This is a genomic window from Desulforhopalus singaporensis, assembly GCF_900104445.1.
GTDB classification, from domain to species: domain Bacteria; phylum Desulfobacterota; class Desulfobulbia; order Desulfobulbales; family Desulfocapsaceae; genus Desulforhopalus_A; species Desulforhopalus_A singaporensis.
Genome location: NZ_FNJI01000035.1, coordinates 1 through 45,191, shown reverse-complemented (window position 1 = coordinate 45,191; position 45,191 = coordinate 1). Strand labels below are relative to the sequence as shown.

General features: G+C 48.8%; 35 protein-coding genes and 1 tRNA gene. 15 read left to right on the top strand and 21 right to left on the bottom strand.

Features of this window, described 5'->3' with window-relative positions:
* The 6 genes from BLQ17_RS18440 to BLQ17_RS18415 form a co-directional block, all read left to right on the top strand.
* Positions 1-880, top strand: an 880-nt coding sequence (locus tag BLQ17_RS18440; RefSeq protein WP_143005548.1) for a UbiD family decarboxylase, incomplete at its 5' end; no start/stop codon positions are given.
* Between the two features lie 218 nt (positions 881-1,098).
* Complete coding sequence (locus BLQ17_RS18435) at positions 1,099-2,457, top strand: dihydroorotase (RefSeq protein ID WP_092225554.1); 1,359 nt, start codon at positions 1,099-1,101, stop codon at positions 2,455-2,457.
* Entirely contained in the window at positions 2,426-3,700 is a 1,275-nt protein-coding gene (locus BLQ17_RS18430; RefSeq protein ID WP_176761309.1) for a M20 family metallo-hydrolase, read from the top strand. Before BLQ17_RS18435 ends, BLQ17_RS18430 begins: the two co-directional genes overlap by 32 nt.
* A gap of 170 nt (positions 3,701-3,870) precedes the next feature.
* Positions 3,871-4,908: a molybdopterin-binding protein gene (locus BLQ17_RS18425; protein ID WP_092225550.1), complete on the top strand. Its 1,038-nt coding sequence runs from the start codon at positions 3,871-3,873 to the stop codon at positions 4,906-4,908.
* A gap of 6 nt (positions 4,909-4,914) precedes the next feature.
* On the top strand, positions 4,915-5,712 hold the full coding sequence (yqeB, locus tag BLQ17_RS18420) for a selenium-dependent molybdenum cofactor biosynthesis protein YqeB (protein ID WP_092225548.1): 798 nt from the start codon (positions 4,915-4,917) through the stop codon (positions 5,710-5,712).
* A 14-nt stretch (positions 5,713-5,726) separates the two neighbouring features.
* Positions 5,727-6,776: an XdhC family aldehyde oxidoreductase maturation factor gene (locus BLQ17_RS18415; protein ID WP_092225546.1), complete on the top strand. Its 1,050-nt coding sequence runs from the start codon at positions 5,727-5,729 to the stop codon at positions 6,774-6,776.
* A gap of 328 nt (positions 6,777-7,104) precedes the next feature.
* Here BLQ17_RS18415 and BLQ17_RS18410 read toward each other — a convergent pair whose 3' ends face one another.
* The gene (locus BLQ17_RS18410) at positions 7,105-8,223 is read right to left on the bottom strand and encodes a mandelate racemase/muconate lactonizing enzyme family protein (protein WP_092225544.1); all 1,119 of its coding nucleotides are present in this window, start codon (positions 8,221-8,223) and stop codon (positions 7,105-7,107) included.
* 707 nt (positions 8,224-8,930) lie between these two features.
* On the opposite strand from BLQ17_RS18410, the gene BLQ17_RS18405 reads away from it, so the two are divergent.
* Positions 8,931-9,004: transfer RNA gene (locus BLQ17_RS18405), tRNA-Gln, on the top strand.
* 743 nt (positions 9,005-9,747) lie between these two features.
* Positions 9,748-10,650, top strand: coding sequence for an IS630 family transposase (locus BLQ17_RS18395; RefSeq protein WP_092225540.1), 903 nt, complete (start codon positions 9,748-9,750; stop codon positions 10,648-10,650).
* Between the two features lie 386 nt (positions 10,651-11,036).
* On the opposite strand, the gene BLQ17_RS18390 is transcribed toward BLQ17_RS18395, so the two are convergent.
* Positions 11,037-11,432 carry a VOC family protein gene (locus BLQ17_RS18390; RefSeq protein ID WP_092225538.1) on the bottom strand — a complete coding sequence of 132 codons (396 nt, stop codon included), beginning with the start codon at positions 11,430-11,432 and terminating at the stop codon, positions 11,037-11,039.
* Between the two features lie 70 nt (positions 11,433-11,502).
* Positions 11,503-11,991: a GNAT family N-acetyltransferase gene (locus tag BLQ17_RS18385; RefSeq protein ID WP_092225536.1), complete on the bottom strand. Its 489-nt coding sequence runs from the start codon at positions 11,989-11,991 to the stop codon at positions 11,503-11,505.
* 562 nt (positions 11,992-12,553) lie between these two features.
* Here BLQ17_RS18385 and BLQ17_RS18380 point away from each other — a divergent pair.
* Positions 12,554-13,810 carry a (Fe-S)-binding protein gene (locus tag BLQ17_RS18380; RefSeq protein WP_092225534.1) on the top strand — a complete coding sequence of 419 codons (1,257 nt, stop codon included), beginning with the start codon at positions 12,554-12,556 and terminating at the stop codon, positions 13,808-13,810.
* 224 nt (positions 13,811-14,034) lie between these two features.
* On the opposite strand, the gene BLQ17_RS18375 is transcribed toward BLQ17_RS18380, so the two are convergent.
* Positions 14,035-14,559: a thiamine pyrophosphate-dependent enzyme gene (locus BLQ17_RS18375; protein ID WP_092225532.1), complete on the bottom strand. Its 525-nt coding sequence runs from the start codon at positions 14,557-14,559 to the stop codon at positions 14,035-14,037.
* Between the two features lie 622 nt (positions 14,560-15,181).
* On the opposite strand from BLQ17_RS18375, the gene BLQ17_RS18370 reads away from it, so the two are divergent.
* The 5 genes from BLQ17_RS18370 to BLQ17_RS18345 all read left to right on the top strand — a co-directional run bounded on the left by BLQ17_RS18370 (position 15,182) and on the right by BLQ17_RS18345 (position 19,001).
* A complete protein-coding gene (locus BLQ17_RS18370; protein WP_092225530.1) occupies positions 15,182-16,945 on the top strand; it encodes a YeiH family protein in 1,764 nt (587 codons plus the stop codon).
* An 82-nt stretch (positions 16,946-17,027) separates the two neighbouring features.
* Complete coding sequence (locus tag BLQ17_RS18365) at positions 17,028-17,372, top strand: DUF4179 domain-containing protein (protein WP_092225528.1); 345 nt, start codon at positions 17,028-17,030, stop codon at positions 17,370-17,372.
* A gap of 6 nt (positions 17,373-17,378) precedes the next feature.
* Positions 17,379-17,963, top strand: a complete 585-nt coding sequence (locus BLQ17_RS18360) for an NF038143 family protein (RefSeq protein WP_092225526.1) — start codon at positions 17,379-17,381, stop codon at positions 17,961-17,963.
* Positions 17,964-18,276: 313 nt separating this feature from the next.
* Positions 18,277-18,798 carry an O-acetyl-ADP-ribose deacetylase gene (locus tag BLQ17_RS18350; protein ID WP_092225522.1) on the top strand — a complete coding sequence of 174 codons (522 nt, stop codon included), beginning with the start codon at positions 18,277-18,279 and terminating at the stop codon, positions 18,796-18,798.
* Entirely contained in the window at positions 18,795-19,001 is a 207-nt protein-coding gene (locus BLQ17_RS18345) for a hypothetical protein (RefSeq protein WP_092225520.1), read from the top strand. Before BLQ17_RS18350 ends, BLQ17_RS18345 begins: the two co-directional genes overlap by 4 nt.
* Before the next feature lie 83 nt (positions 19,002-19,084).
* On the opposite strand, the gene BLQ17_RS18340 is transcribed toward BLQ17_RS18345, so the two are convergent.
* From BLQ17_RS18340 to BLQ17_RS18300, 9 genes are all read right to left on the bottom strand, one after another.
* Positions 19,085-19,789 carry a phosphate ABC transporter ATP-binding protein gene (locus BLQ17_RS18340; protein ID WP_092225518.1) on the bottom strand — a complete coding sequence of 235 codons (705 nt, stop codon included), beginning with the start codon at positions 19,787-19,789 and terminating at the stop codon, positions 19,085-19,087.
* A gap of 3 nt (positions 19,790-19,792) precedes the next feature.
* Positions 19,793-20,668: a PstA family ABC transporter permease gene (locus tag BLQ17_RS18335; protein WP_092225516.1), complete on the bottom strand. Its 876-nt coding sequence runs from the start codon at positions 20,666-20,668 to the stop codon at positions 19,793-19,795.
* On the bottom strand, positions 20,665-21,504 hold the full coding sequence (locus tag BLQ17_RS18330; RefSeq protein ID WP_092225514.1) for a PstC family ABC transporter permease: 840 nt from the start codon (positions 21,502-21,504) through the stop codon (positions 20,665-20,667). Before BLQ17_RS18330 ends, BLQ17_RS18335 begins: the two co-directional genes overlap by 4 nt.
* 14 nt (positions 21,505-21,518) lie before the next feature.
* The gene (locus BLQ17_RS18325; protein ID WP_092225557.1) at positions 21,519-22,349 is read right to left on the bottom strand and encodes a phosphate ABC transporter substrate-binding protein; all 831 of its coding nucleotides are present in this window, start codon (positions 22,347-22,349) and stop codon (positions 21,519-21,521) included.
* 264 nt (positions 22,350-22,613) lie between these two features.
* Positions 22,614-22,955 (bottom strand): hypothetical protein, encoded by a 342-nt coding sequence (locus BLQ17_RS18320; protein ID WP_092225512.1) that lies wholly within the window; start codon positions 22,953-22,955, stop codon positions 22,614-22,616.
* Positions 22,956-23,009: 54 nt separating this feature from the next.
* The gene (locus BLQ17_RS18315; RefSeq protein WP_092225510.1) at positions 23,010-23,828 is read right to left on the bottom strand and encodes a hypothetical protein; all 819 of its coding nucleotides are present in this window, start codon (positions 23,826-23,828) and stop codon (positions 23,010-23,012) included.
* 110 nt (positions 23,829-23,938) lie between these two features.
* A complete protein-coding gene (locus BLQ17_RS18310; RefSeq protein ID WP_143005546.1) occupies positions 23,939-24,757 on the bottom strand; it encodes a hypothetical protein in 819 nt (272 codons plus the stop codon).
* A gap of 89 nt (positions 24,758-24,846) precedes the next feature.
* On the bottom strand, positions 24,847-29,415 hold the full coding sequence (locus BLQ17_RS18305) for a hypothetical protein (protein WP_092225506.1): 4,569 nt from the start codon (positions 29,413-29,415) through the stop codon (positions 24,847-24,849).
* A 10-nt stretch (positions 29,416-29,425) separates the two neighbouring features.
* Positions 29,426-34,198 (bottom strand): hypothetical protein, encoded by a 4,773-nt coding sequence (locus BLQ17_RS18300; RefSeq protein WP_143005545.1) that lies wholly within the window; start codon positions 34,196-34,198, stop codon positions 29,426-29,428.
* Positions 34,199-34,636: 438 nt separating this feature from the next.
* Here BLQ17_RS18300 and BLQ17_RS18295 point away from each other — a divergent pair, with 438 nt between their 5' ends.
* Positions 34,637-35,368: a glutathione S-transferase family protein gene (locus BLQ17_RS18295; protein ID WP_092225502.1), complete on the top strand. Its 732-nt coding sequence runs from the start codon at positions 34,637-34,639 to the stop codon at positions 35,366-35,368.
* Between the two features lie 178 nt (positions 35,369-35,546).
* Here the strand turns inward: BLQ17_RS18295 and BLQ17_RS18290 are convergent, their stop codons facing one another.
* The 8 genes from BLQ17_RS18290 to BLQ17_RS18255 all read right to left on the bottom strand — a co-directional run.
* Entirely contained in the window at positions 35,547-37,070 is a 1,524-nt protein-coding gene (locus tag BLQ17_RS18290; RefSeq protein WP_092225500.1) for a BCCT family transporter, read from the bottom strand.
* A 364-nt stretch (positions 37,071-37,434) separates the two neighbouring features.
* Positions 37,435-38,196 carry an SDR family NAD(P)-dependent oxidoreductase gene (locus BLQ17_RS18285; protein ID WP_092225498.1) on the bottom strand — a complete coding sequence of 254 codons (762 nt, stop codon included), beginning with the start codon at positions 38,194-38,196 and terminating at the stop codon, positions 37,435-37,437.
* An 8-nt stretch (positions 38,197-38,204) separates the two neighbouring features.
* Positions 38,205-38,972 (bottom strand): SDR family NAD(P)-dependent oxidoreductase, encoded by a 768-nt coding sequence (locus BLQ17_RS18280; RefSeq protein ID WP_092225556.1) that lies wholly within the window; start codon positions 38,970-38,972, stop codon positions 38,205-38,207.
* A gap of 161 nt (positions 38,973-39,133) precedes the next feature.
* Complete coding sequence (locus BLQ17_RS18275; RefSeq protein ID WP_218121839.1) at positions 39,134-40,246, bottom strand: quaternary amine ABC transporter ATP-binding protein; 1,113 nt, start codon at positions 40,244-40,246, stop codon at positions 39,134-39,136.
* Positions 40,247-40,268: 22 nt separating this feature from the next.
* A complete protein-coding gene (proX, locus tag BLQ17_RS18270; RefSeq protein WP_092225495.1) occupies positions 40,269-41,300 on the bottom strand; it encodes a glycine betaine/L-proline ABC transporter substrate-binding protein ProX in 1,032 nt (343 codons plus the stop codon).
* A gap of 150 nt (positions 41,301-41,450) precedes the next feature.
* Positions 41,451-42,422, bottom strand: a complete 972-nt coding sequence (locus BLQ17_RS18265) for an ABC transporter permease subunit (RefSeq protein WP_092225493.1) — start codon at positions 42,420-42,422, stop codon at positions 41,451-41,453.
* Between the two features lie 574 nt (positions 42,423-42,996).
* Positions 42,997-44,406 carry a trimethylamine methyltransferase family protein gene (locus BLQ17_RS18260; RefSeq protein ID WP_092225491.1) on the bottom strand — a complete coding sequence of 470 codons (1,410 nt, stop codon included), beginning with the start codon at positions 44,404-44,406 and terminating at the stop codon, positions 42,997-42,999.
* 154 nt (positions 44,407-44,560) lie between these two features.
* The coding region (locus tag BLQ17_RS18255; protein ID WP_176761308.1) for a trimethylamine methyltransferase family protein at positions 44,561-45,191 on the bottom strand (631 nt) is incomplete at its 5' end.

The following is a 45,191-nucleotide window of genomic DNA, read 5'->3' as shown; positions in this document are numbered from 1 at the left end:
CGCCGGGATTGCCCCGACCCACCATCTGCATGTTCTGCTGAAAAAAGCGGAGGCACAGAACAAGCCCCTGGAAACAGCGGTCGTTATCGGGAATCACACGGCGGTTCTTCTGGCCTCGCAATTCTATGTCGATCTTGGACACGATGAATACGAAATTGCCGGCAGACTGCTTGGAGAACCATTGAAACTCGTCAAATGCAAGTCGATAGACTTGGAGGTTCCGGCCGACGCGGAAATAGTTCTGGAAGGAGTTCTCCATGGCGACAACCTGGTGGACGAAGGACCTGTTTCGGAATTTCACGGCTTTTACGAGCTCTACGGTCCCGGCAACAAGATGTTCATAAAAACCGTTACCCATCGTCGTAACCCTGTCTACCAGGCAATTCTTCCGGGTTATGCCCCCGAGCACCTTCTCGTCGGCGGTGCAGCCATCGGAGCAACTACCTGTTTCGCCCTGAAGAAAAAAATTCCAAACGTCACCAACGTGTTGATAACAGAGGGCGGCATGGGACGGCTGCACGCCATTATAAGCATGCACCAGCCCAAGGCGGGAGAGGGCAAGCGCGCCATCATGCTGGCCATGGGCCACACCAACCTGCTTAAGCTGATCATTGTGGTTGACGATGACATTGACCCAAACGACTGGACCCAGGTTGAATGGGCCTTGGCCGCCAGAATGAGGGGTGAGGAGGATATCATGATAATACCCGGGGTGAAGGCCGATCGCTGCGACCCCCTAGAAAAAGACTTGACGATTACCAAGGTCGGAATAGTCGCAACCAGAAAACCCAGTGATTCCCTGTCACCGGAGAAATTCATCCCTGCCAGGGCACCGGAACGAATTCTTGCCCAGGTAAAAGAAACATTGGATAGATATTGATCTTTTGCTTTTTTTAAACGCAAACCGCAAAAGAAAAACAGAGTTATTCGGGAGAACAACAATGCATTTACACTTTATTGGTGAATTTTGTTTCTCCGACATTGGTCATTAGCTTTCCCAAATTCAGTCATTGGTTGCCAAATTTACTTTGCATTAATTCAGTATGTAACAGTTTGCTACTGAAAATCGATAATAATAATTATGTATGGAAAAATATTATGAAAATATATGACTCCGTAATAAAAGGCAATATCGTTACCAGGGATGAGATTATCCAGGGCGGTTATATTGCAATCAAGGATGAAACTATTGCCCAAATTGGGAGTGGTGATCTGCCTGAAGCTGAAAAGATATTTGACGAGAACGGATCATTTGTTTTGCCTGGAGGTATAGATTCACAGGTTCACAGTTTGAGCCAGAAAGGGCGTGAAGGGTTTGCATGGTCGACACGTTCAGCAGCAAGCGGTGGAATAACAACCATTGTTGATATGCCGTATGATGATGGCAGTTTGATCTGCAACCGTGAACGCTTTCAGGCTAAAATAGAAGATGTGCACCAAAATGCCCGAGTGGATGTCGCTCTTTATGCCACAATCGATCCAGAAGAAGGCACGCGACGCATAGCTGAACTGGTTGAAGCAGGGGCCGCTGGATTTAAATTTTCCACATTTGGAACTGACCCTAAACGATTTCCCCGTATTCCAAGCTTTTTACTATTTGAATGCTTTAAAGAAATAGCCAAGTATAAGCTGGTTGCCGGCGTCCATAACGAAAATGAAGAAGCTGTCAATCATTACCTGGACCAAGTAAAACAATCCAGGTTAACTGATTGGAGTGCACATGCTCTGAGCCGGCCGAAAATAACAGAAACACTTGCCATGGCAGAAATTTACGAATTGGCGGCAGAAGCCGGCTGTCGCGGGCATGTGGTTCATTGTTCGGTTGGCAGGGGCTATGAAATGTGCGCTGGCTACCGGAGCCGGAATGTTGACACAACCATTGAAGCATGTATTCATTATTTAACCTTGAATCATGAAGAGCATGCCCCAGTATTAAAAGGCCTTTGCAAAATCAATCCACCTATCCGACCCAAAGCGGAAGTCGAAGCAATTTGGCAACATTTAAAAAACGGCAATGTGACAGTTGTTTCTACTGATCATGTCAGCTGGTCCCTGGATCGCAAATCCGATCCTGATATGTTGAAAAATGCCTCAGGAGCACCTGGCTTGGAAGCAATTTACCCTTTGTTGCTCACCGGTTGTAAACATCACGAGGTACCACTACAAATAGCAGCGGCAGTCATGGCAGAAAATCCCGCGAAACTGTTCAACTTATACCACAAAAAAGGGGTGCTGGAAGTTGGAAAGGATGCCGACATCTCAGTTTTTAAGGAATCTCCCTATCAGTACAATCCGAGAGAAAGCGGTAACAACATTTCAGAATGGAGCCCTTACGAAGGAATGACCCTTGATTTTAAACTCACTAAAGCATTTCTCAGGGGTAAGCTGGTATGTGACAATGGTGTTATTCTTGCCAAACGGGGCAATGGAAGGTTTGTTAAACCAGTTGCAGGATAATGACATGAAAGTGAATTGTGAACGATTGTGGGCCACACATATGGATGCAGCCGAGTTTACTGAACTCGGATCTCCTTATACAAGGAGATCATTTACCCCACAATATAGAGAAATGAGGAATTGGTTGACCGATGCTTTTCTTGAGGCCGGCCTGAAAGTAAAAACTGATGGTGCTGGAAATTTACATGGTATCTATTCGGGCACCTCAGATAGAAATTTTGTTGTTGGTTCCCACACCGATACTGTACCTTGCGGCGGGCGATTTGACGGAATCAGCGGGGTCCTGACATTTCTGGAAATCGCCCGATGCATGAAAGAAGCTGGATTTATACCGTGCAAGAACATTGTTGGTATTGACTTCTTGGCTGAAGAGCCATCGGAGTTTCGGCTATCATGTATTGGCAGCCGTCTGGCGACCGGCAACTTCACAAATGAGATGCTAAATTTGCAGCACAGGGAATCTGGGATGCTACTGTCGGAAGCCATCCAAGAATGGGGAGGGAATCTCTCTCTCTTGTCACCTGGTTGTCCTCTATTTGATACAGCCACGTTTGACGGTTTCCTGGAACTGCACATAGAGCAGGGGCCAGTTCTGGAAAATGAGAATCTCGATGTGGGGTTGGTAACCGGTATTTGTTCCGTTACTCGCTATGATTTCTCAGTGCAGGGAAGAGCCGATCATGCGGGCAACACTCCTATGGACACGCGTTCAGATGCCGTTGTAGCTGCTTCAAAAGTAATTGATGCCATTTCAGAAATAGCGCAAGGTACACTCTCCCAAAAAACTTACTTTACAGCTACCGTTGGTAAGGTTGATATATTTCCAAACGGATCTAATATCATAGCAGAACGAGTTGATTTCACACTTGATATTCGTTCTGAGGACAATCTCCTCGTCCAGGAATGTCTGGAATCCATATTCGCCTCGGCGTCCGCAATTGCAAAGCTGACTAACACGACCATCGAGCACATAAAAATTAGTCAAGGACGGCCATCGATAAGTGATGGGACCCTGCTATCAGTTCTTGAAAAAAAAGCAAAAGAATTGGGACTTGGTTATACAAAAATGTTAAGCGGTGCAGGTCATGATGCTGCATATATGTCAACTATTATGCCCATGGCAATGATCTTTATTCCATGCAAGGGCGGTCGCAGTCACTCTAATTCCGAGTATAGCTCTAAACATCAAATTGAAAAGGGGGCCAATTTACTCTTAAAATCCTTAGTAGAATTGACATCATGAATATAACAATATTTAGAAGTCTGGTGTGGATTTGGCCTGGCTCAACGATCGCATACCCGTCACAAAACATCCGTGGAGATATTACATTCACCACTACATCAACGAGCCAGGCTAGAACGTCTTCCAAATGTTTGTCGACATTTTTTTCTTTCATGAAGGTGAGGTAATACATGTGTAATGAAAAAAAACATAAGACCATTTCAGTATACTCTTCCGTAGGTACCGTTTTGTCACATGATATTACGCAGGTACTTCCAGGGAAATCAAAAAGTGCTATTTTTAAACGTGGCCATGTAATCTCTGAGCAGGACATACCGGTCCTAGAAAGTTGCGGAAAATTAAACCTCCTTGTCCTAGATCTCGACGAGGAAACGATCCATGAGGACGAAGCGGCGCTACGTATAGCCCGGACAGTTTGCGGTAAAGGGCTCAGATACTCTCCTCCTTCTGAGGGAAAGTCGGATATTTCAGCAGAAGTGTCGGGGGTTCTTAAAGTAGATATTTCTGCTCTTATGAAAATCAACAGCCTGGGGGACGTTTGTCTTGCCACAAGGAAATCAACAATTCCTGTTAAAAAAAATCAACAGGTGGCTGGAACGAGGATTATTCCGTTGACGATCGATTCTTCAAGGCTTGATTATGTGGATAATCTCGTAGCTAAAACCGGACCAGTCATCAATATTCTACCCTATAAGAATATGAAAGTTGCCGCAATAGTGACCGGAAGTGAAATTGCTACCGGACTCATTGAAGATCAGTTTGAAAACTACGTTGGAAAAAAGATTCAGGAATACAATGCAGAACTTATTTTTAAAGAGCTAGCAACTGACAGTGTTGACGTTATTGCAAAGAAAATCAGGGAAGCCAAAGAGGCTGGCGCAGAAATAATACTGTTAACAGGTGGCCTTTCCATTGACGCTGATGACGTAACTCGACAAGGTGTTCGGGCAGCGGGTACAACCATACAACTTTACGGAACCCCCGTTTTACCAGGCGCTATGTTTCTCATTGGATACCTTGATGGTGTTACCGTTCTTGGGCTGCCTGCTTGCGTTTTTCACAGTCACATAACCCTGTTCGATCTTGTTTTTCCACGCGTTCTGGCGGGCGAAAAAATTTCACCCGAAGAAATATATTCCTTAGGCCATGGCGGGCTGTGCTTAAATTGTCCCACATGTGTTTTTCCCAACTGCAGTTTTGGGAGATAAAATTATATGTTAACAAAACTTCCGATTATTATAAAAGGAGGTGGTGAAATGGCCTCCGGGATTGCATGGCGTCTGTTTCGTAGTGGCTTTAAAAACATTATCCTGCTTGATATAGAAAATCCTATGGCCGTAAGAAGAACTGTCTGCTTTTGTGAGGCTATTTATGATGGTAGAAAAACTGTTGATGGCGTGCATGCAGTACTTGCTCAAAGAGATATCGAAATCGATAAAACGTTAAACGACAACTGTATACCTGTTGTGATAGATCCAGATTGGGAGACAATTTTAAAACGCAAACCCAAAGTGATAATTGATGCTATTTTAGCAAAAAAAAATCTCGGTACCCGTATTGATGATGCTGAACTGGTTATTGGACTAGGTCCAGGTTTTTATGCCGGCTCTGATGTAGATATGGTGATAGAAACCCATCGAGGTCCCAATTTTGGACGGGTGATTTTTAACGGCGAAGCTTCTAGGGATACTGGTATTCCAGCAAATGTGATGGGATATGATGTTGAGAGAGTTATCAGGGCTCCAGCATCGGGCAGGATACAATGTGCAGTTCAAATTAATGATGCTGTTAAAGCGGGAGATGTCATTGGTACTGTTCAAAAAAAAGCGGTTAAAGCTCTTATAAATGGCACTGTCAGAGGATTGATAAGAAACAATATCTTTGTAGAAAAAAACGTTAAAATTGGAGATATTGAACCAAGGGAAAATGTCAATAATATGCTGGTATCCGATAAAAGTCTCGGACTTGGTGGGGCTGTGCTGGAAGCAGTATTGTCGAGGTTCAATATTTGATTTCAAGGTGAAGTATGCGCGAAATATTAGATAGTTTGGTTAGTGAGTTGAAACAACAGCAGACTGTTGTGATTGCGGTTATTATTCGCAGTGCAGGCTCCGCACCAAGGACCTTAGGTGCTAGAATGCTGGTTCGTAAAGATGGTTCAGTGGATGGAACAATTGGCGGAGGGGCGTTAGAGGGAAAATGCATTCAAAAAGCTCGTGATATATTTTTAAGTTCTGCTCATTATCTGGAAGTCGATTATTCTCTCAGTTCACCCGATGCAGCTGAGCTTGGGATGGTATGCGGAGGCTCTGTATCTTTGCTGATGCAAAAAATTGAACCTGATATGTTGGAAACTTTTGTCTCGCTGCAAGCAGATTGTCGTCAAGGAAAACATCCAGCCTTGTTAACCATTTTGCCCCAAAATGGAAATTCTCCTCATTTAATTCCATTCTGCGAATCTCGTAAAATTACATCATTAGATGAAAAAATCGTCACCACGTTAAATAGGGATATTGGTCGCGCACCGTATCTGTTACACACTGAAAAGTCAGAAATATTTGTTGAACCTCTAGCTTCGCCCAGTGTTGTATTTGTAATCGGAGCAGGACATGTCGGATATGCTACGGCAAAACTCGCTGCATTTGCCGACTTTGAGGTTGTGGTGATTGATGATAGAGATGAATTTGCTAATGCTGACAGGTTTGAAAATGTCAAAGAGATAAAAATTGTTGAATGTTTTTCTCATTGTTTCAGTGAGTTGTCGGATGATGATTATGTCGTGATTGTCACTCGAGGTCATCTTCATGATAAAGATGTACTTGCGCAGGCTCTGAAGACGAAGGCTGGTTATATTGGTATGATAGGTAGCACAAAAAAGCGTAACTTTGTGTACCAGTCACTCGTTGAAGAAGGGTTTAGCCAAAATGATTTCAACCGAGTAAGCAGTCCAATTGGACTTGATATCGGCGCCGATACTCCTCATGAAATAGCATTGAGCATTGTCTCCGAGTTGGTGAAAACTCGTTCGAAAAAGAGAGTTGAGGCTGCCACAAAAAGGCATTCATATCTGCGTTAGTCACTACATTTTAATCCCACCGTCACACCATCCGAATACCATAGGTAGCTATATTGGGGAAATCACAGGCATCACCCATATCCATTTATAAACATTATAACTTGTTCCTTTTTCTTGGCGAAGTTAATTGATTGTATTAATCCGCACGTCGGATAGCGTACATTGGGCACCGTTTATATCTTGCTTAAATTGCGTCAAAAGTGAGTGCTAGCTCTGCTTTGTCAATGTTCGCCAACCAGGTTTCGTCTTAATAAGCAGTTACACAATTTTATTTACAGACTCTATCTAATTAAGCTGTCAATTCTTTTACTTCCCCTTGTTTCCTTCATTAGTCCATTGTGTATTGTGCTATCAAATGCTCATCCAATTCAACACCTAAGCCGATGCAATCTGGAACATTCACGTAACCATCCTTAAAAGGGAGGAGGTTTTTTACCAGCCTTGTGAAAAGGGGGCTGGAGCTACGTGAGTATTCCATTAAATCACCGTCAGGAGTACTAGCGAGGAACTGGACAGTCGCTGCGATCAGGATTCCAGTGCTGAATCCGTGAGGGACCAGTTTAGCGCCATGCATCGTTGCCAGGTCGCTGATCTTGCGCATCTCGGAAATTCCACCACAACGCGTGATATCTGGCTGAACGATATCCGGTTGGGCATATTGGAGGAAATCGTTAAATTCGTAACGGGTGGTCAACGATTCTCCACCTGCGGTTTTAGCTCCCGATACACCTGACAGTTTGGCATAGGCTTTCATGTCATCGGCCAGCACAGGTTCTTCTATCCAGTTTAATTTGAATTCTTCGAGACGCTTGAACATACCGAGAGCCCTACCATAGGTTTTCCACTTTGAACCAAGATCAATCTGGAGTTCAAAATCATCCCCCAGCTCTTCCCGCACAGCCTTGATGATTTCATAATCGGTATCGTCGTTGTCTCCAAAGATACCGCCTCCAAATTTCAAACTGGTGAAACCCTCGTTTTTAAACTTACGGGCAACAGCCCTGTTTTCATCCGGAGTGTTGGCAGGTATAAAGGTTCCATACGCGCGAATTCTATCCCTATACTTCCCTCCCAGTAGGATATGAATAGGAACCTGATAATACTGAGAAGCAATATCCCACAGAGCAATATCAACCGCACTTATAGCGTGGATTCCAACACCTCTCCTGCCCAAATAGTTGGAGCTCCAATACATCTTGTCCCAGATCCTTTGGATTTCCAAAGGATTTTCTCCCAGGAGAAGTTCTTTTAGACCATAGCAGTAAAGGTTTGACCCCGGAGCCTCTATTACTGCTTTCACAACGAGTGGTGAGCTATCACTCTCCCCCCAACCAACAAGTCCTGTATCAGTGATAACTTTTATTAGGACAGCGTCTTCTCCCCACTCACAGAATTCTTGATAAGCTGGCACTCGCAGACAAATTACTTGCACATCCTGAATTTTCACTTTCCGGGCTCCTGCTTTTGAATAATGTTAAAAATGAGTTCACTTGTTTGGATCACTAAGTGGCAAAGCTAAACTGCACTCATTTTATTATACTATTCATTAAAGTCCTAACCTCTGTCCGATGCAATGTTTTTGTAAAATTATAGTTGGTAAATTGTAAATTTGGACCAGTGTTGAAGATATTGGGAGTGCCAGGCTAAGACGATCATTGATCCGCGATCATTGTGTGTGAAAAAATCTTGGCTTTTAGATAATTCCTAAAACCCCAACACTCCCTAACAAGCTTTCGCCTTAGTAGATGAAAGATACCATTATTTTTGACTACTTCAAGACTCAGTTTCTGAGGCACGCAGATCGATTATGAGATATTTTGACTGATACAACCGATGTCGACCGCATTCAGCTCTTAACAGACAGACACCGGGCGAGACCTATTGTGAAAAATTGCCAGCCAGGACTTGCCGGTGTAAATCCTGGCTGGTTTTCCACTTAAAAAAATGAAAAACTGTTCAAATGATCTGAGCCACCTCTGTTTGGACAAATCAAGAGTTCCTTGCAATATATTCTTTGAGCAAGGTGTTGCTGATATACCATACTTGACACAAAGGGGTGAAAAATAATAGTCAAGAATATCGGCATCCAGCGTCCTTTTTTCTTGACACACCACAGGAAAACTACTATAAACTCGGCGACCAACCACTAAGAGCTGGGGGATGGTCTAATGGTAAGGCGGCGGACTCTGACTCCGCTTATCGGGGTTCGAATCCCTGTCCCCCAGCCAGCGAATAAGCAGTAAGCCACATTTTCTCCCATCCATTTTGTCCCAGGGATTTGACTTTTTCATTTGTCAGGACAAAACACTTGTGTGCCGTACGACAAAGAACTCAATAGACCGAGCCGGCAATGAAGAAGACTGTATTGGCAACTATGCTATTGATGGTTTCCGTTCAATGGTCGCCAGCTGCAACCACGAAGGGAGAACATCCTGCGTGTGTCTCAGAAGAGGCGCTGGATGAATTTACCCAACCAATTGTGAGCAACAACGAAGAGAGCTCAAATTACATACTCAGTCGCACCTGCATAATAACGAGAAGCGGCTTAAAAATCTCTGTTCTGAAAAGGTCGTGGACGATATCAAAAATAATGGTATATCTCAGGGATTGGGCGCCGGTGATGTGGACGAGTAACGAAAACATCCAGGAATGAATCATTGTGCGGCGGCCATACCTGCCTGGTTGCCGCTTGTCATTTCCAACTCCCTCTTTGAGTTCCACACAAATTGGTATAATTCGCTGTTCCTGATCGTTGTTTTCTCTGATTGCGAAGCTTCTTCTGGCAATTGCCACTAATCAATTCTGCAACGACAACCGATCCCGCCAGGGCTACGAACCACCAGAAGGGCTTGGCCTTAATGCAGAATAGTTCGAACATCCGGCAATCAAACGCGTTACACAGATTCTATTTATTGTCCGCCTGACCATTACCCAGGAGGGGAAATAATAGATTTTATGGTATAGTGCCGACATGAAAAAACAAGATGCCAGAAAACTATCGCAGGAGATTCAGCAATACAATCGCGACCAGGCTATCCGTTTGTTCAAGGCAGGAAGAAAGCGGAAAGATATTGCTAAAATCATAGGTGTCAGCTACTCCGCCGTCTGCAAGTGGATTTCAATTTGGGAGGCCGGCGGCAGAAAAGCAATCGTTCTCAAGAAACGGGGCAGGAGCTCAGAGTCCCAGCGGCTTTTAACGGCAGCTCAGGAGAAAGCGCTGAAGAAGTTGCTGGTCGATAAAAACCCAAAGCAACTCAAGCTTCCTTTTGCCCTCTGGAATCGAAAAGCCATCCAGTCCGCGGTGTATCAGATATGGAGGGTGAAGATTGCCCTGCGAACTATCGGTGATTACATGAAGCGGTGGGGACTTACACCTCAGAAACAGATCAAAAGAGCATATGAACGCAGCCCAAAAGCCATACAGAAATGGCTGGATGAAACCTACCCCGAGATAAAGGCACGGGCAGCAATTGAGAATGGTGAGATTTACTGGGGTGATGAGACCGGGGCTCGCAATGACTGCAATCACAGTCAACCCTCTGCCCCCAAAGGTAAAACTCCCATAGTAGAGATCAATCCGAAGCGTTTTTCAATAAACATGATCTCCGCTACCAACAACCAGGGTCTGGTTCGATTCATGATGAACAACACAACCAAAAACGCCAGAGTGCTGCTGCGTTTTATGAAAAGGCTGATAAAGGACTCTGGCCGCAAGGTCTTCTTGGTATTGGATATTTTGCCGGTTCACCATGCAAAACTGGTGAGAAAGTGGCTGAAACGGCATGAAAATCAGATTGAAGTGTTCTATCTTCCGTCATACTCGCCGGAACTCAACCCGGATGAGCACTTGAATTATAACCTCAAGACAGGTTAAGAATCATCTTCGCCACCAAGGACAAAGGAAGAGCTGAAAAACAAAAATTCTTGGACACATACGAATACTGCAACGCAAGCCACAGCAGGTGGTCAATTATTTCGACCATCCGCCAATCAAAGACGCCGCATAGATTTCTACTATTTACCCGCCGGATAAATAACAGTGGTGGCCAACGCTGTGTACGAGATGCACCAAACTCTGTTTAACTCTGTTGTGTCCGGTGCCCCGTCACTCCCCTTTTCTCTTCGGAAGCGACGATGCGGGGGGGGGCGCCCCTCCGATTCATGGCGACGCGGCCGCCATGAACGCTGGTAACGCTGCACAATAAAGAGAGGCTTTGCGGGGATTCAGCGGCACACTGTGGGCAAACCTGCTTACTCCTGCTAACCTTTAATGTACTGCTTAAATTCGTCCGATGGTTCTCGGTCTGAATAAATGTAAATTGAATTTCCAATCGGATCCGTGACAGAGAACCCCCTGTCGCCCCAAGGGTGATCTTCCAGCGGCATGACTACTGATAGCCCAGCGGCCATTAAGCGTTGATATTCTGCATCAACATCATCGACCGCGAAATTCAAAGTTACTCCGACACCGGCATAAACAGGCATATCACCTTGCGGTTCCATAAACTGAATGGTGGCACCTTGGCTGCCAATGACCATATTGAGATACCATCCGCAGTCAAAAGTTATCTTGGCGCCGAGATATTTCTGGTAAAAGTCCCTGCACTGACCAACATTCTTTGTACAAAAACATGACGATAACTGTGTTATGTCCATGATCCCTCCCTGAGGTTAAACCACACCATCGACCAACGCCACGCGACGGCGGCCCATCTTAATCCGTTTGTCATGTCTGGTTTCGCTTATAAACATGGTTTGCTATGGTATGGCCTTTAAAATCAAACGTTAAGCCACCGATCCGGCGGAAACCCAGGTGTTTATAAAACTCATTTGACTCGTTCTCTACCCAGGTATAGAGCCAAAAAACGTTACCAAACCTTTCGGCCACCTCGGTGAGAAGCGTGCGGCCCAGCCCCTGGCCTTTAAACTTCTCGTCTACGTACAATTTCTCAATTTCAAAACCATTTTCCCGAGTTTCAAAATAAGAGTCCAGATTCACCATTACAAACCCCTGCAGCACTCCATCACACGCACTTACAAGTAATCGGTAGTCGACATTGCTGAGGAGCCCAATGAAATACTCTTCGGTGAAATTTGAAAGCACATATTTTGCGTACTCGTTTCGCATACCATCGACAGCATATGTGTCGAGCCAGATTTTAATAGACAATGCCGCCAGGGCAACACAGTCCTCTGGTTTTGCTTCCCTGATCATATTTTCACATATAGTGCATAATCACGGTGCCGACCAACGCCATGTACCCGCTAAGCAAGCTTTGCCTGACTGCGCTGTGCATGATACCTTGGTCAAATTCCATGTTCACTCTCGTAGAACGACACAAAGGGTTTGATAAAGTAGTTACCGCGATTCATGGCGCCCCAGCGGTCGACATTAACAAGTAATTCCATGGAATCTTCAATCTCCGCAATGTAACGGATTCTCCAGAATGCCAATTTCCTTTATTAATTGGCATGTGTTTAGAAATATTGCTCCATCAACACCACATAACATACTATAAACTATCTCATTATGTCATGACTATCTTTGCAAGTTGTTAGAATAAGCAAACGAATGACAGCGCCGACCTCGACATAGCGTTGCCAACTATTTATTCCAGCCCTCCTGTTTTCCTGGCAGTTTTTCCCGCTTGACAGTTATTGTAATACGAACAAACTGGATTAGTATACAGAAGTCCGACGCCACCGTTTTTTGTTTCAATATCTGGACAATATCAGCAAAGTGACATTTAACCATTTTGAAATGGGGGAAGAATAAAATGGCTATCCTGGAATACTACAAAAAAGAGAGGGTAAAATTTCTTGATCAATGTATTCAATGTGGTGTTTGCGCAGATAACTGTCCGATATTACCCTATACAGATTTAAAAGAACCAGCGCCAAAAATCCAGGAAGCCGTTTTTGACAGCGTTGAAAATGGGACCTTTAACCATTTAGCCTACACAAAAGCATTTGCCTGTATGGAATGTTTCAGATGCACAACGGATGTCTGTCCCCAAGACCTCAATCCCATGTTGATAAATGAACTGATAAAAGGAGTGTTTATCTCCCAAGGCATGGCACCATCTCATTTTAGTGACAGTCAGGGGGCTGAAAGTCCCCAGCGGATAATTGCCCGTGTACAGGTTTCGGAAAACGAATACCAGCGCATCACGACCACCTCCCCGAAACAGGAGGTGGAATATGTCTTTTTCCCAGGCTGCAATGTATACTTCCAGCCGGAAAAAATACTGAATGCGCTGGATATCATGGATTACATAGGCGACTCATATGCATTCCTTCCGGGACTTGATAATTGTTGCGGTGACAACCAATTGTTCTTCGGGCTGCAGCAACAGGGAAGCCTTACTGCAGATAAACTCATAGCCAAGCTGTGCGGTTACAATCCGAAAGCCATAATCCTATGGTGCCCCACCTGTCATTGCCGGTTCCACAAATACATAGCTTCCTCAACAGATGTGCAGTTCAAGGTCATTTCTTTTCCTCAATATTTGGCGGGAAATATTAAGAAGCTACCGCTGGCTGAAGACTCAGCCGATAAAATCCTGACACTTCACGAACCGTGTAAATCAGCCTATACAGGAACAGACCCGGACGGACCACGACAGGTACTTTCACAACTGCCCAATGTCGAGCTAAAAGAAATGGAGCATCATGGTGCCAATACGCTATGTTGTGGCAGCGGAGCCGCTTGCTGGTTCCCTGACAGTTGTTCACAAATCCAATCGTACAGGCTACGGGAAGCAAAACAAACCGGGGCTAAGCAAATGGTTACGATCTGTCATTATTGCAACCAAACCTTTGCATCCAAAGCAACTGGACTTGATATTGAAGTTGTCAATTATGTAAATCTTATTGCTGAGTTAATGGGCATTCATCGTCAAGACAAATACAAAAAATATGCTCACTGGAATGATCTGGAATTAATTCTCAACGATATCGGATCAAATATAGAGGACACTCCTTTTGAAAGAGAAAAAATCATCGCGACCCTGAGATCTCTGTTTGTAAAATAATCATTCTTGGAAGCAAAAAACATATATGGAATTTACAGGGGACGAAGTATAAAAAACGTCCAGTTATCTCATATGGCAATCCGGCGGATATCCAAACCTGAATCAACAACCAAAGAGCTTATAAATATAACAAGTTACCATTGACTATGTAATGTTATCTATCCGCCACCTGAAGATATGAGATTTTTCTCGCACCCAGCAAAATCGAGCACCGATCCGTCCTGCTATACGCTGTGCTTTCTCACTTCTTGCACAAGACGATGCTTGATGACCGGGGCATCAAGCTCGATAACAGGAACCGAGATATTGCCACTCTCGCATTTGCAAACGATGACAGTCATTTTACAAAGGGAGTGGTCTGAAAAGGCCGGGTCAAAATTCATCCCCTGGGAAACGGAAAAATCTTTCATTTCCTTGTAGATAATGCCGTCAAGTTGAGACCGGACTTCATCGACGGTAGCAAAAGAACGAGTACTCAGCACCAGGTGGTGAACCACTGGAGTTTGTGAATTTCCTTTAAAAATCTGTGATGGTATCACCGAAAAACAGGATTCGTCCCCCGCCCGGAGAAGATCAGTATCCAGAGACGTCTCGATTACCTTGGTCAAGAGGTTTTGCCCCCGGTCCACCGAGCAGACATACCCCCTTTTCTGGTTCAGGACTATGCCTGCTCCATCCATCGTACCATTATCAGGCCGAATGCTTACCGGATTCCATTGGTCTAAGCGGGACAGGATACTTTTTTTCATGTCATGGGTATATCCTCACCACCATGAAACTCCTGACCGGTGACGTCTCCAAGGCGTCAAGCCGCCCCTGGGATACAAAACCCTGGCAGGGTTGGAATTTAAAGCTATACGTCTGATGCCAACTCCGCAGAGTTGACGAATTACTATAACTCTGTTTGTCATTTACCGTCAGTTATTTTATAAAATAAATTACAAAATAACTGACGGTAAATGCGATTCATGACACAACACACTTAACGTTTGGAAATATATACGATTAACAACACCATACCCGGCCAAACACAGGGGTGGCCAGAAAAGCGATCTCTTGCAGATTTGTATCAGGGAGCTTTCATGGCGCCAAGGTTGAAGTGCAGGTTATGGTTCCTGTTATTTTTCGGGCATTCCTTACATCTTTTCCCCAGGACACCTCTGAACCGGTACTACTATAAAAATCAAACGTCACTAGTCAGTCAAGATAAATAATTTATCAATTTAATTGAGCGGGAAATAACATTTAAATGGACTCGAACCTGCCGATATGATATCGAATATACAGTGGATGTTTTTTTGTGGCTGGGAGTGCGTGTGCTTTCTTTTAGTTGAAATCCGATCAATATCACTTCTTTACTGAGGAGGCGCTATGGCAGAGCAACAAGGTGATCAAGTAGTTGTTGACGTTGGCAAATGGGAATGGTCCGAACTGTGGAAAAAGGAAGACTGGTGGGCGGTATGGCTGGGCTTCTTTCTCCTGCTGATGGGTATTATAGTCTATTTCCCGCATACATCGCAGATGCATGGAAAGCTTACGGAAATAGAAGGAAAATATTTAGCCGATGCCCAGAAAACCGACAAGTTCAGGACCATTGGCTGGTATCAACTCAATGATGCCAAAAATGATGTTAAAGTCAAAAGTACATCAATAGGCAAATGGTTATCCACCTTTTCCAAGAAGCCCCACGGCTGGAAATCTAACCCCGTGGACGCATTTATCATGAGCGAGACGGCGGCCGATGCCAAAAACGCGGCTGCAATGCCCAAGTATGAAAAGGCTCATGCGGCCGAGCAAGAGGCCCTGGCTGTCGCACAGGCTGCCGAAGCAGCCGCCGAGGCTGCAGGATTTAGCGATGCAGCGCTCAATGAAGAAGCCAAGCAATCGATTGCGAACTGGCGAAACGCTTGGCTTGCGGCAAGTAAAGCAAAAGGCAAAACCAAGGCCAAGCCGTATAATCAGATTGGTTGGCTAATCATGCTCGGCATCTGTTTTGCTCTCTTTTTCGGCATCGGTACAGCAGCAATGGGGCAGCCGTTCAAGGAGTTTGTCGTCGGCTTCATCTTTGTCTTTCTCATTACCATACTGGCTTACGTCGCCAGTTCGCAGGCGACCATGAAAGCCTACGGTATCGGCTACGCATTCTGGGCAATATTTTTCGGTATGTTGATCTCCAACACGGTCGGCACACCCGAATGGGCTAAGCCTGCGGTACAGACAGAGTATTATATCAAGACCGGTCTGGTGCTGCTAGGTGCCGGAATTCTGTTTGAAAAGATAATTACCATCGGGACAGCAGGTATCTTCGTAGCGTGGGTCGTCACCCCGACGGTGTGGCTGGTTACCTACTGGGTCGGCCAGAAGATTGTCCGGATACCTTCCAAGCGGCTCAACGCCACGATCTGCTCCGACATGAGCGTGTGCGGAGTGAGCGCGGCGATCGCCACTGCGGCGGCCTGCAAGGCCAAGAAGGAGGAGTTGACCCTGGCGGTCGGCCTGTCCCTGGTTTTCACCTCGATTATGATGATAGTTATGCCCGCCATAATCAAATCCACCTTTCCGGTCGACAAGCAGCTCATCCTGGGCGGCGCCTGGATGGGCGGAACCATCGATGCAACCGGTGCGGTAGCGGCGGCAGGCGCATTTCTCGGGGAAAAGGCTCTTTATGTTGCCGCAACCATCAAAATGATCCAGAACGTCCTTATTGGCGTTATTGCATTCTGCGTAGCGATCTATTTCACTACCAGGGTTGAGATCCAGGAGACCGGCCGTACGGTTGGCGCCATTGAAATCTGGTATCGTTTTCCCAAGTTCGTGCTCGGGTTCATCGCCGCGTCGATCATCTTTTCTCTGCTCTATAGTTCGCTCAACAACCAGGTCAGTGGTCTCGGCCCGGCGATGATAGACCAGGGTGTGGTCAAGGGAATGGGAGACCTGTTCAGGGGCTGGTTCTTCTGTTTGTCGTTCGTAAGCATTGGGCTGGCAACCAACTTCCGTGAACTCAGAGAACATTTTGTCGGCGGAAAACCTTTGATTCTTTATGTTTTCGGCCAGTCATTCAACCTCTGTCTGACGCTGATCGTTGCCTACATCATGTTCTATGTGGTATTTCCTGAATTAACAGCAACGATTTAACACTCATGGGTCCTCTTGCCGGTGATGGATTTGGGGTAAAGAGGACCCATTATCAAAAAAAGTATTCACCGGTCTCAACGCAATGAAGACACATCGCAAAAAGCCGCGAAAGAGCCGCTTTAAATCCTGGACTGTACTGTTCTCGGTCTGCCTGTTCATATATTGTTTCGGGGTCTTCATCGGGCCCTGGCTCATGAAGTATATTTACGGCATGAATAAAATCGTCCAGGTGATCGAGGAGAACGGTATCGATGCCGGCGCGTATTACTATACCGAAATTGAAGGGTCTTATACAGGGCAGCAATACCTGACACAGACCCTGCAGCTGCTGGCACCTGAGCACTACGGACTGACCTTACCGCTTATTTCGGGAATCGTCATCTGCCTGCTCATCCTCTATTTCGGCCTGCGTGCCCTGCCCCAATGATCAACCATGGGTACTGAACTAGACCGCAAAAAGGAGCTCATCCTCGGTCACGAACAGGATTTTGCCAAGCAGGTGGCCGGGGAGATCATCGACAAACCGCAACTGGCGCTGTGGATGATCCTGATCCCTATCTTTTTCGTCTTTTATTATTTTCAGCTCAAGCGGTACCGAAACGGGTTGCAGGACTTCAGCAGCAATTTTCTCGTCACGAGACAGAGGACTCTTGATGCGGTGGTGGAATCGGTTGCCGCCAACAAGCCCGTAAACCTGGAAAGCGTCATCGAGTTGAGCAGCACCCCGACCGCAGTGCAGCAACAATATCGTGCATGGCTCGATCAACTGGCTGCACACTTTTTGTTGTTGCTCAAGGCTGAAGGCGACAGCTATGAGGAGCTGGTGCGATCGGCTCACGGGAAAAAATCAACGTACCTGGTCGAGTTGAAAAAACTCAATCGGGTCGAAGCCGATTTCAACCGATCCCTGATTTCCCATATCCCCGGCGAGCAGGACACATTCAAGACTGTGATAAGGTCAATGCAGGACTGCGTCAAGAAGATCAGGCACAGACAGGCTGCAGACATCTTTCCCTGATCCCCTTCACTTCCCCGCGCTCGCGTTACCCAAGCCCGACGTAAAAATGACTCGCAACCGGTAATGGTCCTTGGGAGCCAGATCAGCTGCCCCGATTAAAGAAAAGTTTTTCGCGCTGTTGAGTTGACTGGGCTGGCCCCTCACAGAACCGGTCGCCAACACCGGATGGCGGACAAGCCGCTTGATCTCGGATATAAGATACTTAAAAGTATTGATATAAAAGAATTCTTTACTAGTGGCAAATACCAGCCGACTATCAAACTGTAAAAACTTAGCATAGTCATTTATAAATTTACGGCAAGAGGTGGTGTCCATGGAACGTATTCAGATAGTGAGCACAGACATAACCAGGCTAAAGGTGGATGCGATTGTCAACGCGGCAAACAGCACCCTGTTGGGCGGCGGTGGTGTCGATGGCGCCATACACAGTGCAGCTGGACCGGAACTGCTCGAAGAATGCAGACAGTTGCACGGCTGCCCTACCGGTGAAGCCAAGATCACGGGCGGTTACAATCTACCGGCAAAATTTGTGATCCATACCGTCGGTCCGATATGGCAGGGTGGCGGCAAAAATGAAAGATCACTGCTTGCGTCATGCTACCGCAAGAGCCTGGAGTGCGGTGCCAAAAACGGCGTGAAGACCATCGCTTTTCCCGCCATCAGTTGCGGTGCTTACGGCTTTCCCGTTGCCACGGCCTGTGACATAGCAATGGATGAGGTTATCAGGTTTCTTGAAAATAATGATGCTATCACCACGGTCTTTTTTTCCTGTTTCTCACCGGTGGTAGAAAAAGAACTTATCAGGGCCAAAAATGAAAGAGAGGCTGCTTCATGAAAAACTCAATAACGGATATTTACAAAGGATGGACGATCTCGGTAGCGGCCAAAGACGAGCAGTGCTCCCAATTCACCTTTACCATCAGCAGCCCGTCAGGTCAGTCGCAATATGTCCCGATGGGCGGCATCACCAAGCAGCGTGCAATTGAAAGAGCAAGAGAAATGATCGATATGGAAATTTCTTTTGCAGGCGAAGATTGATGCAGGTAAAAAAGAGTTCTTCAACCGTCCACCCCGCATCTTTCCAGACAGGACAGACGCTGATACGGCACCGCCGTACGCGTTCAGCCGACCCGCCTCAGCCTTTTGTCTGCAAGTTCATAGACAAGATCCGCGGTTCTCTGTACCTGGTCCTGGTAGTGAGAGACGAGGAGGATGGTGCACTGGTCCTTCAGTTCGACGATAAGCTCTTCAAGCTTGCGGCACGCCTCTTGATCAAGAGAGGAGGTGGGCTCGTCAAGCAACAGTATTTTTGGCTCCAGCACCAGCGCCCTCGCCAGACAAAGGCGTTGCTGCTGGCCGCCGGAGAGATTGCGGGCATCACTTTTGAGGCGATCCTTCACCTCGGCAAAGAGATGGACCTGGGTCAACACCCGCTCGACCAACTCCGTCATCTCCTCTCCGTTTTTCCTGCCGGCCAGCATCAGCGGGAAGGTGATGTTTTTGTAGATGCTCATCGGCAGGGGGTTGGGTGCCTGGAAGACCATTCCCACGGAGCGCCGCAACGTCGCCAGAGGCATCTGCCGTTGGTAAATATCCACCAGGCCACCGCCAAGGTTCAACTGTATGGATCCGGTCAGCCTGCCGTCGCCCGTCTCCTCCCAGAGCCGGTTGAACAGGGATAAAAAGGTAGATTTCCCGGTACCGGACGGACCGGTAACCGCAATGATCTGCTTTTCCCGCCAACAGAGGCTGATATCTTCGAGGATGGGCCGGTTCCGGTAACGGAAACTGAGCTTGTCGATAATTATTTTGTCTTGCCTGTTCACAATCTACCTTCTGAAATGCCGGGAAAGAGTCTGTTGGGTGAAAAACGCCAGGAGAAACAATATCCCGCACAGCACCAGCAGGAGCATGGCCGCACCGAACCCCGTCTGCAACTCCTCTGCGTTGGTATATTGTGAAGAAATATAATAGATATAAAAGGGGAGCGCCTCAAATTGCTCAAAGAGCGAACGGGGGATGCCGGCGGAAGCGACGACGCCGGTCAGCATAATGACCGCGGTATCTTCCGCAGCCCGGCCCACGGCAAGGATGATACCGCCAAGAATGTCCGTCAGTTTACTCGGCAGCAGCACCTTGCAGATGTTCTGGAGTTTTGTCGCCCCCAGGGCTGGTGCCGTTTGTCGCAGGGATAACGGCACCGACTCAAGGGCAGTCTGGGTAGTACGGATCAGATAGGGAAGAATTAAAAAACAGAGCGCCAGGGCCGAAAGCAGCAGACAGGGACCGATTTTCCCGGGGAAAACCTTATGCAGAAGTATGGTGAGTGAAAACCCCGCCAGGCCAACGACAACCGACGGCAGACCGGCGAGGATGTCAAACAGGAGGCTGAGGCAGCTTTTCATCCTGTACCCTGCGTACTCAGCGAGATAGATCCCTGCAGCCATGCCCACAGGAACGGCGAGCAGGACGGCAATCAGGACAAGCAGAAAAGTGCCAGCCACAGCGGGAAAGAGTCCGTCGAAAACAGGATGGCGGAGGAAAATGGCATCGATCGGGGCAACATCGCCGAACAGCAGGGAAAGATGGAGCACCGCCCAGCTACGCATGACAATGTAGCCAAGGATTGCCGCAAGAGCCCCGGCCAAAACAGTAAACCCCGCCCAGGCAAGCAGTGGGACGCTTTTTTCAAGGAGAGTTCTCATCGATCCGATCCTGTCCGCAGGTGAACCAGCATCCGCAATCCTATGACGACCGCCATGGTGAATAGATAGAGGACAAGGCCGCAGGCAAAGATCGAGGCAAACTCCATGCTGGCAAAATCAGCCGCGATGACAAGGGCAATGTGGGCGGTAAGAGTCCTGGCGGAGTCGACAATGGATGTCGGCACGCCGATACTGTTGCCAGCCACCATTAGGCTGACGAGGGTGTCGCCCATTGCCCGTCCAAGCCCCATGATTACTCCGGAAACTATCGTCGGCCACCCTTGGGGAAGCTGCAGATAGAGCAGTCTCTGCACAGCAGTGGCCCCCAGGGCATCCGTTGCCCGGCAATAGGACTGATCTACCCCGCGCAATCCGTTGACGAAGAAAACAACCATGGTGGGAGCAATGAGCACCGCAAGTACCAGAGATGCGGTAAGAATATTCAACCCCGACCCTCGCGAGACATGTTCTCTGACGAGGGGGACGAGGAGAAAGATTGCTACGAATCCGTAGACCACGGTGGGTATCCCTGCCATTAACCGAACCATGGCCAGGACCCATCTTTGCATTGGCCGGGGGGCGAGCCCGGCGGCGAGAAAGGCGGTCCCCAGGCTCACCGGAAAACTTAAGGCCAGCGCCAGAAAAGATATCCGGATACTGCCGATGATCATCGGATAGATGCCATAGAGCTGCTGGCCGGGTTGCCACACCTGACTGAGCAGGGAAAAAAACTGCCCATCAACAAACAACGGCCGGCCAAGCTGAAACATCATCACCAGCACAGCTATGGTCAGCAGCCCGCAACCATAGGCGGCGAGCTGAAACAGAACTCCCATACGATCAAAAGAGTTTATTCAACCGAGATAAAGCCTTTTTCTTCCACGATTTTCCGTCCCTCAGGGCTATGCAGGAAATCGAAAAGAAGAGCGGCGAGTCCGCTCGGCTCACCCTTGGTGCAGGAATATAACCCCCTGGCGACCGGATATTTGCCGCTTTTCACGTTGTCGAGAGTCGGGGCAACACCATCAAGGCTCACCGGGGCAACAGATGCATCGATGTGACCAACCGAGACAAAACCGATCCCGTACGGATCGTTGGCGATCGCCGTCTTCATGGCACCGTTGGAAACAACCACATTGGCTTTTTTGCTGACCTCTGACTTTTTCAGCCCTTTTTTCCAAAATACCGATCGGGTCCCGCTGGCAGCATCCCGGTCATAAATATTAATCGACCGGTCCTTGCCGCCCAACTCCTTCCAGCTTGTTATGGTGCCGGCAAATATTCCCTGAAGCTGTTGCGTTGAAAGAGCGGTAACGGGGTTGTCGGGGTTTACCACGACACCTACGCCGTCTATCCCCCACTTGACCGGATGCAGATTGTATGTACCGATCTCCTGTTCCGTTGGTTTCCGTCCGGAATTGCCGATATCGATTATACTTTCACCAACCTGCTTTATTCCCACTCCGGAACCTCCTCCGGCAATAGTTATGCGAATGTCAGGGTTGGCGGTCATTATCAGTTTGGCCGCTTCCTTTATGACCGGAATATGGGCGGTACCTCCGGCGATCTTCAACGTACCTTTCTGGCCCGCGAACGGATCAAGAGCTCCCGACCATGCCGAATTTACCGACAATTGCAGCACAAGGACAACCAGCAATGACAATAATTTGTATTTTTTCATAATTTTCTCCATCGGTATCAGATTGTCTGAAAAGGTTATAATTCCTGGCAAGACCTGTTATTAGCACATGGTGACGCCGGCGGCCAATAGATTATCCCAATGAATCCTGATGTGTCCGATAGGAATTATGGATGAAAAAGACAACGCCGCCTTCGCACAGGAGTAGGGTTGCGAAGGCGGCGCTCTCACCAGTAATACTTCCGGAAGATTTGTGTTACCATACCCTGGCAACAGAACATCGTCAAGAAAAATATAATTATTTCATCACTTACTCGGGGGCCTGGGCATCGGCGGTCTTTGTGGAAGATCCAGTCTCGGCATCGGCCCTGGATCGGGGAGCTCCCCGTTACTCTGATTTCTAGCCTCCACGGCTTCACGCCAGACGTGCATTTTAGCTTCGTATTGAGCATGTGCCGCCATGACATCCTGGTCATATTTCTGCCACGCAAGCCGGGCCGCATAATCATCCTCAAACGGAACCGTGACGGGATCTGATTGAGCACTTGCCGTGACGGCTGCGGTCCATCCCCCCAAGATTATCACGATTGTCATCAAGATTCCTCCCAGGTACTGTCCCACTATTTTCAACTTGCCTGTAGAATTCATACCTTCCTCCTGTGGAATTGTTTACCTATCAAAATAATCCGGTTGAACTTATTATCACGGATTGGGACTTAAACCTAAATCGACAACGTGCTGCGGCCCTGCGGTTATGATTACCTTTTTAAAATTCGGTATATAATCAGGTGCTTCCGCCTGAATGTATACTTCTGCCGCGGCCCTGTTGAGAATTAAATATAAAACGGCTTTTCCTCCGCCATCGGTACTGCTTCTGTACGTCTTGTCAGAACCTTGAACTCTGGCCCAGACCTGTGCCGCGGCAATGGGCCCTACATAGTTTTTTCCCCTCCCATGGACGTAAACCATAACCTGAGCCACACTCCCTTTGTCATACTCACCCGAACTGTCAGATGGTTTCGGCGGTGGGCTGAATCTGTCAGCGACGTAATTGCATGCTCTTTGCGGCGTTGGGAGGCCACACTGGGGCCAGGCATCCGCCAATGCGATATCGATCATGGCTTCGCTCAACTTCTCTTTATAGACGATCATCGGCGGTTCGCCGGCTGGCTCATGAAGACATACGGAATTACGCCCGGACAGAAGCTGCCAATACCCCTTTTTAGGGGTCATCCGTGCAGCCCGGCTTGCCACTGCCTGGCGCGGCGGCAAAAGGATGCCTGCAAGTTTACCTGATTTAACGGCCCCAATCATTGCCGACGCGCTGATACTCCGGGGCGGACCGGCGCTCATTTGTCTCATGAGACTCTTCTGGGCACCAATATCGATTCGCGGGTCCATAATATCAGAAGTCTTCCAGGTACAGGCCGCATCAGCGGAACCTGAGAGGAGAAAGAAAAAGAATGCAACAAGACCGATTATCATGCGGTACTTTTCAAAACCTGAAATTGTTTTTCTCATTTTTTCCTCCCGCTCTGTTAGAATCCCTCGCTAAAATCCCCTTCATCCTGATTTGTGGAATACCTTGAATTGAGGCGAAACAAGTGCGATACCAATACTCACACTTGTCATTACCAATCTGATCCGGCGCTATCGCATGCGGAAACATCATCCGCCTTAATTTTACATTTTTTGTGTTTTTCCTTGTCCTGATACTTGTTGTAACAATCATTTAACCGATAATTCAGGTTGAATTTTTGCACGCAATAATCGAAAACTTCCCCCGCACCTCTGTTTTGTGTTTCCTGTTTTTTACAAGCTTTAAGATCTTTGCTTATATTATTTAAACATTTCGAAAGCTTAGGTGGATACGGGCGCATGCACGGGAAATACACTTCATTGTACTTATCCGCATTGCACGTCCTTTTGGGAATTGTCGCTATATAGCACCTGGGCATTGTCGGTATAACCCGGCAACTTTTCCATGCGTTTTGTAACGCACCAATCAATGCGGGCCTGTTTTTCGCAACACCGTCGCGAATTACAATTATCGGCGTCCTGGCGGCAGGCTGATCATAGCAGATTGAATTTTCATGGGGGGGAATAATTTTCCAGGAATACGTCCCCGCCTCTCTGGCCCTGAGTGCAGGCACTTTCATGGTGTGGCGGTAGATGCCCTCAATCTGTCCGCGCTTTACCGCACATAAAATTGCCGATGCGGATGCGGCCTCTTCACCACCGTGCTCAAACATAGCCATCAAAGCCGCCTGTGCGTGCCACTCAATTCTCTGATCAATAACGTCTTCTGTCCTCCAGCATTGTCCCGGCAACTGATCCATGCATAGCTGGTCAAACCCGGCACTATAAATCGCTGTCTTGAAAATGAGCAGGACCAGAGGTACGATAACAGCCAGAATGACCGATCTGTTTTTTCCCGAGTCACTTCGCATCTTATTCACCGATAATTTAGAATTATTACGATTTATTTTCACTTTGCGATCACGGCGATGTATCAACGGCAGTCTGAATCCTCCTTGACCTATATTTCCAACACATCTGCATATACTAATCTCCGTTCAATTTGCGCGCCCCTGAGCGATCTTTCCTGTTCATGCCCGCTGCCGCCGCCAAGAAATAATTCATACTCTCGTATTACAAGACGATAGCTCTGATCTTTTGGTTCCTCCAACAGCCTTACCTCACCTGTCCATGAATTGCTTCTGCCATCACGTTTGAGCTTAACCATGGTATTCGGCACCTCCACCCACCCCATAGCATCTCCGGCGTCAGTTGTTGACATTTCAAGAGTAACCTCAACAACTCCCCCGCCTTGAGGAGCAGCCGCTGCCTTTTTTGAAAATTTGGCGCCGGATATTGCGGACCCTTTTTTTAGTCGCTGTCCCGGTTGAATTGTTTCGCCCTTTGAACCAACATCCTGTCTTTGGACGTTTAGTTCCGGTGGTCCATACACGTCAACGCCAGATTCAACAAACGTAGGCCCTGTTACCATCACCTTCAGTATATTCCCGGATTGAAGCGTCACGCTTGCGAAACGATCCGGAGCCAGCTGGGCAAAATCCGCCAGTATCACACGAGACAGCTTCACATCCCCCGGTTTAAGGCCCTTCCAGGAAATGGAATTCGGCTGATATCGTGCAAGTGCCAATCGTATAAATGGAAAATATGACTGCCCGGGATCAATCTCTATATCGCAGAACCAGAGTTGACGGTCCTCGTCAAATCCAGTCAGATTATTGTTTGAATCCCATTCACCAACGATATAACCCGCAACCGCTACCGAAGAATCGGGCAATTCCTCCAAGGTAAGATCGGTTTCAGTTTTATGAACATTGCGGAAATTTTCCACCCCGGGAGTCCAGGGCCTGGGGGTGGGAGCCGAACGCCATATCGGATCCATCCCCCACTGGGTGACATACGGCTTTTTAAGGTTCATGTCAGTTTCCAGCTGCCTGCCTGTCAATCGAGATCGGCCCGGTTGGTCCAGTACAACACCTAGAAGTTCTCCTTCTCCGGAAGCAAACCAGGGCCGTTTCAGGTAAATCCTGAGCCCTCCGCCTACCCTTTTGCTGGTCACCTTCTTCTTTGCTCTGTTTCGTTCCCACCCAAAGGTAGGCAGTATATACTCGACCTCAGGTGCCGGCGGACGTGAAGAACTGAGAACATCGACAGTGACTGGTCTGGATTTCCGGATAAAACTTTTCTCTGGATATTTCCGGGTCCACTGATCGACGATGTCCCCTTGTCGTTTCGTCCGCTCACCACCTGCAAAGTAGTTTTCCTGAAATATTTTGTAGTCCCGGTAAAACGACAGGTATTCAAGATAGCGGGTGGTAGCCGATGCGACATAGGTAACGCGCCTATATCTGGTGTCGCCAAAATTATGACGTCCAATAGGCCGCCTGATGGTTTGACGCTTCAGGATTCCTTTATCTGCGCCTAAGTCGGGCCGTTGTAACTCCGTCGCTTTATCCTGTCGCTGTGCGCTGAAAATACTTTTCGATTTTACCGCGCTTCCGCGGGAAGATTTCTCTTTCTGTGTTGTTCCAGCACCCCGGAGATCTTTCAAGTTGACATTTATATCTTTTGAACCATCTGATTTCGATAAAGCGTAAGAACCGGATTTGTCCACCACTCCCAACCGTTTTGGATTTACCTGAGTGAACGATTTGGTTCCATCCGGACCGAAGCTGACTTCTGAATCCTCATATTTTACAGATATCTCAAACGCATGTCCCCTGGCATCTATGCGTCTGGGTCCTGCACCTCTGTCGTCAATCTCCCGCCAGCTGCCATGAACATCTATTCTGCCGGTGCTTTTCCCATCTACAGGAAAGGTATCCGCCAGGGTAGTCCACCCCTCATCCCTATTACGAAATGAAGCGAGAGAATTAAAGTCAGGTATGACCAGGGGCTGCTGAACCGCATGAACCAGGGTGATCTCCCTGTACGGCGTTATCATCCAGTGTACACCGGCCAGAACCCTGCTTCTCAACTGGCCGACATTTCCATCTTTTTTCATGGAGTTCCATAGTTCGAATTTATCCAGATCATTCTCGGATATGTACGAGCTCAGCCTCACTTTTCGGGTCTCTCCCGGCAGCAGGAATACATTCAACTCCCGCCCAGCCGGATCCCACTCAGGATTCTTCGGCTTCAAACATCCTGAAATTACAAACCGAAACGTTTTCAGATCCGGCCATAACGATTCCCTGCCAAAACTGATCTGATGAACGTGCCTGATTGTCGCCGATGGAGGCTCAATATTCCATGTTTCGGTTATGCCGTCACCGCTCTGGACAATGACGCTGTTGTCCAGAGTTCCATCGGTGGGTAAATTGGCAAAAGCAGCGCCTGTTGCTGCAGGATCCGGCAAATATGTAAGAGGCACAGCGGGTTGGTTATACACGCTGTCCTTATTGGGCAACGGGTTGTCGTGACTTATTATGGTGTTATACAAATCAGCTCGCGGCTGTCCTTTGTCGTTATCAAATTTACCGTGAAATTCCGCCAGGAGTTGAGCCGTTCCGGTCGGAGCGATGTGTCTTTGTGATTTTTCTTTCGACCCGGCTCCGTCCAGGGATGGATTGCTGTTATAGCTCCTGATCACCAGCCTCTCAATCGACTCGCCGCTTGACTTGTTCAGGGCGTTACGCGCAAGAACAACAGGTTGAGCGACAGGTTCGTATCGGCGGTAAGTATAATTTCCTGCTGTTACCAGCGAACTGTTCCGATCTTCGGAGGTCAGATCATTGGCTTCCGCCAGCGAGAGACTGTTTCCTGCAAGATCAACCGCACGCGCTCTGATTTTATACGATGCTCCAAACCGCAACCGGGGCAGGCTCCCTTTCAGGGCTTCAGCCTGTATGGCCAGATTCAGATCTTGCGCCGGTTTGCTTGTTTGCTCCACCGATTTATAATCACTGCTCAATGTCTTTCCAGGCCGAGGCGCTACAAGACTCCAGCCGGACCAGCGAAACAATGATTCATGTATATACAGATCATCGTCATCACCATCCCTGGATTGAGTGACCGCCAGCGATACCCAGCCATCATTGATCTCACCCGTCTCTTCCCAGCTCCCACTACCGTCAGCGTACATAAAAATAGTTTTTCTTCTGCACAGGGAACGCCACTGACTGGAGGTACCGTCAAAAACGTCGATGCGGTAGCCTCTCGTCAGGTCATCCGCCCAGAGTTCTGCGGCCTGCTCTTCGTCCGCCATCCTGGTTCTTGCCATCACCTTGGATTTTTCCTTTATATCAGCCTGGCCAGAAGAGGTGCTGAGCTTTTTTTGGGAAAAATATGGCTGTAACTTTGTTTGCTGCTTCGTAAAATATGTGTGGTACATGTGAGCCCGGCCGGTCCTGACAAGCGATATTCCTGCCGTCTGCAGTGCCGGCAACGGCGCTCTTTCATCCGTGTCGGAACTGCGGCTGACTGTTTCCTGGCTTAGTTTATCAGCAAGGTCCATGACCTTGCTGCCGGCGCCGGCTATATCCAGATGCTCCAGAGAATACTCACTCTTGTCCAGCTGCAGACACCGATTTTGGAGGTCACTATCCTTTTCAACCGCGACCGAAAAACTTAAACAGTCGACTGCACCGGGATTAAATGAATAGCGGGTCTTCGGTGCCTTCGTCTGCAGTTCTTCGGGATCGATCGTGACCCGCACAAATCCGTTTCCGGCGGGAGGATCTTCCAGCAGCACGATATCGATTGCCAGGCCGAGCCGCCTCATTAACGCGGGATATTGGCTATAGGCTGTTACCATCTGATGAAAATCCATCCGGATCGCCTGTACCTTGTCCTCCAAGGGTCGGCTGCGGCGCGGTATGGTAAATTTTTTCAACTGCATGAAATCTTCCCTTGCGTTGGCGGGCCGGGGGGGAATCGCTTTGAGCACGCCCAAATTGGGATCGGTAAACTGCCTTTCTATTTCGCCATCTATCTGGTCACGCAATTCCGACAGTCTCAGATCTTCCCTGGTAACGGTTCTCCCCAGGCGTCCGCTCTGCTCTTTCGCCATTTTCGCGTAGTTGCGCCGCTCACCTTTACGGGCAAAAACAGTTGGCTGCCCATCTACCGAGACTCTCGTCCTCGGCACCACGGAAATATCATTGAGCCTTAGATTCTTACTGTTCAACAGGCCGGTTTTGCGCGGCAGTCTTGTCGGAGAAGCTGCAGCAAACGTGCGGTATGATTTGTCGACAAGAGCTTTGATATTGGTTGCGGGAAACGAGTTTATCCTTCGTTGCGACAGATCTTCTACCTTAAAACTGTTCACGGTGGTTTCGGGTGGAAAAATCGACGACCACAACCTATGATCAGGGAGTCTTGGCTGCCCGGTTTTTGCTGTTTCTGCAAGCGGTAGCGACTCGATCTGAATTCCCGGATTGGAAAACAGCAGCTTGATAGTAATCTTCCAGTTGCCGTTGTCATCGACGAGGGTTCTTGGCCAATTGTGAAATAATGCAAATTCGCTTAAAGTTGCACCTCCCGAAAGTTGGGGAGCAACAAACAAGGTTGCTCTTGCTTTCCCGTTAACCCGGCCGTTCGGCAGTACGGTCCAAATTATTTCCGTATCCATCTCATTCCCCTCAGGCAAACGCTTCGCAGTAACTCGTCCAGGAGTCCTGGCTCATCATTTCACTAAATGGCAGGTAGGTGGGCTCCGAAAACTCTCGGCGGACATGCAGACTTACCGAAACACTGAAAAACACAATCTCTATTTCTACTGTCAGATTGCATTCCCCCCAGGTTTTATTCGTTTTCGTATCGTGGCTGAGAGTCATATAAAATTCTATGGAGAGCCTGACAATTCCGAGAACCGAGAGTTCACCGGACATTCTCAGGTATCCCGTAAGCTCACAGCCGTCGTCGTCGGCCAGGATGTATATACCGGCCATAACTTCCACACCGCCGCTTGCAACTCCGATATCCAGGGCACAGCTTGCGCCGAACTCAAAGGCCATCTCCAGTTGTTCGACCCCATCCAAACCAAGCGCCAACCCGACATAGCCTCCCCCTCCAAAACAGTAAATTGTAAGTAAAAACGGATTGTTTCTTTCACAAAAAGCAAACCGTAACCTCATCGGGTCACCCGAAAACGGGATGGTAATTCCTGCACTGAGTGAAATATTCTGCAGAGCCATCACCCCCGAGTTTATGACTGGGATGGCGAGATTAAAGCCCGCGGTTACCCCTGACGGAGTGACATCGATATTCACTCCGTCACTGGATAAAAATTTTGCGAGTTCGTTAACGTAACTCAGCGCACCTGCAAAACGCACATCGCGGATGACAGGATTGACTTCTGTTTTACAGCCGCTGAGCGAAATAAATTCAAAAGAAGCGAACTCGATCACGATAAACCTTGCGGCATCACCAAGATCAGCCAGCAGGTCGATGGAAAAATCCGTCAGAACACCGCGCATCGAAGACTCGGGAGGGTTGCCGTCAAGGCTGTTGACCATCAACACCTCCAGCTTGAATTTTGCTTTTCCCTTCAAGGTATTGAAAGTTTTTACCCGTGGTTCAAGAGGCGGTTCCCAAATCAACCTGGTTTCAATTGCCAGCAGTTCATCTTTTTTGTAAACGGGTCTGTTTTCCAGCCTGGGAGCATGGCTGCTGCTCATCTTAGTGCTGAACAGCTCAAATAATTTAATCCCTCCGAAAATCATCGCTTCATCTGCGACGCCTTTAAAATATTCTTCGGGATCAAAGGTACCGGCTCCAAAATCAGCAAGTATCGACGGTTCCTTCCCCTGTTCGGCGACATTTCCTCCGACCGGTCCCATCCTTCGTGAAAGGCCGGCAATGTTGATATTGGGAGTTGCCACCCCTCCCGACTGATCCGCATTAAAGATGAGCGGATTTGCACCAACCACCTGGGCATAAATCTCACCCTGGCCATTCTTCCCCTCAAAACCGTACTGCTCATAAAGTTTTGACATCTTGATGGTCGTCAGTTGACCGCCCGTCAAAGCCTCCACAGCCGGAATGCGGACTTGCGCATGGTCCATCACGGGGAAAAAAAGCGGACGGTCACCCGGCGCATCGCCACATTCAACCTGCTCTGCCGTGAAAGTGAAGGTGTGGGTGTCCAAAGTAGTCGCCATTGGATTGGCGCCGGTTATTTCCGCGAAAGCTACACGTTGTCCTCCCCACGCTCTTTTTCTTTTTTCCAGATGCTCATCCTTTTCATATTCATCACGGATTACCCTGGTCACAAACTGGCTGTTCTTGGCTTTTGACTGATCGAGGAATATCACCGGAGCTGTAAAATCGGACCTTACCCCGTTCCAGTCTTCACCCGTTAAGCTGAACAGGAACGGTTTTCCGGCAACATAGACCCAGAATGCCTGCCTGTCCGAACCGTCAATCTGGGTTTTCGCGGGCTTATCGAGACTGGGGGTTGTCAGGGTTGTAACGGTTATCTTTCTAAACGGATTCAGCCGGTCTTTTTTCCCGAATATCGGATAGTGCAGAACCGGCTCACGAACAACGATAAAGATCCTCTGATACAGGTAAGCAGCCACATTGCCTTTTAACGGACCTTCTTCCACGACCTTGAACTTGCGTTCCGTCACCTTTATAAGAGATGCCCGGTGGCCGAAGGGAAAAAGGTAGCCTTTATAGACAACCCGTACATAATGGTCCCTTCCCATGGTAGCACGGTGGCGCCACTCTTCCACATTCAGCCACACCCCCGGGCTGCATTCACCCCTTCCAGGTGTCGGGCACGAACCGCCTGATTCAGCGTTTTTCAGAAGAGCCGGGGATGTAATTTTTTTCTGAACGGTCGCAGTGCCTTTTTTCCTGGCATTGTGATCACAGGGGGGATCCCAGCTGCCCCTGCTGTTAAGCCAGGCGCCGTACGATGTCAACATCATTCGCCCTGCCCAGACCGGCAACGGGGTATATCCCCGTATACGAAAATCCGATGTTAGTGCGACAATTTCGTGCCGATCAAGAGCATCCAGACTGGTAAGAAAGGATTTTGTTCCGGCAGCCGGGACATTCTGCTGATCATAGTCAGGCGACCACACCGCCCGAAGGGTACGGTAATAGTCATTGTTTTCGTCAACATCCCCTTTTTCTCCGCGGACCGCAAGCCTTGTATGCCAGAGTTCAATACGGTCTCTGTGGCCTTTTACAGGTGCGGCGGAATGCGCCCAGGCAGCACCCTTATGTGGCGAGAGCCATAGCCGATACGGCATTTCAATAACCGTTTCAAGCGGCCCGGGCGGGCGGCCTTTTTCAGGTCCGCCGGGACGAAGGCTGAGTTTGCCTGCTTTCAGGTCGGTCTTTATGGTTTGCGGAACATCACTTTTTGCAGTCAGACCATAGGGCGCGACTCTTCCCTTGGTTTTTCCTGCCAGGGACCGGAATGATCTGATCGACAGATTATCATCTTTTTGCTCCGGAGGGGGCAGCGCAGTAGGCGGCACCCTCACGGCATATTTCCCGCATACCTCAAGCAGGTCTGTCAAGGAATAAGGGATAGTCCGGACTTCTTCCGGAACAATAAAGACCAATCTGCTGGGTCCGGAAATGCGTGACTGGATCGGCGGCCCTTTAGCGGGATCGCTGCTTGTCTCTTCCTCAAACAATGTTTCTTCAAGTATGCTCTGCGGAGGAAACTGTATGGCTATATAAGCTTTGGAACCTGTGTTTTTTCGAATCAACCTTGTTCTTTTTTGCGGATCCAACCTCAAATTATAAAAGTGAAAGGTTAGGCAGAGAAAATCTTCAGCGCGCAAAACGGGCACTGTAAGATCGGGAGAGACCAAACCTTGCTGGTGTACCGGCACTATTTTCCGAACCGGAACCGGTTTTGCGGGTTTGTTTCCAGGTGAAACCCGGGGCTTGGATTCTTTTAAACTGCGAACGGTGGATTTTTCGGCCGGTTTCTGTTTTCTTCTCTGTGGCCCTGAGGTTTTTCTTATCGGTTTCGTGATTTGCAGGGTTGATGAAGCAACAAGGAGCAACGGATTGTACTGCTTTCCCGGATGGCCGTGGCCGGTATTGAATGCCCCATAATTGAGCTCGGCAGCCCCGGGAATAATATCTTTTTCACGGTGTAGGCGGTCATCCCCGATGATATTTGCGGCAGCAGAGTCCCCGGACAGCAAGATCATTCCGTTATCAAATGAAACCCAGGTATCGCCATGGAAAACCATGGGGCCAGTAACTGCGTCGGGCATTTTGGTGAACACTTTAATCAAGGCCGGTTCACATCGATGGTGAAAAATTTCTTTATTGCGAATAATTAATTCAAAGGGAGGGACACCTTCTGCGTAGCCGGCTTCCATGATATAGCCATCATGATCGAGCAAAGATCGTGAACGGCCTATCCGACCGCTGATTATCGTTTCTGGATTAAACTCATTAAACGTTGTGGCAAAAACCACATCGGTCAATGGAATTTTATAATCCGAACCGTCAACGGCCTTCAGGGATTTGCCGGGCAGGTAACTGATCGTGGAAAAATCACTACTGTCAAATGCAATTATCGCCGCTGACAAGCCTGACAAGTTGCTGTCTCCCAACTCCAGGGCAAGATGGTTAAAACTCTCTACAGACGTCTGTATAATGTTATATGGGGACTTCGGCAGCAATGATGACAAATGCCATTGTCTTTCCCCTCTTGCAAAAAGAAAAATCGAGCGTCGGGCAGGAGTATTTGCAAAAACACTCGGCTCAGAGTCACCTACAATTTTGATTTTTGCAACTTTTGAAACCACATCCCATTCTCTGCAACCAATACCTATCTCACCGTCGCCAACAACCTCCATCTGCCAGTTCGGACTAAATTTCAGCAGACAATCACCGGTAATGGATAAAGCCAGGGTATCACAGAGCTGGCCCAACACCCTGTACGAAGAGACAGGGCAGAGTGCCGGCTCAGTCCCAAGCAGCCACTCAGTCAACGAAATTGTCGCCTTGAAAGGAAAACCTTTAAAGATCAACGTCAGGCGCCAGTCAAAAAGTTCCCGCCTGAGCACACAGGTAAAGTCGGCTGAAATATTTGTCCCGGGAATCAACGATCCGATCAGTTCCAGGGTTATCCGGTTGCTATTTCGTTTGGTTTTAAGCCTGGGGGTCCCGCTGAAACGGCTGGTATCGATAACCCAGGCGGCAACAGAACCAATTTTGAAGATTGCCAGGTTGTCAGATGTTACGATCCTGACACCATATTGTGAAAGTGTTGAAGAAAAACTGCTGACGGGTGTATTTGAGGTTATAGCAGCCGCACTAAAACATTTGAGGAAATCACGCCGGGATAGCGACACAGGTTGGATCGGCCTAGGAAAATTCAATCGACCGAAGGAAACCATTGAACGAAGGTTGAGGTTGTTTGATTCCACGTCCAAAGCCCCCTCCCGGTATTAAATCGATTATTATTGATTAAAACCTCAAGAGACAGACAAAAAATAAAGCAAATAAAATCTATACATTACGATATATTTATCTTGTAGAGTTACACTACATCCCTTGCGCATTGTTATGTTCAAATATTTTTATAGTTAGTATAAGCATATCATGTTGACAGGGGTGAATGAAGGGTAAAACTTGGATCAAGTCGAACCTATCCCTATCGAAATCCGCAACAATTAACGGTCTTACAGTCCTCTTACCGTCACCTGCAACACAGAAAGGCCGAAAAAACAAATAATAACAATATTGCTATAGACTCTTACCCATCCCAATTCCCGGAAAGTGATCAACTCTTTTTTCTTTTCTGGCACTCAGCGCCGGAACCTTCAGAAAACTATCACCTGAACTGGATTGAACAATGAACAGGAATGGTTACTGTTTTCATCTCTATCTTAAGCGATTACAACCTGCGCGATACCCCACATGGCTGCAGCGACCAATGGTTTTTCGCAGCTGCTGAACCAATCATCATAAACGGAGATATCATGTACACCATCTATACCATTCCCGGATCTTGCTCCACAGGCATTACCGTACTGCTTGAAAAACTACAGCTTGCCTATACTCCGGTTAAACGTGAAGACGTAACGAATTATCGTGAAATCGTACCGACCAACCAGGTTCCGGCATTGAGATTGGCCGATGGCCAGATCATCACCGAGGGAGCCGCTATAGCTCTTTATCTTCTTGAGAAACACAATTCACCGATGCTTCCCTCCGAGCTTTCCCGCAAGGCTGAATTTCTCAGATGGTTAATGTTTGACTATGCGACGCTTCATCCCGCCTATGGAAGAATGTTTGCCATTCAGAACCGTACCAGGATGGATGAACAGGAAAGAGTGAACGTGCTGCAACAGCTCGCTTCATCTGTCTCCGGTTTATGGACGATTCTTGACAGGGAACTGGAAAAAAAGGAGTTCATCACCGGAGATAAACCGACAATTGTTGATTATCTGGCAACTATTTACTCAAGTTGGGGGAAATCTTTCCCGGGAATCGATATCCTGCTTGAAAAAAATGTGCAGCGACTGGTGAAGGCGGTATCCGCCCTTCCCGAATTTCAGGCCGGTTACAAGAGAGAAAATATAGAATTTAAATAGCCAGATTCATCAAATACCATCACCCAGGTATCAACTGACACAGCGGCGCTTCATGTGAAAACCGGGTCCATATTCAGGGAGTGATCCGCTGAGAATCCGTCATGCGGATCCGGTGACCCGGATCCGCATTGGTGCGCAAAAAGGTTGGATCGGCAGTTTGTTTACAACCCTACTCTCTCTATTGCTGGAATTCAGCTTTTATGGAGCGTAGAAACGACCATGCCATAAAGATCATCAATATCATGAACGGAAACGAGAAGATGAATGACACCGTCTGCACCGCCTTGAGCCCGCCAGTCATAAGAAGGGCAATGGCGACTCCGCTGCATAGCGCACCCCATATTACCTTGAGGGCATTTTTCGGGTTTAGGTCTCCTCCCGAGCTCATAACGCCGACAATGTAAGTGGCGGAATCGGCGGAAGTGATGAAAAAGATACAGATAATAGCCATGGTGACAAGCGACAGCAGCGAGGTAAAAGGCAGGTATTCGTACAGTTGAAAAATCGCTGCCGGAGCATCCGCCAAGGCTGCCGCGGCAATTCCCGGACTCTGTGCCATGTTCATCTCCAGGTTGAGAGCGGTTCCGCCGAGAATGCTGAACCAGATCGCACACAACAGAGTCGGAGCCAGCAGCGCGCCGAAAACAAATTCCCTGATGGTACGCCCTCTGGAAATACGGGCGATAAACGCTCCGACAAACGGTGCCCATACCAGCCACCAGGCCCAGTAGAAAATTGTCCAGCTTCCCATCCAGTCATACCCCACATGCTCTTCGACCACCTTGGTGGTATCGAGGAAAAAGCTGAATTTGACTATGGTCTGGAAGTAGGCGCCCAACGCTTCAAAAAGCGACTCCAGGATATAGTTGGTCGGTCCGCAAAATAAAATAAGCGCCATAAGGCCAAAAGCCATGACCATATTTATATTGCTCAGCCATTTGATTCCCTTATTAACTCCGGTTACGGCGGAAACAACAAAAAGCACGGTGATGATTACAATAAGAATGATCGACACCACGGTGGTATTGGGAATACCGTACACCTTGTTCAGGCCGGTGGTGACCTGCATGGCCCCCATGCCCAGTGAGTTGGCAACGCCGAACAGCGTGACGACAACGGCCAGGCAGTCGATCGACTTGCCAAGAAGCCCCTTGACATGCTTCTCACCCACCAGCGGCTCGACGGTCCAGCTGAGCAGCCCCGGCTTATCCTTGCGGAACTGGAAATACCCCATGACCAGGCCGACGATTACATATCCGGACCATGGATGCAGTCCCCAGTGAAAAAAAGCAATCCGCATGGCGTCTGCCGCAGCCTGAGCCGATTTCGGCTCGGCATAGGGAGGGGTCGAGTAGTGGAACATCGGTTCGGCGACCCCCCAGAAAACCAGGCCGATACCCATTCCCGCAGCAAAAAGCATGGCAAACCAACTGAGAATTCCGAACTCGGGCTCTTCATCATCTTTTCCCAACCGAATCTTGCCGAATCGGGTCATTGCCATGACAAATGAAAAAACGACAAATCCGGCCATCACCAACAGGTAGGCCCAGCCAAAATTCGCGATAAAAAAGTTGAAGATTTTTGAAAAAACATCTTTCACGGTGTCCGCTGAGATAAGCGTTGCCACAATAAAAAATGAACAGATCAGCGCCGAACCTATACTGATTGTCTTGTCAATTTTCATGGGTTCCTGGTGTTGCATCGTGCCTTCTCCTTGCTGCTTTTTGCAAAACGTTATGGTTTTTGTTCCTTCCACAGGCCTTTTTACCGGCCCGGATCATTGCCTGTTTTTCCTGCCGCCCAATTGACTGTTTTTTTCAAACCTCCCTTTACAATGCTCAAGCTTTTCAATGTTGAGTCTGACAATTCGTTGTTGCCAACAGCTCAGTCAACAACGAATTATTTCTCATACATTCATTGTGATGATTGGTTTTAACAACACCACCTGTCCCGATGTTTGCGGCCATAGCCTCAAAGACTTTCAGGGCATATTTTTTACCAGGAAGTCACCTTCTACAACAAGCCGTGGTTGTTTCTTTTTGGTGGTGCGGAGTTGCCGCAAAATATCAGAAAGGCAGAGGCAGTTTTGCCGTTCTGCCGCCGTCGACGACCAGCACCTGGCCGGTCAGAAAGGTTGATAGCTCAGAGGCCAGAAAGACGGCAACCCCGCCAATGTCCGCGGGCTCACCGGTTCGCCTTACCGGGTGCATTGCATAAAGATCCTTCCAGGCCTGCTCAACATCCTGTTGTGCATTGATATAGTCATTGCTCAGGTCCGAATTAATCCAGCCGGGGGCAATGGCATTACAGCGAATCCCATCGACGCCGAGATCGACAGCCATCGCCCGCGTAAATCCATGAACCCCTGCTTTTGAGCCACAATAAGCGATATGATAAGGGTTGGCGCCGATGCCCTCGATAGAGCCGATATTGATGATGCTGCCCCCGCCCCGCTGCCGCATCTGCGGCAACAGGGCCTTGGCTAAAAATACCGGTGCGCGCAGATTCACCGCCATCATACGGTCCCAGTTTTCTTCAGTCATCTCCTCCAAAGATTGTTCAAACATGAATCCGGCATTGTTGACGAGGATATCTGCGCCGCCAAAGGCCTCTTTTACCGCTTCGGCGATGGTGTATGGAGCTTCCTGTCGGCTGAGGTCCGCATGTGCATAGGCAACATGCTCGTTTTCGGCAAGTTCTGTATCGAGGGGCTGCCGCTGGGCTACCAGCACCCAGGCACCCGCTTCCAGCAGTTTTTCAGTGATGCCCCTGCCTATACCGCGACCGCCACCGGTAACCACGGCTACTTTGTCATGTAAGTTTATCATTTCCGTCCTCACCCTGAAACCGGTTTTGCACCGGTGACTTCTACCGTTTCTCCAGCGATATAGCGTGCCTTATCCGAAGCAAGAAAAGCTATAACATCTGCAATATCATCGGGTTCCGCAATACGGCCCAGGGGCACCGTCTTGTTCAGTTCTTCAATCGCCTTGTCGGGGTCCAGGCCACGCCGTTCGAATCCGGTGCGAATCATCGGGGTGTTGATCTCGTGGGGACAGACCGCATTGACCCTGATCCCCAGGGGCGCGCAGTCACGGCCTAGATTTTTGGTAAGTGCGGCAACGGCACCCTTGCTGGTGCAGTATGCGACATGCCCGGGACCGGGGTAGGTTCCCCAGACCGAAGAAGTGTTAACGATGCTGCCCCCGCCCCGCTGTTTCATATGGGGTAAGACGGCACGACTCAGGAAGAAGACCGCATTGAGGTTGACATCCATTGCGGTAAACCACATCTCATCGGTAGTTTCCTCGATGGTGCCCCGGGGAATGATTCCGGCGTTGTTGAGCAGGATGTCCACCCCGCCGAATTTTTCTGCGGCGGTGGCAATCAGCTGCTCACAGTACTGTTTTTCCCGCAGATTCCCAGCCAGATATTGCGCATCGGCACCGAGGCTTCTTGCTTCTTCCGCGACATCCCGGCAACTTTCCTCATTGATATCGGAAATCATGATCCTGGCTCCACTTGCGGCAAAAAGACGCACCAGAGCTTTCCCCACGCCACCGGCACCGCCGGTTATGACCACCACTTTATCCTTGAACTCCATGTTTCGTTTTTCCTCCATAAATCATTTTCACCATCAATTTATGCGTTACAACCGTTTTTTCGGCCCACTTCACTCAACAAACCAGGACTCAACTGTCAAACCTCTCTTTGGGTGCGGCTTGATTCTTCCAATGTCCTGTGGCTGCCTACTCTTTGCAGCGATTACTCCTCGTCGGGCTCCTTCCCCTGTATACCTCTCAGAAGAGCGCCCTGGGTAACGACACCGACGCAATTGCCTGACTCCATGATCCTGATGAATTTCGCACCGGTGCTGACCATGACGTCTATCAGCGAGTCCAGGTCTTCATCCGCAGAAGACTCCGGACATCCGTTGAGATCTGCCTCCGGGTATTTTTTCTGAAAATAACCGATACTCCACATCACGGTGTGGGCATAGACGAGATGGAGCCTGGAGATGCCGGCGACAAAATCGGCAACATATTTGTCCGCCGGTTTGGTCACGATATCTTCGGGGGTCCCTATCTGCACCAGCACGCCATCTTTCATTATGGCGATTCGATGACCGATGCGGATCGCTTCATCCAGATCGTGGGTTATGAAGAGGGTCGTCTTTTTCATTTTGACGGATAACTCGAGAAACTGGTCCTGAAGCTGTCTGCGGATAAGCGGGTCCAGCGCACTGAACGGTTCGTCCATCAGCAGAATATGCGGATCGGCAGCCAATGCTCTTGCCAGTCCCACCCGCTGCTGCATACCGCCGGAGAGTTCATCGGGATAACTTGCCCCCCATTTTTCCAACTTGACGATCTCCAGGGCCCTTTCCGCAATCCGGTTGCGCTCTTTTCTGTCGACGCCCCGCAACTCCAGGGAAAAAGCGACATTCTGCCGAACGCTTTTATGGGGAAGGAGCGCCATGTTCTGGAAGACCATGCCTATCTTTTCCGCGCGTGTTCTCCTCAATTCAGCCCGATTCATTGCGGTAATATCGTTGCCCTCGATGAATACGGTGCCGGCGGTGGGATCGATCAACCTGTTCACATGCCGGACAAGAGTGGATTTACCGCTGCCGGAAAGGCCCATTATGCAGAAAATTTCACCTTCTCCTACACTGAAACTGGCATCGACGACGCCCACACCGCCCCCGAACCGCTCGAGGACTTCCTCCTTGCCGATATTCTCCTTTTTTATGGCTTCCATCGCTTCCGCACCACGATCGCCATAAATTTTCCATAGGTTTCTACATTCTATGACAGGGTTGGAGTTTGCTGATTCACTCGACCTGCCGGTCAACAGAGTTTCTGGCTGCTTTTCCACAACGACCCTCTTCCGTATGAAATTATTTTGCTACCGCAGAAGCTTCCTGGATCCAATGGTCAAATGTTGATTGATGTGCTGCTATCCATTCATTGGCGTGGTTGTCGATATCCTGGAGGGACTTTTCGCCGTTGCGAATTTTAAGATTCTGTGCGGCAATATCGTCGATCGGGATCTTCGCCAGTTCAAAAAATTTCTCTGCAGCCGGATTTTTCTTCAGGAATTTGTTATTGGCAAAGACATGGATAGAATTGACAGAAAACCCGAGATTTTTACCATCCGGAGTGGTGGTGTCAGCATTTTCCTGGCCCTTAGGCAGGTCGGTATGGGTCACCTCAAGCCAGACCACGTCCTGTCCCGGAACAAGGACGCCGCCGACCCACTGAGGAGACCAGGTGTAGTACAGAATGGATTCTCCGGCTTTGTACCTGGCAATGGTGTCGGCTATGAGGGCAAAATATGAACCCTGGTTATGGTTGACGGTCTTCCTCAGTTTGTACGCATCAAGATGGTGCTCGATGGTCCGTTCACATCCCCACCCTGGATTACAACCAGTCAAGTCTGCGGTTCCGTCTCCGTTGGAATCAAATAGTTTAGCCAGCTCCGGGTCGGCAAGATCGTTTATGGTTTTTATATTGTATTTTTCTGCAGTCTTCTTGTCGATCAGATATCCCTGGACCGCACCCTCGACGAGAGTTCCAACCCGGGTAACCACATCCGCTCCACCGACTTTCTCATAGAAATTGTTGTGCAGCGGAATCCACGAGTTGGCGTTATAGTCGGCATCGCCCTGCGCTACAGCCATATGCATTGACGTAACTTCCAGCTCCAGGGGCGTTTTCACCTCATATCCCAGCTGTTCGAGTCCCTTGTCCACTATCAGTAGCTGAAACAGTTCCTCTACAATGCCGTTATAACAGGGCTGCACGCTCTTGCCTTTCCCGACCATATCGGCAAAGACCAGGGTAGTACAAAGGCTTACCAGACTTATGGCCACCGCCGCAGATTTCAGCGTTTTGTTAAGTAAGCCTGACTTGAAGATCTCCTTTTTCATTTTGCTCCTCCTGGGTAATGATTAATAAGAACACGTTGTTGCCCGACTGCTCTATTGATTCACTTCACCGGCACACATGGTGCGCCGGATTACGGATATGAAAGATGTGTGGTAACGGCTGGTTGAATCATTGTGCGGCTGCCGCGTCAGTCAATGGATATCGTTGGTCGTTGCATCCTTGACCTTGTCCCGCAACTTTATCAACAGGTGTACCGGTCCCTTCTGGTACCAGAAGCGAGTACCCCGCATTCGCGGCGACAGTCCCATTCCCTGGGTAACCCGGTCAAGGGCTATGGCCATCAGGACGATGCCTAACCCGCCTATGGCCGCCTGGCCGATATCGAGCCGGCCGATCCCCCTGAGGACCATCTGACCAAGTCCTCCCACGGCAATCATCGACGCTACGACAACCATTGACAGAGAGAGCATCAGGGTCTGGTTGATGCCGGTCATGATCGTCCGGAGCGCCAGCGGAATTTTGATTTTGACCATGACCTGTCTCTCCGAAGCGCCAAAGGCATACGCAGCCTCGATAACATCAGACGGCACCTGGTGTATGCCGAGAATAGTGAGGCGGACAAGGGGAGGAAGGGCAAAAACGATTGTTACTATGATGCCGGGCACGTTACCTACACCAAAAAGCATGACGACAGGAATAAGATAAACAAAGGCGGGGGTTGTCTGCATCGCGTCAAGCACCGGCCGCACGGCAGCCTCCATTTTGCTGCTCCTTGAAAGCAAAATCCCCATGGGAAGACCGATTATGATACAGAAAACAACGGAAGTGATGACCAGCGCCAGGGTGGTCATGGCTTGGGACCAGGCTCCGACCAGACCAACAGTAACCATTGAGATCAGGACGAAAACGGTGGTTTTCCTATCCGCGAACTGCCAGCTGACAAACCATCCCAGGATAAGCAGAATAACTTCTGGGGTATTCTGGAGCAGATGTTCGATGGTGACAAGGGCAAAATCGATGGGAGCACGAATCAACTGAAAGAACCATCGGTAATTTCCCACAAGCCAATTCAACAGTTCATCGACCCATATATCCAGAGGTAAGTGGATCAGCTCCAGCGGGTTCAGAATATTATGCCAAATTGAAACGTTCAACTCTACCATGATACTCTCCTTTTTGGTTGGGCTACCCTGCAGATACAATCAGCGCCATCGCCGGTGTAGTATTTTAGCGGTTAATAAAGCAACTTGCGTGCCAAGGGGGGAGATTCACCTGGAAATTCCTGGCAAGGAACCGGCGATACAATTAATATTTCGTATGTATGACAAAGTGTTAGCAAAAAAAATACAGGAAAAACCAGGATTGCTCATACTAAAATTCTGTAATACGACAAAAAACAAAAAGCAAAAAAATGACATGTTTTGCAGCAAAATATGTCATTTTTTTTCGTCAAAACTGTGCCTTTTTTGCTCTTGAAGGCGTATTGCAGCCGCTTTATAACACCCTACACCTGCTCATGGGCGGTCATGGCCACCAACAAAGCGATGCATTTTTATGTCAGGCACAAAAGACACACCAACCTGCATCCAGGGTTTTACTTTGCACATTCTGCCATCTACGGCGCAACGGAACAAACGATTACGGCGTCGCAGGAGATGGCCACCGCCTTCCACTGTTCCTGCTTACCGGTTGCATCCGGGTCGTTGAGAAAATCGACAGCAGCGATACAGGATCGTCTTACCCCCGCAGGTATTTTCCGTCTATTTTTTTTGCCAGGAGATAATTGGTCAAATCTGTTTTCATCTCCGCCGGAATCCGGGGCTGCTCGTATGCAGTCAGCATCTGGTCTTTTTTGCGGTCTATGTTGGCAAGAATCATTTCCCCGTGCGATTTTTCCCCGCGCCTGCCCCTGACGCCTATCTCTGGAGTCCACACCTCTGAACGGCATAGTTTTGCGGTATGCATTGAAGTCATGAATTCACCGCCAGGCCCTGCGTCGTTGATCAGATCGACGACAAGGGTCTCGTCATTGATTGTTACCCCCTCCCTGATTCGTTTCACCAGGGATATCACCTCCAGGTCGACGATAAATTTGTCAACCGACATGGATTTGACACTGTCAAGGGCTCCTGCTGCCAGAATCACCATATTTACATTGGCGTTTGAGCAGGCGGACAACAGCATCATGCTTTCATAGCCGCTCTGTACGCAGACCTGGGTGGCGTCGCTGGACCCTCCTCCGCTACGGCATGGAAGCCCGTACTCCTTGGCCAGTTTTGCTCCCAGAGAAATGGACAGGACGTGTTCGGGCGACCCCACCACGAACGCGCCGGAGCGCATATCCGCCGACGTGGACTGGTTGCCGTACGCCACAGGGACCCCTTCGCGTATCATCTGCGTAACGGCGATGCCCGCCAGCGTTTCGGCATTACTCAGGGCTATCATGCCGGCCAGGGTAATGGGTGCGGTAAACCCGGCCATGGCTGCCGGGGTAATAAAAACCGGTTGTCCGTGGGAAACATAGGCTATCAGCGTATCCAGCGCATTTCTGTCCATCTGGAGAGGACTCAGGGTGTTGACGATGGTCATCATTCTCGGCGTTTTCAGCAACTCATCCTCACCGCCAAAGACTATTTTTAACATGTCCATCAACATCCCCATCTGCACCGCATTCCCCTCCATGCCGATAAGAGCTTTGTCCGAATGGGTAATGGTGTTGTAAAGCATCACCGGAGCGTTGTATCTGCTGTTCAGATCGGATGGTTCAACCAGGATGCCGCCGTTCACGTTGAAATGTTCACTCTGGTGCACCAGTTTTACAAACTGAATATAATCGTCAAGGGTCGCGTTTCTGCTCTTTCCGCTGCGCTCTATCATATACGGAGCCCCATAACCCGCCGCGACCTCCATATGATCGCCACCCAGCGTAATGTCATAGATGGGATTTCTGGCGCGGACGGTAAAAGATGCGGGAGCCTTTTTGACCCACTCCATCAGCTGTTGTTCTTTAAAGAACGCGGTATCGCCTGCAACCCTGATCCCTTTTTCCCGGAGTAAATCAATGATATCCGGATGCTGGAACCGCATACCGCTCTTTTCCAGTATCTCCATGGACGAATTGTGGATCTTTTGCAGATCATTGTTCATTTTGTTTATCTCCGTTATCTAGAATTATTGATCCGGCTCCAAGAGTGTACTGCAGACCCTGAAATAATCGGGCAAAAGGTGGTTGCGGGAAGAGGCCCCCGCAAAAAGCCGGGGGCCTCTTATGGCTGGGAGGAACCGGAGAACAAAGAGTGTGTTATCGCCGCAGCCATTTCTTTTCAAGGTCCATAAGGGCGCCCACCTTCTCGGGCTCAAGGGGCGGAACCTCATGGGTCTGCTCGATCTCAAGCACCTTTTTGTTGAGCGCGCCCATCAGGTCCTGGCCCTCCTTGTTACCCATCGACGGCCTGGTAAAGTAGGTCGGCGACCAGAAATTACGGAAATGGGCCAAGGTGTGTCTCGATGTCAGGTAGTTGCCGCCGGCACCAACCGAGTCGATCACGTCCATGGCGAACGTTTCCGGGCTCAGGTGGATACCGCGCATGAAATGCTTCACGTGGTCGATCACCTCGTCACAGAAGAGGATGGTGGCCGGATCGACCAGGCTGGCCTGGTCGAGCAGACCGACGTCATGAACCAGGTTGGCACCGGTCAGGACCGCGAGCAGACAGGACATGCCGATTTCCGCCGCCCCCTGCTCGTCGAGCACCACGGTGTCGGTCATTCCCGCCGTACCCCAGAACGGCAGTTCAAAATAGTTGGCGATATCGGCAAGAGCCGCGCACTGGAGGTAAATCTCCGGGCCGGCATAGACGCAGACGGTGGACTTCATGTCCATAACCGTCGCCACGCCGCCGTACAGAAATGGCGACCCGGGTCTGGTCAGC

Excerpts from the sequence above, each read along its gene's own strand:
- BLQ17_RS18435 (WP_092225554.1), top strand. The coding sequence starts at position 1,099 with ATGAAAATATATGACTCCGTAATAAAAGGCAATATCGTTACCAGGGAT.
- BLQ17_RS18430 (WP_176761309.1), top strand. The coding sequence starts at position 2,426 with ATGGAAGGTTTGTTAAACCAGTTGCAGGATAATGACATGAAAGTGAAT.
- BLQ17_RS18425 (WP_092225550.1), top strand. The coding sequence starts at position 3,871 with ATGTGTAATGAAAAAAAACATAAGACCATTTCAGTATACTCTTCCGTA.
- yqeB (WP_092225548.1), top strand. The coding sequence starts at position 4,915 with ATGTTAACAAAACTTCCGATTATTATAAAAGGAGGTGGTGAAATGGCC.
- BLQ17_RS18415 (WP_092225546.1), top strand. The coding sequence starts at position 5,727 with ATGCGCGAAATATTAGATAGTTTGGTTAGTGAGTTGAAACAACAGCAG.
- BLQ17_RS18395 (WP_092225540.1), top strand. The coding sequence starts at position 9,748 with ATGAAAAAACAAGATGCCAGAAAACTATCGCAGGAGATTCAGCAATAC.
- BLQ17_RS18390 (WP_092225538.1), bottom strand. The coding sequence starts at position 11,432 with ATGGACATAACACAGTTATCGTCATGTTTTTGTACAAAGAATGTTGGT.
- BLQ17_RS18385 (WP_092225536.1), bottom strand. The coding sequence starts at position 11,991 with ATGATCAGGGAAGCAAAACCAGAGGACTGTGTTGCCCTGGCGGCATTG.
- BLQ17_RS18380 (WP_092225534.1), top strand. The coding sequence starts at position 12,554 with ATGGCTATCCTGGAATACTACAAAAAAGAGAGGGTAAAATTTCTTGAT.
- BLQ17_RS18375 (WP_092225532.1), bottom strand. The coding sequence starts at position 14,559 with ATGAAAAAAAGTATCCTGTCCCGCTTAGACCAATGGAATCCGGTAAGC.
- BLQ17_RS18370 (WP_092225530.1), top strand. The coding sequence starts at position 15,182 with ATGGCAGAGCAACAAGGTGATCAAGTAGTTGTTGACGTTGGCAAATGG.
- BLQ17_RS18365 (WP_092225528.1), top strand. The coding sequence starts at position 17,028 with ATGAAGACACATCGCAAAAAGCCGCGAAAGAGCCGCTTTAAATCCTGG.
- BLQ17_RS18360 (WP_092225526.1), top strand. The coding sequence starts at position 17,379 with ATGGGTACTGAACTAGACCGCAAAAAGGAGCTCATCCTCGGTCACGAA.
- BLQ17_RS18350 (WP_092225522.1), top strand. The coding sequence starts at position 18,277 with ATGGAACGTATTCAGATAGTGAGCACAGACATAACCAGGCTAAAGGTG.
- BLQ17_RS18345 (WP_092225520.1), top strand. The coding sequence starts at position 18,795 with ATGAAAAACTCAATAACGGATATTTACAAAGGATGGACGATCTCGGTA.
- BLQ17_RS18335 (WP_092225516.1), bottom strand. The coding sequence starts at position 20,668 with ATGAGAACTCTCCTTGAAAAAAGCGTCCCACTGCTTGCCTGGGCGGGG.
- BLQ17_RS18330 (WP_092225514.1), bottom strand. The coding sequence starts at position 21,504 with ATGGGAGTTCTGTTTCAGCTCGCCGCCTATGGTTGCGGGCTGCTGACC.
- BLQ17_RS18325 (WP_092225557.1), bottom strand. The coding sequence starts at position 22,349 with ATGAAAAAATACAAATTATTGTCATTGCTGGTTGTCCTTGTGCTGCAA.
- BLQ17_RS18320 (WP_092225512.1), bottom strand. The coding sequence starts at position 22,955 with ATGAATTCTACAGGCAAGTTGAAAATAGTGGGACAGTACCTGGGAGGA.
- BLQ17_RS18315 (WP_092225510.1), bottom strand. The coding sequence starts at position 23,828 with ATGAGAAAAACAATTTCAGGTTTTGAAAAGTACCGCATGATAATCGGT.
- BLQ17_RS18310 (WP_143005546.1), bottom strand. The coding sequence starts at position 24,757 with ATGCGAAGTGACTCGGGAAAAAACAGATCGGTCATTCTGGCTGTTATC.
- BLQ17_RS18305 (WP_092225506.1), bottom strand. The coding sequence starts at position 29,415 with ATGGATACGGAAATAATTTGGACCGTACTGCCGAACGGCCGGGTTAAC.
- BLQ17_RS18295 (WP_092225502.1), top strand. The coding sequence starts at position 34,637 with ATGGTTACTGTTTTCATCTCTATCTTAAGCGATTACAACCTGCGCGAT.
- BLQ17_RS18290 (WP_092225500.1), bottom strand. The coding sequence starts at position 37,070 with ATGCAACACCAGGAACCCATGAAAATTGACAAGACAATCAGTATAGGT.
- BLQ17_RS18285 (WP_092225498.1), bottom strand. The coding sequence starts at position 38,196 with ATGATAAACTTACATGACAAAGTAGCCGTGGTTACCGGTGGCGGTCGC.
- BLQ17_RS18280 (WP_092225556.1), bottom strand. The coding sequence starts at position 38,972 with ATGGAGTTCAAGGATAAAGTGGTGGTCATAACCGGCGGTGCCGGTGGC.
- proX (WP_092225495.1), bottom strand. The coding sequence starts at position 41,300 with ATGAAAAAGGAGATCTTCAAGTCAGGCTTACTTAACAAAACGCTGAAA.
- BLQ17_RS18265 (WP_092225493.1), bottom strand. The coding sequence starts at position 42,422 with ATGGTAGAGTTGAACGTTTCAATTTGGCATAATATTCTGAACCCGCTG.
- BLQ17_RS18260 (WP_092225491.1), bottom strand. The coding sequence starts at position 44,406 with ATGAACAATGATCTGCAAAAGATCCACAATTCGTCCATGGAGATACTG.